49 protein-coding genes (1 of these 49 running past the window's edge) are annotated in these 57,671 nt (G+C 62.2%); 25 read left to right on the forward strand and 24 right to left on the reverse strand.

Annotated elements, in window-relative coordinates; translation table 11 throughout:
* Positions 1–1,827, forward strand: a 1,827-nt coding sequence (locus tag ACI3KW_RS16910) for an L-glutamate gamma-semialdehyde dehydrogenase (RefSeq protein WP_404849063.1), incomplete at its 5' end; no start/stop codon positions are given.
* 470 nt (positions 1,828–2,297) lie between these two features.
* Here ACI3KW_RS16910 and ACI3KW_RS16915 read toward each other — a convergent pair.
* The 5 genes from ACI3KW_RS16915 to ACI3KW_RS16935 form a co-directional block, all read right to left on the reverse strand.
* Entirely contained in the window at positions 2,298–2,792 is a 495-nt protein-coding gene (locus ACI3KW_RS16915) for a GAF domain-containing protein (RefSeq protein WP_404849064.1), read from the reverse strand.
* Between the two features lie 225 nt (positions 2,793–3,017).
* Positions 3,018–3,764 (reverse strand): ABC transporter ATP-binding protein, encoded by a 747-nt coding sequence (locus ACI3KW_RS16920; protein ID WP_404849065.1) that lies wholly within the window; start codon positions 3,762–3,764, stop codon positions 3,018–3,020.
* On the reverse strand, positions 3,761–4,594 hold the full coding sequence (locus tag ACI3KW_RS16925; RefSeq protein ID WP_404849066.1) for an ABC transporter ATP-binding protein: 834 nt from the start codon (positions 4,592–4,594) through the stop codon (positions 3,761–3,763). Before ACI3KW_RS16925 ends, ACI3KW_RS16920 begins: the two co-directional genes overlap by 4 nt.
* Positions 4,594–5,496, reverse strand: a complete 903-nt coding sequence (locus ACI3KW_RS16930; RefSeq protein ID WP_404849067.1) for an ABC transporter permease — start codon at positions 5,494–5,496, stop codon at positions 4,594–4,596. Before ACI3KW_RS16930 ends, ACI3KW_RS16925 begins: the two co-directional genes overlap by 1 nt.
* Positions 5,496–6,572: an ABC transporter permease gene (locus ACI3KW_RS16935; RefSeq protein WP_404849185.1), complete on the reverse strand. Its 1,077-nt coding sequence runs from the start codon at positions 6,570–6,572 to the stop codon at positions 5,496–5,498. Before ACI3KW_RS16935 ends, ACI3KW_RS16930 begins: the two co-directional genes overlap by 1 nt.
* Positions 6,573–6,712: 140 nt before the next feature.
* On the opposite strand from ACI3KW_RS16935, the gene ACI3KW_RS16940 reads away from it, so the two are divergent.
* The 4 genes from ACI3KW_RS16940 to ACI3KW_RS16955 all read left to right on the forward strand — a co-directional run bounded on the left by ACI3KW_RS16940 (position 6,713) and on the right by ACI3KW_RS16955 (position 11,224).
* On the forward strand, positions 6,713–7,378 hold the full coding sequence (locus ACI3KW_RS16940) for a helix-turn-helix domain-containing protein (RefSeq protein ID WP_404849068.1): 666 nt from the start codon (positions 6,713–6,715) through the stop codon (positions 7,376–7,378).
* Positions 7,379–7,540: 162 nt separating this feature from the next.
* Positions 7,541–9,130, forward strand: coding sequence for an ABC transporter substrate-binding protein (locus tag ACI3KW_RS16945; RefSeq protein ID WP_404849069.1), 1,590 nt, complete (start codon positions 7,541–7,543; stop codon positions 9,128–9,130).
* A gap of 397 nt (positions 9,131–9,527) precedes the next feature.
* The gene (locus ACI3KW_RS16950; protein ID WP_404849070.1) at positions 9,528–10,628 is read left to right on the forward strand and encodes a M24 family metallopeptidase; all 1,101 of its coding nucleotides are present in this window, start codon (positions 9,528–9,530) and stop codon (positions 10,626–10,628) included.
* Positions 10,629–10,708: 80 nt separating this feature from the next.
* On the forward strand, positions 10,709–11,224 hold the full coding sequence (locus ACI3KW_RS16955; RefSeq protein WP_404849071.1) for a GNAT family N-acetyltransferase: 516 nt from the start codon (positions 10,709–10,711) through the stop codon (positions 11,222–11,224).
* A 99-nt stretch (positions 11,225–11,323) separates the two neighbouring features.
* On the opposite strand, the gene ACI3KW_RS16960 is transcribed toward ACI3KW_RS16955, so the two are convergent.
* The 9 genes from ACI3KW_RS16960 to ACI3KW_RS17000 all read right to left on the reverse strand — a co-directional run bounded on the left by ACI3KW_RS16960 (position 11,324) and on the right by ACI3KW_RS17000 (position 23,161).
* Positions 11,324–12,274, reverse strand: coding sequence for a hypothetical protein (locus ACI3KW_RS16960; protein WP_404849072.1), 951 nt, complete (start codon positions 12,272–12,274; stop codon positions 11,324–11,326).
* 204 nt (positions 12,275–12,478) lie between these two features.
* Positions 12,479–13,399 carry an ABC transporter ATP-binding protein gene (locus tag ACI3KW_RS16965; protein WP_404849073.1) on the reverse strand — a complete coding sequence of 307 codons (921 nt, stop codon included), beginning with the start codon at positions 13,397–13,399 and terminating at the stop codon, positions 12,479–12,481.
* Positions 13,396–14,424 carry an ABC transporter ATP-binding protein gene (locus tag ACI3KW_RS16970; RefSeq protein WP_113120264.1) on the reverse strand — a complete coding sequence of 343 codons (1,029 nt, stop codon included), beginning with the start codon at positions 14,422–14,424 and terminating at the stop codon, positions 13,396–13,398. The genes ACI3KW_RS16965 and ACI3KW_RS16970 overlap by 4 nt, the downstream gene beginning before the upstream one ends.
* 2 nt (positions 14,425–14,426) lie before the next feature.
* Positions 14,427–15,284 (reverse strand): ABC transporter permease, encoded by an 858-nt coding sequence (locus ACI3KW_RS16975; protein ID WP_113120250.1) that lies wholly within the window; start codon positions 15,282–15,284, stop codon positions 14,427–14,429.
* A gap of 6 nt (positions 15,285–15,290) precedes the next feature.
* Positions 15,291–16,295 carry an ABC transporter permease gene (locus ACI3KW_RS16980; RefSeq protein WP_113120249.1) on the reverse strand — a complete coding sequence of 335 codons (1,005 nt, stop codon included), beginning with the start codon at positions 16,293–16,295 and terminating at the stop codon, positions 15,291–15,293.
* A gap of 210 nt (positions 16,296–16,505) precedes the next feature.
* Positions 16,506–18,431, reverse strand: coding sequence for an ABC transporter substrate-binding protein (locus ACI3KW_RS16985; protein ID WP_262168775.1), 1,926 nt, complete (start codon positions 18,429–18,431; stop codon positions 16,506–16,508).
* A 460-nt stretch (positions 18,432–18,891) separates the two neighbouring features.
* Positions 18,892–20,403 carry an alpha-N-arabinofuranosidase gene (locus ACI3KW_RS16990; protein ID WP_404849074.1) on the reverse strand — a complete coding sequence of 504 codons (1,512 nt, stop codon included), beginning with the start codon at positions 20,401–20,403 and terminating at the stop codon, positions 18,892–18,894.
* A gap of 110 nt (positions 20,404–20,513) precedes the next feature.
* Positions 20,514–21,443: a transcriptional regulator gene (locus ACI3KW_RS16995; RefSeq protein ID WP_113120247.1), complete on the reverse strand. Its 930-nt coding sequence runs from the start codon at positions 21,441–21,443 to the stop codon at positions 20,514–20,516.
* An 89-nt stretch (positions 21,444–21,532) separates the two neighbouring features.
* Positions 21,533–23,161 carry an MFS transporter gene (locus ACI3KW_RS17000; protein ID WP_404849075.1) on the reverse strand — a complete coding sequence of 543 codons (1,629 nt, stop codon included), beginning with the start codon at positions 23,159–23,161 and terminating at the stop codon, positions 21,533–21,535.
* 215 nt (positions 23,162–23,376) lie between these two features.
* Here ACI3KW_RS17000 and ACI3KW_RS17005 point away from each other — a divergent pair, with 215 nt between their 5' ends.
* The 10 genes from ACI3KW_RS17005 (at position 23,377) to ACI3KW_RS17050 (ending at position 35,079) form a co-directional block, all read left to right on the forward strand.
* Positions 23,377–24,492, forward strand: a complete 1,116-nt coding sequence (locus ACI3KW_RS17005; RefSeq protein ID WP_404849076.1) for a PLP-dependent cysteine synthase family protein — start codon at positions 23,377–23,379, stop codon at positions 24,490–24,492.
* A gap of 417 nt (positions 24,493–24,909) precedes the next feature.
* Positions 24,910–25,071, forward strand: coding sequence for a hypothetical protein (locus ACI3KW_RS17010; RefSeq protein WP_162740071.1), 162 nt, complete (start codon positions 24,910–24,912; stop codon positions 25,069–25,071).
* Positions 25,072–25,255: 184 nt separating this feature from the next.
* Positions 25,256–26,338, forward strand: a complete 1,083-nt coding sequence (locus tag ACI3KW_RS17015; RefSeq protein ID WP_404849077.1) for a LacI family DNA-binding transcriptional regulator — start codon at positions 25,256–25,258, stop codon at positions 26,336–26,338.
* A complete protein-coding gene (locus ACI3KW_RS17020) occupies positions 26,335–27,588 on the forward strand; it encodes an extracellular solute-binding protein (RefSeq protein WP_404849078.1) in 1,254 nt (417 codons plus the stop codon). Before ACI3KW_RS17015 ends, ACI3KW_RS17020 begins: the two co-directional genes overlap by 4 nt.
* Before the next feature lie 69 nt (positions 27,589–27,657).
* Positions 27,658–28,746 carry a carbohydrate ABC transporter permease gene (locus tag ACI3KW_RS17025; protein WP_113120243.1) on the forward strand — a complete coding sequence of 363 codons (1,089 nt, stop codon included), beginning with the start codon at positions 27,658–27,660 and terminating at the stop codon, positions 28,744–28,746.
* Complete coding sequence (locus ACI3KW_RS17030; RefSeq protein WP_404849079.1) at positions 28,743–29,621, forward strand: carbohydrate ABC transporter permease; 879 nt, start codon at positions 28,743–28,745, stop codon at positions 29,619–29,621. Before ACI3KW_RS17025 ends, ACI3KW_RS17030 begins: the two co-directional genes overlap by 4 nt.
* Positions 29,622–29,645: 24 nt before the next feature.
* The gene (locus ACI3KW_RS17035; RefSeq protein ID WP_404849080.1) at positions 29,646–30,638 is read left to right on the forward strand and encodes a hypothetical protein; all 993 of its coding nucleotides are present in this window, start codon (positions 29,646–29,648) and stop codon (positions 30,636–30,638) included.
* Between the two features lie 62 nt (positions 30,639–30,700).
* Positions 30,701–31,771: an ABC transporter ATP-binding protein gene (locus tag ACI3KW_RS17040; RefSeq protein ID WP_404849081.1), complete on the forward strand. Its 1,071-nt coding sequence runs from the start codon at positions 30,701–30,703 to the stop codon at positions 31,769–31,771.
* A 153-nt stretch (positions 31,772–31,924) separates the two neighbouring features.
* Positions 31,925–32,374, forward strand: coding sequence for an Rrf2 family transcriptional regulator (locus ACI3KW_RS17045; protein ID WP_262168754.1), 450 nt, complete (start codon positions 31,925–31,927; stop codon positions 32,372–32,374).
* A 197-nt stretch (positions 32,375–32,571) separates the two neighbouring features.
* The gene (locus ACI3KW_RS17050) at positions 32,572–35,079 is read left to right on the forward strand and encodes a PIG-L family deacetylase (RefSeq protein WP_404849082.1); all 2,508 of its coding nucleotides are present in this window, start codon (positions 32,572–32,574) and stop codon (positions 35,077–35,079) included.
* Between the two features lie 81 nt (positions 35,080–35,160).
* On the opposite strand, the gene solA is transcribed toward ACI3KW_RS17050, so the two are convergent.
* The 3 genes from solA to ACI3KW_RS17065 are packed head-to-tail and all read right to left on the reverse strand — an operon-like array spanning position 35,161 to position 39,957.
* A complete protein-coding gene (gene solA / locus ACI3KW_RS17055) occupies positions 35,161–36,336 on the reverse strand; it encodes an N-methyl-L-tryptophan oxidase (RefSeq protein ID WP_404849083.1) in 1,176 nt (391 codons plus the stop codon).
* Positions 36,333–38,708, reverse strand: coding sequence for a PIG-L family deacetylase (locus ACI3KW_RS17060; RefSeq protein WP_404849084.1), 2,376 nt, complete (start codon positions 38,706–38,708; stop codon positions 36,333–36,335). Before ACI3KW_RS17060 ends, solA begins: the two co-directional genes overlap by 4 nt.
* A gap of 19 nt (positions 38,709–38,727) precedes the next feature.
* Positions 38,728–39,957 (reverse strand): ROK family protein, encoded by a 1,230-nt coding sequence (locus tag ACI3KW_RS17065; RefSeq protein ID WP_404849085.1) that lies wholly within the window; start codon positions 39,955–39,957, stop codon positions 38,728–38,730.
* A 341-nt stretch (positions 39,958–40,298) separates the two neighbouring features.
* Between ACI3KW_RS17065 and ACI3KW_RS17070 the strand changes: the two genes are divergently transcribed.
* Genes ACI3KW_RS17070 through ACI3KW_RS17095 form a run of 6 tightly spaced genes read left to right on the forward strand, consistent with a single transcriptional unit; the run spans position 40,299 to position 46,819 of the window.
* Entirely contained in the window at positions 40,299–41,546 is a 1,248-nt protein-coding gene (locus ACI3KW_RS17070; RefSeq protein WP_404849086.1) for an extracellular solute-binding protein, read from the forward strand.
* An 8-nt stretch (positions 41,547–41,554) separates the two neighbouring features.
* Positions 41,555–42,487, forward strand: a complete 933-nt coding sequence (locus ACI3KW_RS17075; protein ID WP_404849087.1) for a carbohydrate ABC transporter permease — start codon at positions 41,555–41,557, stop codon at positions 42,485–42,487.
* Between the two features lie 5 nt (positions 42,488–42,492).
* Positions 42,493–43,338 carry a carbohydrate ABC transporter permease gene (locus ACI3KW_RS17080; RefSeq protein ID WP_113124030.1) on the forward strand — a complete coding sequence of 282 codons (846 nt, stop codon included), beginning with the start codon at positions 42,493–42,495 and terminating at the stop codon, positions 43,336–43,338.
* A gap of 3 nt (positions 43,339–43,341) precedes the next feature.
* Positions 43,342–44,850, forward strand: a complete 1,509-nt coding sequence (gene argH, locus ACI3KW_RS17085) for an argininosuccinate lyase (protein WP_404849088.1) — start codon at positions 43,342–43,344, stop codon at positions 44,848–44,850.
* Complete coding sequence (locus ACI3KW_RS17090) at positions 44,850–45,914, forward strand: ABC transporter ATP-binding protein (RefSeq protein ID WP_035100206.1); 1,065 nt, start codon at positions 44,850–44,852, stop codon at positions 45,912–45,914. Before argH ends, ACI3KW_RS17090 begins: the two co-directional genes overlap by 1 nt.
* Positions 45,911–46,819 (forward strand): carbohydrate kinase family protein, encoded by a 909-nt coding sequence (locus ACI3KW_RS17095; RefSeq protein ID WP_404849089.1) that lies wholly within the window; start codon positions 45,911–45,913, stop codon positions 46,817–46,819. Before ACI3KW_RS17090 ends, ACI3KW_RS17095 begins: the two co-directional genes overlap by 4 nt.
* Positions 46,820–46,869: 50 nt before the next feature.
* Here the strand turns inward: ACI3KW_RS17095 and ACI3KW_RS17100 are convergent, their stop codons facing one another.
* From ACI3KW_RS17100 to ACI3KW_RS17130, 7 genes are all read right to left on the reverse strand, one after another.
* Complete coding sequence (locus tag ACI3KW_RS17100; protein WP_404849090.1) at positions 46,870–47,403, reverse strand: hypothetical protein; 534 nt, start codon at positions 47,401–47,403, stop codon at positions 46,870–46,872.
* 67 nt (positions 47,404–47,470) lie between these two features.
* Entirely contained in the window at positions 47,471–48,217 is a 747-nt protein-coding gene (locus ACI3KW_RS17105; protein ID WP_404849091.1) for a ribonuclease activity regulator RraA, read from the reverse strand.
* 25 nt (positions 48,218–48,242) lie between these two features.
* Positions 48,243–49,397: a mandelate racemase/muconate lactonizing enzyme family protein gene (locus tag ACI3KW_RS17110; RefSeq protein ID WP_404849092.1), complete on the reverse strand. Its 1,155-nt coding sequence runs from the start codon at positions 49,395–49,397 to the stop codon at positions 48,243–48,245.
* A 9-nt stretch (positions 49,398–49,406) separates the two neighbouring features.
* A complete protein-coding gene (locus tag ACI3KW_RS17115; protein WP_404849093.1) occupies positions 49,407–50,507 on the reverse strand; it encodes an ABC transporter ATP-binding protein in 1,101 nt (366 codons plus the stop codon).
* Positions 50,508–50,516: 9 nt separating this feature from the next.
* Positions 50,517–51,392 carry a carbohydrate ABC transporter permease gene (locus ACI3KW_RS17120; protein ID WP_404849094.1) on the reverse strand — a complete coding sequence of 292 codons (876 nt, stop codon included), beginning with the start codon at positions 51,390–51,392 and terminating at the stop codon, positions 50,517–50,519.
* The gene (locus ACI3KW_RS17125) at positions 51,389–52,276 is read right to left on the reverse strand and encodes a carbohydrate ABC transporter permease (protein ID WP_113124107.1); all 888 of its coding nucleotides are present in this window, start codon (positions 52,274–52,276) and stop codon (positions 51,389–51,391) included. The genes ACI3KW_RS17120 and ACI3KW_RS17125 overlap by 4 nt, the downstream gene beginning before the upstream one ends.
* Before the next feature lie 153 nt (positions 52,277–52,429).
* Positions 52,430–53,875: an extracellular solute-binding protein gene (locus ACI3KW_RS17130; protein WP_113124111.1), complete on the reverse strand. Its 1,446-nt coding sequence runs from the start codon at positions 53,873–53,875 to the stop codon at positions 52,430–52,432.
* 330 nt (positions 53,876–54,205) lie between these two features.
* Here ACI3KW_RS17130 and ACI3KW_RS17135 point away from each other — a divergent pair, with 330 nt between their 5' ends.
* The 4 genes from ACI3KW_RS17135 to ACI3KW_RS17150 all read left to right on the forward strand — a co-directional run.
* Entirely contained in the window at positions 54,206–54,901 is a 696-nt protein-coding gene (locus ACI3KW_RS17135; protein WP_404849096.1) for a GntR family transcriptional regulator, read from the forward strand.
* 30 nt (positions 54,902–54,931) lie between these two features.
* A complete protein-coding gene (locus tag ACI3KW_RS17140; protein WP_404849097.1) occupies positions 54,932–56,293 on the forward strand; it encodes a mandelate racemase/muconate lactonizing enzyme family protein in 1,362 nt (453 codons plus the stop codon).
* A 148-nt stretch (positions 56,294–56,441) separates the two neighbouring features.
* Positions 56,442–56,768 (forward strand): NIPSNAP family protein, encoded by a 327-nt coding sequence (locus ACI3KW_RS17145; protein WP_404849098.1) that lies wholly within the window; start codon positions 56,442–56,444, stop codon positions 56,766–56,768.
* A 9-nt stretch (positions 56,769–56,777) separates the two neighbouring features.
* Positions 56,778–57,671: the 5' portion of a mandelate racemase/muconate lactonizing enzyme family protein gene (locus tag ACI3KW_RS17150; RefSeq protein ID WP_404849099.1), read on the forward strand. It continues 306 nt past the right edge of the window; the window shows 894 of its 1,200 coding nt (coding positions 1–894); the start codon lies at positions 56,778–56,780; the stop codon falls past the right edge of the window.

A 57,671-nucleotide genomic window follows, 5' to 3' on the forward strand; every position in this document is an offset into this window, starting at 1 on the left:
ATGCAAGCCGCCCGCGAAGCCTTCTTGACGCACCAGTGGCACGCCGCCTCACTGCTTGCCCCCCAGCCACCGGCCAGTTCCTCCCCCTATCAGGGGGAGACTAGGAGGGGGTACTCCGATGCAGTAACCCTCACCAACCCCGCCACCCTCACCGACACGATCGGCACCGTCACCAACGCCACCCCGGCCGACGTAACCACCGCCGTAACCGCCGCCGCCATCTCGTCTTGGCCCCAAACCCCGGCGACCACCCGCGCCAATCTCCTCCGCGCCACCGCCGATCTCTACGAGGCCAACGCCGCCGAATTCTTCGCCCTCCTCGCCCGCGAAGCCGGCAAGTCCTGGGCCGATTCCATCGCCGAGCTCCGCGAAGCTGTCGATTTCCTGCGCTACTATGCCGAGCAGGCCGAGGCGCAGCCGCTGGCTGCCCCGCGCGGCCCCTTCGCCGCCATCTCGCCGTGGAATTTCCCGCTGGCCATCTTCACCGGCCAGATCGCGGCGGCCCTGGTCGCGGGCAATCCCGTCCTCGCCAAGCCCGCCCCGCAAACCCCGCTTATCGCCTACCGCGCTATCCAATTGATGCACGAGGCCGGCATCCCACGTGACGCCATCCAGCTCCTCCCCGGCGCCGGCGAAGTGGGCACCGCGCTCACGTCCGATGCCCGCATTGCCGGCGTCGCCTTCACCGGCTCGCTCCCCACCGCCCGCCGCATCGATCGCGCCATGGCGGCAAACCTTGCCCCCGACGCCCCGCTCATCGCCGAAACCGGCGGCCTCAACGCCATGATCGTGGATTCCACCGCGCTGCCCGAACAGGCCGTGCGCGACGTGCTCGCCTCTGCCTTCCAGTCCGCCGGCCAGCGCTGCTCGGCCCTGCGCATCCTCTATGTTCAGGAGGACGTCGCCGACCGCACGATCGAAATGCTCACCGGCGCCATGGACGAGCTCACCCTGGGCAATCCCTGGGACCTCGCCAATGATATCGGCCCCGTCATCGACGAAGCCGCCCGCACAAAGATCGAAAACCATGTCATGGCCTTCACCAAGGCCGGCAAGTTGATTCATCGCTTGAAGGCGCGGGGGCAGGGCACATTCGTTCCGCCCACCGTCCTGCGCGTCACCGGCATCGAGGATATCCCCGAAGAAATCTTCGGCCCGGTCCTTCATGTCGCGACCTTCAAGGCCGACGATATCGACTCCGTCATCGCCGCCATCAATGGCTCGGGCTATGGCCTCACCTTCGGCATGCACACCCGCATTTCATCGCGCGTCCGCGCCGTCTCGGCCCAGGTTCACGCCGGCAATATCTACATCAACCGCAACCAGATCGGCGCCGTCGTCGGCTCCCAGCCCTTTGGCGGCGAAGGCCTCTCCGGCACCGGCCCCAAAGCCGGCGGCCCCCACTATCTGCCGCGCTTCACGCTGGGCCACGCCCATCCACAAACCGCCGCGCTCCCGCTCCCCGGCCCAACCGGGGAAAGTAACACGCTCACCGTGGCCCCCCGCGGCACGCTGCTCTGCCTCGGCCCCACCGAAGCCGACCACGCCGCCCAGCGCCAGATGGCCGAAGCCACCGGCTGCATCGCCCTAACGTCCGAACTCGACCTCGACGCCCTGGCCCACGCCGCAACCTTCCAGGCTATTGCCTATTTCGGCATCGACCCCAACCTGCGCGCCATCCGCATCGCCCTCAGCGCCCGCGACGGCGCCCTCCTGCCGCTGCTGACCTCCGCCAACGACACCGCCCGCCTGCAACTCGAACGCCACATCTGCATCGACACCACGGCGGCCGGCGGCAATGCCAGCCTGATGGCGTCAGCAGGGTAGGGCATCCCAGTAGACCTCATGGTGAGCCTGTCGAACCACGAGGTCGTGGCACCATCCCGCCACACCCCCATCCTTCGACAAGCTCAGGATGAGGTCTACTCGGACTAGGCAACCCACGGAGCCACCCTTCGCCCCTTGTGGGAGAGGGACAGACCTGACGCGTTCAGCGGAAGGTCAGGGTGAGGGGCTTCGATCCGTCCCGCAGGGCAAATCGCTCCAGTGGAGCGATTTGAGGAGAGAAGGCCATGAGAGCTACGCTCGAATGGCGCAAGCCCTCCCATGCTTCAATCTCAATTCCTCCCACAATGTCATTCCCGCGAAAGCGGGAACCTCCGTTTCCTTCTCTTCCACCCCGAAACAGAGGTCCCCGCTTTCGCGGGGATGACACCGTGGGTTTGGCGGGCACACAGCACAAAAAACACCCCCGGAGTTCCCTCCGAGGGTGCCAAATCTCTCGGCAGCGCTAAAACCTACCCCTTAGCCGCCACCAGAGCCGCCAGCTTCGCCGGTACCGCGATATACCGCCGGATCAGCTCCACCCGCTCGGGCGTATAATAATCAGCCACGTCGAGCATATTGAGCGTGCCCACCAGCTCCCCGCCCAAAATCACCGGCATATTGACCACCGATTCACACCCCAGCGACTGGATCAGCGGATAGTCCGGAAACACCTCGGCAATCGCCTCGATCGAGTTGGCGATGAAATATTGCCGCGCCTTGTGCACCGTATCGAACCAGTGGTCGTAATGCAGGGGCTTCGTCCCCGAGGTCGGATAATTGGCCGCATCGCTGGTATAAAGCCGGCGCGACAGCTCGTTTGCCATGTCCACGCTCATGAAGGTGAACAGCTTTGCCCCCACAATTTCTTGCGTCAGCGTCTGCAGCGCCTTGAACGCCTGCTCAGCGCCCTTCGCCTCGGCAATCTCGGCATCAAACCGCGCCACAGCTGCAAAATAGTCAGTCATTCTTTTGGTCCTTAGTCTTCGATGTATCCAGACCCACCGGCCCGTCTCCCTCCCCCTTGTGGGGAGGGGCTAGGGGTGGGGGTATTTCAGTTTTGCCTCAAAGCCCGACGTCCACCGGGCGGTCCCTCCCCCTATCAGGGGGAGGCTAGGAGGGGGTGACGAGAGCCCGAATATCCGGCGCCCATCCCCTCATCATCCCTCCCCTTAGGGGAGGGCGCAGATCACTCAAGCAGCCCGGTTCGCCCCCTCCGTCGCCGCCAGCAATTCCTTGGAATAGGCCTCCACCAGCTGCCCATGCTTGAGCTGCTCCACATCGGCCACTTCCACGATTCCCCCATGCCGCATCACGGCCAGCCGATCACACAGAAAGCTCACCACCGACAGATTGTGCGTCACCAGCAGATAGGTCAGCCCCTGTTCCCGCCGCAGCCGCTTCAGCAGATTCAAAATCTCCGCCTGCACGCTCACGTCCAACGCCGAAGTCGGCTCATCCAGCAGCAGCACCTTGGGCTCCAGCATCAGCGCCCGCGCAATCGCCACGCGCTGCCGCTGCCCGCCCGACAATTGGTGCGGAAAGCGGAACCGGAACCGCTGGTCCAGCCCCACGGCCTTCAACATCGCCTCCACCCGCTCATCCCGATTGCCCAGGCCATGAATGGCCAGCGGTTCGGTCAGCGCCGAGTCAATCGTCTTGCGCGGGTGCAGCGACCCATACGGGTCCTGAAACACCATCTGGCATTGCCTCGCCACGGCGCGATCCACCCCATGGCTGCGCGTCCGCCCCAGCACGGAGATCTCCCCCGTCCAGTCCGGCGCCAGCCCCGCAATGGCCCGCAAAATGGTCGATTTGCCCGAGCCGCTCTCGCCCACCAGCGCAAAGCTCTCGCCTTCCGCGATCGCCAGGTTCACCCCATGCACCACCTTGGTGTCGCCATAGGAAATATCGAGATTTTTGAGGTCTATCGCGTTCATGTGCCCGCCCATTGTGTCCGGTCGAGCACCGGCAATTCGTCCCGGCTCTCATTGATGGTCGGCATCGCCGCCAGCAGCCCCCGCGTATAGGGATGCTTGGCATTGGCCAATTCCCCCGCCGCGCATTCTTCCACCACAGTCCCCGAATTCATCACCAGAATCCGGTCGCAATAGCGGCTGACCAGATTGAGGTCATGGCTGATCAGGATCAGCCCCATGCCCTTGCGCGTCACCAGATCATCGATGATATCGAGCACCTGCGCCTGCACGCTCACATCCAGCGCCGAAGTCGGTTCGTCCGCAATCAGCAGTTCCGGCTCGGGGATCAGCATCATGGCAATCATGATGCGCTGCCCCATGCCGCCCGACACCTCATGCGGATAGAGCTTGGCCACCCGCTGCGGCTCATTGATCCGCACCGCCTCGAGCATGGAAATGATCCGCGCCTCGATTTCGCGCCGCGGCAGCTTCTGATGCGTCACCAGCGCCTCGGCGATCTGCTCGCCCACCGTCATCACCGGGTTCAGCGAATATTTGGGGTCCTGCATCACCATGGAAATGCGCGCCCCGCGCACCGAGCGCATCTGCTTTTCGCTCTGCGCGGTCAGATCGATCCCCTCGAATTCGAGTTTGTCCGCGCTCACCAGCCCCGGCTTGCGGATCAGCTTGAGAATCGCCCGGCCCGTCATCGACTTGCCCGAGCCACTCTCCCCCACAATGCCCAGCCGCTCGCGCCCTAGCTCGAACGAAATACCCTTCACCACCTCAACCCGCCCGCGATGGGTGGGGAAGCTGACGCGTAGATTTTCAACCTTCAGCAGCGGAGCCATCACTTGCCCTCGCTTTTCGGGTCAAGCACATCGCGCAAGCCATCGCCCAGGAAACAGAAGCCCAGGCTCACAATGATGATGGCAAAGCCCGGCATGGTCGCCACCCACCACTGATCCAGAATAAACGTGCGCCCCCGCGAAATCATCGCGCCCCATTCCGGCAATGGCGGCTGCGCCCCCAGCCCGATAAAGCCCAGCCCCGCGGCGGTCAGGATCACCCCGGCCATATCCAGCGTCACGCGGATAATCATCGAAGAGGTACACAGCGGCAGAATATGCTGCACGATCACCCGCAGCGGCGAAGCCCCCTGCAATTGCACCGCGGCAATGAACTCGGAATGCCTTATGGTCAGCGTCTCCGCCCGTGCAATACGCGCATAGGCCGGCCACGAGGTAATCGCGATGGCGATAATGGCATTGTTGATGCCCGGCCCCAGCGCCGCAACGAAGGCCAGCGCCAGGATCAGCTTGGGCATGGACAAGAAGATATCGGTGAACCCCATCAGGATGCGGTCCACCCACCCTCCGAAATAGCCCGATACCGCGCCCACCAAGAGGCCCAGCGGCGCCGAAATCAGCGCCACCAGCCCCACAATGGTCAGCGTAATCTGGCTGCCCCAGATCACCCGCGAAAAGATATCGCGGCCCAATTCATCCGTACCCATCCAGTGCGCACCCGACGGCGGTGCCAGCCGGTTCGCCAAATCCTGCCCGGTGGCGGAGTAGGGGGCCAGCCACGGCGCAAAGATCGCCGTCAGCACCAGTACGAGGATGATCACCCCGCCCACCACGGACAGGGGATTGCGCAGTAGCGCGGTAAACACCCGATACGCCCGCCCGGCATTGGCCTGCCAGCGCGAGGTCGGGGAATCTTCAAGCAACCAGTCGCGTGTTGAACTCATCAGCGTGCCCTCGGATCCAGCACCCGGTACAAAACGTCCGAGACCTTGTTGATGAAAATGAACACCGCCCCGATCACCAGCGTCGCGCCGAGCACCGCGTTCATGTCGGCATTCAGCAGCGCCGTGGTCAGGTAATTGCCGATCCCCGGCCAGGAGAACACCGTCTCGATCATCACCGAGCCTTCCAGCAGCGCCGCATAGCTCAGCGCAATCACCGTGATCAGCGGAACCCTTATCGGGTTGAATGCATGCCGCCAGATCACCACCCGCTCCGGCACGCCCTTGACGCGCGCCGTGGTCACGAATTCCTGGCTCAACTGATCCAGCATGAAGCTGCGCGTCATGCGCGCAATATAGGCCAGACTAAAGAACCCCAGCACCGCAGCGGGCAACAGCAAGTGATTGATCGCATTCCAGAAAATGTCGATATCGCCCGCGATCAGGCTGTCGATCAGTAACAACCCGGTTACCGGTGGCACCAAGCCATCGTAGAAAATATCCAGCCGCCCCGGCCCGCCAACCCAGCGCAGCCGGGCGTAAAACAGCGCCAGTCCCACCAGCCCCAGCCAGAAGGCCGGCACGGAATAGCCCAGCAGCCCGACGACGCGGATAATCTGGTCTAGCCAACTGCCCTGCCGGCTCGCCGCGATCACCCCAAGCGGCACGCCCAGCGCCACCCCGATCAGAATGCCGATCGTCGCCATTTCCAGCGTGGCCGGGAAAAATCGGCTGATATCGGCAATCACCGGCCGCCCGGTCGAAACCGACATGCCGAAATTGCCGCTCAGCACATTGCCGACATATTGCACGAACTGCACATAAAGCGGCTGGTCCAGCCCCATGGATAGCCGCGCCGCCTCATACACCGCCTTGCTCGCCCGGTCGCCCACCACCGCCAGCACCGGATCGATCGGGATCACCCGTCCGATGAAGAAGGTGATCGCCAGCAGCCCCAAAAAGGTGAGGAAAATCGTGATCACAAAGCTGGCCACAGCCTGCGCCCTGCGCCCCCAACGCTTGCCTGCACCAACGCCGGTGCTGGGGGAGGGTGGTGCTGTCCCGATCTGCGGCTCCATGCTCACGCGGCTAAATCCCCCAAAGAAAACAAGGCAATAGGCCTGCAAGCGGATTCTCTTGCAGACTGTGAAGGGCTTCACATTTCGCTTTCACCATACAGAAAACTTTGCTTATATCAAAAAAATTATGGTGGAGACGTATGGCAGGCACCGCGCTGACCAAGTCTGATCTGGATGGGCACCCCAAGGTGGGCTCGCTCATTCGCGCCCGTCGCCGCCAGCAGCAAATGACTCTGCAGGAACTCGGCACCGCCGCCGAAGTCTCGGTCGGCTATCTCAGCCAGGTCGAGCGCGATCACTCCACCCCATCCCTGGGCACCCTGGCGCAGATCGCCCGCGCTTTGGGCGTCGGCATCGACTATTTCGTCTCCGCCCCCAGCGCCGATAATGCCCTTACCCGCGCCAGTGAGCGCAACCGCTTTTCGGTCGATGGCTCCTCCATCATCTACGAACGGCTGGGCGCCGATTTCCCGGGCAACATGCTCTCCAGCTTCATCATGACGGTGCCGCCCGGCTACCGTTCGGAAACCGTGGCGCATGAGGGCGAGGAAATCCTCTACGTGCTCGAAGGCTCCATCACCCAGCGCCTCGAAGGCGAGGAAATGGTGATGAGCGCCGGCGATAGCCTGCACTTCCGCGGCAACCGCCCTCATTCTTGGTCCAACCACACCGACCAGCCCGCGCGCCTGCTCTGGACCGGCACGCTCACCCTCTTCCGCTCGACGGCCAAGCCTTCCCGCCAGCCGTCGGCGAAGCCGAAAACCGGCAAATCCAAGCCGATGAAACAAAAGAAATTGGTCAAATAGGAGTGTCGAGATTCAGGTGAGGGCGAAGCGAAAATGGTGAATTTCGAGAACCGGAGCGGAGCGTACGTTTGGGTACGTGAGCACCGGAAGCGCAGGAATTTGCCATTTGCAGCCAGCCATCGCCTGAAACTCGACACCCCGCTAATAACAGGAGAAACGCTGATGAGACTGTTTACTGCCGCCTTACTTGCTACTGCGCTGACGCTGCCGCTGGCCGGCACCGCTGCCTTCGCTGCCACGCCTGCCGACGCTCTCGTCGTCGCCCAGAATATCGACGATATCGTCGCTATCGATCCGGCCCAGGCCTATGAGTTCACCTCGGGCGAGCTCAATACCAATCTCTATGATCGCCTCGTGCAATACGACGCCGAGGACACCACTGTCCTCGCGCCCGGCCTCGCCACCGAATGGGTTGCCGACGACGCTGCCAAGACCATCACCTTCACCCTGCGCGATGGCGTCACCTTTTCCTCGGGCAATCCGGTTCGCCCCGAAGACGTGGTGTTCTCCTTCTCCCGCGTCATCAAGCTGAACAAGACCCCGGCCTTCATCCTGACCCAGCTCGGCTGGACCCCGGAAAACATCGCCGACATGGTCACAGTGGCCGATGGCAAGGTGGTCGTGAAGTATGACGGCGATTTCTCCTCCGCCTTCGTGCTCAACGTGCTGGCTGCTCGGCCCGCGTCGGTCGTCGACGAAGTCACCGTCATGGCCAATGAGGTCGATGGCGATATGGGCAATGCCTGGCTCAACACCAATTCGGCCGGTTCGGGCCCCTTCGTGCTGGCCGATTACCGTCCCGCCGAAATCATCCGCCTCACCGCCAATGCCAACTACTTCAAGGGCGCCCCGGCCATGAAGACGGTGATCATCCGTCACGTCGCCGAAGCCGCCACCCAGCAGCTCCTGCTGACCTCGGGCGACGTCGATATCGCCAAGAACCTCACCCCCGACCAGATCGGCAGCCTGCCTGCCGACAGCGTCAAGGTCGAAACCTTCCCCCAGGCGGCCGTGCACTTCCTCTCCTTCAACCAGAAGGACGAAGCCCTCACTCCGCCAGCCGTGTGGGAAGCCGCCCGTTATCTCGTCGACTACGATGGGATGACCAAATCCTTCCTCGCTGGCCAAATGGAAAAGCACCAGGCCTTCTGGCCCAAGGGCTTCCCCGGCTCCTATGACGAAACCCCCTATAGCCTCGACGTCGAAAAGGCCAAGCAGATCCTGGCCGATGCGGGTATCAAGACCCCCATCACCGTGACGCTGGACGTGATCAACTCGACCCCGTTCACCGATATCGCCCAGTCCTTGCAGGCATCCTTCGCCGAAGCCGGTATCAATTTCGAAATCCTGCCCGGCACCGGCGCTCAGGTCATCACCAAATATCGTGAGCGCACCCACCAGGCCATGCTGCTCTATTGGGGCCCCGACTTCATGGACCCCCATTCCAACGCCAAGGCCTTCGCCTACAATTCGAACAATGCCGACGACGCCTACGCCGCCACCACCACCTGGCGCAATGCCTGGGCCGTGCCCCAGGAAATGAACGACGAAGTGACCGCCGCCCTGGCCGAACCCGATCAGGCCAAGCGCAACGAGCTCTATGTTGACCTGCAGAAGCAGGTGCAGGAAACCTCGCCCATCGTCATCATGTTCCAGGCCACCTACCAGGTCGCCATGGCCAACGCCGTCAACGGCTACGTCAACGGCGCCACGTCGGACTTCGTCTACTACCGTCTCGTGACGAAGCAGTAATCCCGCAGCGGCCCTGCCATGCCGCCGCGAACGGGAGCCGGGCCCAAGCCCGGCTCCCAAATATCCACCACAATGTCATTCCCGATGTCGCGGGAATGACACTGAGGGAAAGTTGACGGGCATTATCGTCCCGATCCACCGGCTTCACCCTCCCCCTTGTGGGGAGGGAAGCGAGATAGGATTTAGCTTCAGCTAAATCCGTAATCGAGCAGGGTGGGGGTATGCTTCCGCATACTCGATGCCCCGGATACCCCCTCCTAGCCTCCCCCTGATAGGGGGGAGGGATCTCTCCACTCTTGGGACCACATCGCGTCACAAGCACAGGGCGATCCCTCCCCCTATCAGGGGGAGGCTAGGAGGGGGTACCCCCACAAAAACTCAAAACCACGAGCCCAACATGAATCCCACCCTCACCACCCGCCTCGCCAATCTCCGCGCCATCATGGCCGCCACCAATACCGACCTGGTCGCCATCGGCCCCTCCAGCCACATGCTCTACCTGGCCGATCTCTCCCCCCACGGTGACGAGCGCCCCGTCCTGCTACTCATCTCGCAAACCTTCGCCGGCTTCCTCATGCCCGCGCTCAATGCCGATAGCGCCCGCCAGCACACCGATTTGCCCTTCTTCCCCTGGACCGACGCTGACGGTCCCGATGCCGCCCTGCAGGACCTGCTCAACGCCACCGGCGTTCCGCGCATCAGCCCGTCCATCGTCCTCGACGAAACCATGCGGGCCGATTTCGCGCTCCTCGTCCTCGATGCGCTGCCCGGCGCCAGCCGCCGCTTCACCAATGACACAGTCGGCTATCTCCGCTCCCGCAAGGACGAAGCCGAATACACCGCCCTCAAGACGTCAGCCGTCCTCAACGACGCGGCCATGGCAGCCGGCTTCGCCGCCCTCAAGCCCGGCATTACCGAGCTTGAAGTCGCCAATACCATCCGCGAATTCTACAAGGCCAATGGCGCCACGCCCGAATTCACCAGCGTCTGCTTCGGCCCCAACGGCGCCTTCCCGCACCACCACACGGGCGACACCCAGCTCAAATCCGGTGACGCCGTCCTCATCGATATCGGCGGCCGCATCCACGGCTACCCCTCCGACATGACCCGCGTCGGCTTCTTCGGCTCGGCCCCTGAAGGCTTCGGCCAGATCCACTCCATCCTCGACCACGCCGTCACCGCCGCCATCGCCGCGGCCAAGCCCGGCGTCAAAGCCAGCGCCGTCGACAAAGCCGCCCGCGACGTCATCACATCAGCCGGCTACGGCCCCAATTTCCTCCACCGCACCGGCCATGGCCTGGGCATCGATATCCATGAAACGCCCTACATCACCGCCACCAGTGAGACGGTGCTGGAAGAAGGCATGGTCTTCTCCATCGAGCCCGGCATCTACCTGCAAGGCCAATTCGGCCTGCGCCTCGAGGAAATCGTCATCATCCGCAATGGGGTAGCCGAAATCCTCTCCGACATGCCGCGTAACGCTGTAGCCGCCGGCTGAACTTGCGCCCTTCTCACCTCTCCTTTTGGGGGAGAGGTCGGCGCGTAGCGCCGGGTGAGGGGGCCTTCCGTGAGGTATTCATGCCCCCAATTCTCACCACTGACCGCCTCATCCTGCGCGCCCACACCGCCGCAGACTTCCCCGGCTGCTACACCCTCTGGTCCGATCCAGACGTCACCCGCTTCATCGGCGGCCGCCCGAGTACGCAAGAAGAAGTCTGGTCCCGCATCCTGCGCTATATCGGCCATTGGGAGGTGCTGAACTACGGATATTTCCTCGTCACCGAGCGCCAGACTGGCGCCGTAGTCGGCGATTTCGGTCTCGCTGACTTCCGCCGCAATGTCGTCGCGCCCTTCGGCGACACCCCGGAAGCCGGCTGGGTCATGCTGCCGCAATATCACGGCAAGGGTCTCGCCCAGGAGGCCCTCACCGCTGTCCTCGCCTGGGCCGACCGGACCATGCCGCGCACGGTCTGCATGATCCACCCTGACAACGCGCCCTCCCTCAAGCTGGCCGCCAAGCTGGGCTACACCGAATATGCCCGCGGCCAATACGGCGAACACACCCCGATCCTGCTGGAGCGGGTCGTGAGGTAGCGCAATCGCTCTGGCCAAACACCGGCCGTCATCCTCGGGCTTGACCCGAGGGCTCTAAACTTGCGGAGCATCGGAGGGTGACGGAGCTTTGCGTAAGATCTACGCCCTTAGCAGGGGCGTGCCTTTGGCCACATCCCGCTCAAACACCAGCACATCATCCGCCACGCTCAACCGCCCGTGATGCACGGCCGTCTTCCGGGCCGCCATATCCGGCGGCCCGGCCTTGTCGGCCAGCTCGTCCCATTCGGGATGCGTAAAATAATATAGCGCCCCATGGTCCCCCACCACGACCACATCGGCATGCCGCAGGAAGCGGATATCCATCGGATCGGAGCCCGGCTCGCCCCCGATGATCCCCTGCCGCTCCCAATTCACCGCATCCTTGGAGCGGTACACGCCTTGCCCGCGCCATTCGTCGACGATCAGCCAGTGCCAGCCGCCCAGCACGAACACATTGGGCCCCTCATGCGGCGGTGCATCGGGCGAGCCGGGCAGCACCAGCCCCTCCTGCCGCCAAGCATAAAGGTCCGTGCTCACCGCGCTCCACGTGCTCGAGCCGGCATCCTCGTCCTTGTACCACATGCGCCACAGCCCATCCGGGCACTTGAGCACACAGGCATCGATCACCCGCGGCCCATTGAGCGTCAGCGGCCCCACCCGCGTCCAGGTCTCGAGATCAGGGCTGGTGAAATGCGTGATCGTCCGCGGCACGCCCGGCCAATTGTCCGGTATGCCGGGGATATAGCTCAGCCACATGTGATACTCGCCCTCGGCCCAGATCACCTCCGGCGCCCAATGCGTATTCTTGCCCGGCACGTCGGCGGGGTCGTCGAGCCCCTTCACCGTCCCGCGATAATGCCAGCTCGCCCCATCATCCCTGCTCACCGCCACCCCAATCGGCGAACCATGGATCCAGGTAAAATTCGGCCCCTCCGCCGCCGGCTGCCGGTTGGTGTAAAACATCCACCACTCATCGGTACCCTGCTTGCGAATAACCGTCGGATCAGCCGCCCCATCGGCGATCGGATCGCGGTAGATTGGTGCGCTCATTTTGCCTCCGGTGTTTCAGTCATCACCCCTCGCCCCTTGTGGGAGAGGGATAGAAAATTCGCGTTCAGCGGATTTTCGCGGGTGAGGGGTGCTGCGCTCGCCCATCGCTTCAATGCTTATGAGCGCAACCCAAACCGAAATTCGCCTCCGCGAATTCGGTGTCCCTTCGGGCACCTTCTCCCACCAGGGGAGAAGGGAAGGGCCCTACACCCCCTCATAAACCCGCACCGACCGCCCATCCGGCCGATCAACCAATCTACCCCCAACGCCCACCAAGCCATTGGCGCGACTCACCATCTCCCGGTCCGTCGCTAGCTTCCCGTCGCCCGCATCCTCAGTGCTCAGCACACTGGCCTTGAGCAGCCGCGAATAGGGATGCTCGGGATTATCCAGCACCGTCCGCGCATCGCCCATCTCCACGATCCGCCCGCGCTGCATGATGATGATGCGGTTGGAAATGTAATACGCCGTCGCCAGATCGTGGGTGATGTAGATCACCGAAACCTTCAGATCATCCCGCAGGCTCTTGAGCAGGTTGACGATGCTCATGCGCAGGCTGGCATCCACCATGGACACCGGCTCGTCCGCAATCAGCAGCGGCGGATTGGGGATCAGCGCCCGCGCAATGGCCGCGCGCTGGAGTTGCCCGCCGCTCATTTCATGGGGATAGCGCCCCTTCACTTCGGCGAGGCTCAGCCCCACCTTCTGCAGCGCCCCGTCCATCGCCCGGTCGAGCTCGGTCCGGTCCCGCAGCTTCAAAAACCGCCGCGCCGTGGATTCCAGATACCGATCGATCCGCTTGAGCGGGTTGAACGCCTCGAACGGGTTCTGGAACACCGGCTGCACATTGGCCATGAAGTCGAGCCGCTCGGCCCGGCTCACCTTGGCGCTCACCGTCTTGCCGCGAAAGCTGATCGTGCCAGTGCTGGGCAATTCCAGCCCCAGGATCATGCGCGCCAACGTGGTCTTGCCCGACCCGCTTTCCCCGATAATGGTGAAAATCTCGGGCTTCTCGACGCTCAGCGAGAAGCTCGCACCCTCCACGGCATTGACCACCTTGCGCGACAACAGCCCGCCCATGGTGAATTGCTTGGACACATTGTTGATATCCAGCAGCGTGCTCATGCCATCACCCCGTGGCTTGCATGGGGCGCCACCAGCGGCTCCACATCCTGCCAGCGCCAGCAGGCGGTGCGATGATCCTTGCCCACCGTTTCCATCGGCGGCACGTCGGTCTTGCACTTGTCCACGGCCAGCGGGCACCGCGGATGAAACCGGCACCCCGTCGGCGGTGACGCCAGGCTCGGCGGCCGCCCCTCCAGCGCCGGGCGCTGCGCCGTATCGCCAATGCGCGGCAGGCTCGCCACCAAATGCGCCGTATAGGGATGCTTGGGCGCAAAGAACATTTCGCGCGTCGGCCCTTCCTCCACCAGCCGCCCGGCATAGATAATGCCCACGCGGTCGGCGACATTGGCATGCACGCTCATGTCATGCGTCACGAACACCACCGAGGCGCCCATCTCTTTCTGAATATCGCGGATAAGGCTCAGCACTTCCTTCTGCACCACAACGTCCAGCGCTGTCGTCGGCTCATCCGCAATGATGAATTCGGGGTGGCATACCGTCGCCAGCCCAATGGTCACGCGCTGCCGCATGCCGCCCGAGAGTTCATGCGGATAGGCCCGCAGCACATCCGGCGACAGCTTGAGCCGATCCAGATGCCCGATCACCCGCTGCTTGAATGCATCGCCCGACAGGCCCAGGGGCTTGGCCGCAAAATCCTCGAACGTCTTGCCAATCCGGCGCACCGGGTTCAGCACGCTCATCGAGCCCTGCATGATGTAGCTCAGATGCTTCCAGCGCACCGCCTCGATCTGCTTGTCGCTGGCCGTGGCGACATCGATCGGATGCCCCTTGAAGTCATATTTGACCGAGCCGGCCACCACCCGGAACGGCGGCCGCATCGCCGCCGCCAGCACCTTGATAAACGAGGTCTTGCCCGACGAGCTTTCCCCCGCAATGCCATAAACCTCGTTGCGCTTGATGCTCATGGTGATGTCGTCGACGGCCCGCACTTCGCGCTGCACGCCGTAATAGTTCATCTGGTAATAGGCCTTGAGCCCATCGACGGTCAGGATTTCATTGGCCATCATCAAGCTCCCATGCGGCGAAGGCGGCTGCGCGGGTCGATATATTCGTTCATCGACATGGCCAGCAGGAACAGCCCGATAAAGGTGATGACGATCAGCACCACCGGAATGAGGATCCACCACCACACGCCCACCATCATGGCCGAGTGGGAATTGGCCCAGTAGAGCACTGTGCCGATAGTGGGGTTATTCAGATTGGTGAAGCCCAGCACCGCCATGGTCACTTCCAGCCCGATCGACCACAGCATGTTGTTCATGAAGGTCGCGAACACGATCGGCATCACATAGGGCAGATGCTCTTCCAGCAGCACCTTGCGGGTGCTCATGCCGGCAAACACCGCATGCCGGGTGAATTCGCGATGCTTGAGGCCCAGCGCCACCGAGCGGATCAACCGCGCGTCGAACGGCCAGCCGAAACACGCCATGATCAGTGCCAGCGTGAAACTGTCCAGATTATTGCGCAGCACGAAATAGAACAGCACCAGGATCGGAAAGATCGGCACGGCCACGAAGATGTCGTTGATGAACATCAGCACCCGGTCGACCCATCCGCCGGCATAGCCAGACAGCAGGCCCACGGCGATCGAGATGATGCGGCTCAGCACGGCCACGGTAATGCCGAAGATCAGGCTGTTCTTGAACGCGGCGGAGAGCTGCCAGAACAGGTCCTGTCCGCGCGAATTGGTGCCGAACCAATATTGGGGCGAGGGCGGCTGGTCGGGCACGGTCATGTAGATCAGCGTGGGATCGACCGGCGAAAAAAAGCTCAGCGCCGCGAAAATCACCACGAACCCGACGAGGATCAGCCCGATGGTGAATTCCAGATTATAGCGGATGAGGTCGCGAAAGACTGCAAACATAGGGGCCTACTCCGTCCGCACGCGGGGATCGAGCAAAGGATGCAGCAGGTCGACGATGAAGATCGCCAGGGCCACCGCGGTGATCGAAACGGTCGATACCGCCAGCACCAGCGAATAATCGCCATAGTTCACCCCATCGATCAGCAGCGAGCCGATGCCGGGATAGTTGAACACCTGCTCGGTGATGACGGTGCCCGAAAACACCCCGCCCAGCGCCATGGCCAGTGCCGTCAGCTGCGGCACCATGGCGTTGCGGATGATATAGGCGTCCACAATGGTCCGGCGGCTCACTCCGCCCAGTTCGGCATAGGTCACGTAATCGTCGTTGACGATATTGGACACCAGCGCCCGCATGCCCAGGAACCAGCCGCCAAACCCGACCAGCACCAGCGACAGCGCCGGCAGGATGGAGTGCTGCAGGATCGAGCCGATATAGGTCAGCGTCATTCCCGGCCGCACATCCATGGCAAAGCCGCCGGAAATGGGCAGCACCGGCCATAGAAAGCCGAAAATGACCAAGAGGATGAAGGCCACGACATAATAGGGGATCGGCTGGACGGCGATGGCGACGATGCCGAACGCCTGGAAAAACCGGTTATCGGGATTATAGCCCGCCAGCGCGCCAAACAGATTGCCGATGATGAAGGTGATCAGCGTCGAGGTGGTCAACAGCCCCAGCGTCCAGGGCAGGGCGCGGGCGACCAGTTCCATCGACGGGGTAGGGAAGGCCAATAGCGAGGGGCCCAGATCGCCGCGCAGCAGGCGCGCCCAGAAATTGAAGTACTGGGTCACGATCGGCTGCCCGGTGCCATAGAGCTCGGTCAGCGCCGCGCGGGTCGAGGCGATGGCCTCGGGCGACAGGTTCGAGCGGGCTGACAATCGTCCCAGCACCTGTTCCACCGGATCGATCGGGGACAGATGCGTCACCAGAAACGTCGCCGAAACCCCGCAAAAGATAACCGCAAGCAATTGCAGGATGCGCTTGCCGACAAACCATAGATAAGTGTTCATATATTTACCTCGCGACCTCGGCCCTTTCTTCCCCTCGCCCCTTGAGGGAGAGGGACAGATTTTCTGCGTTCAGCAGAAAATCAGGGTGAGGGGTTCTGCGCTCGCTCATGCCAGAAGTGCAGAAAGAAGCCCCTCATCCCAACCGAGACTCGCGTCCACACATTCATCCCCATGCGGCCCGGCCCGTAGGCCGAGCCACCGGGGAGGCTCTTACGCGCCTGTAGCAGGCGTGATCTGGGTGAAGATGTACCGCCCGTTCGACCAATTGGTCACCGGATTGGCGTAGTTGTTTTCCGCGTTCGGCCAGCCGGTCCAGTAGCGGGTCGATTGGAGCGAGAACACGTTATAGGCCATGATCGGAATGTTCGGCATCTCCTCGAGGTGGAGCTTGACGAAGTCCGTGCCATATTCGATCCCCTTGGGATCATTGAAGTCGATGCCACGGATTTTCTCGATGATTTCGTCGAGCCGCGGATCCTTCCAGCGCATCCAGTTGCGGTCGGGCTGCGAGGCGCCGGGCTCAACCACGTAATCGGAATGATAGCTGTCGAGGAAGAAGCTGAGGTCGGGGTGACCGCCCCAGGTTTCCACCGCCCAGGCAATGTTGACTTCGTAATTGCCGACGCGTTGACGATCCCAGGTATCCGAGGCCGCTTCCACCTGTGCCTGCACGCCATTCTGCGCCCAGGTCTGGGCAATGATCGAGCCCAGCCGGTTGACCACGCCATCGGTCGGCACCATCACCGAGAAGGTGAAAGGCTGGCCATCCGGCTGCGTCCACTGGTTGCCGTTCTTGGTGAAGCCGGCAGCGGTCAGCAGTTCTTCGGCCGCCGGGATATTCTGCTTCCACCAGCCATAGCCAAAGGCATTGCGGATGGCGGTTTCGTCGCTCGGCACGGCGTCGCCGAATTGCGGGCGAACCATCTCGGCGATCTGCAGCCCGACTTCGGGGTCGTATGGCTTGACCTTGCTGGTGCCGGTGTCGATCTCGTAATTGGTGAGAAATTCCTGCAACGGCCCGTGATAGTCGCGCGGATGGGTGCCGGTTGGCGGCACCGAAATCGCCGATAGCGTCGCAGCGCCGCGATAGCTGGCCATCGACATGGCCCGTGCATCGAGCATCAGCGTCAGGGCCCAGCGCACGCGCTTGTCCTGGAACTTGGGGTTCTGCAGGTTGAAGATCGCCATCACCAGCGTCGGATCGGGATGGGCATAGGGGAAGCCGGGGAACCAACCCTTGATCTGCGGGTCCTGCGCCACCACCGAGAATGTGGCTTCCGGGGTCAAGTCATGCACCATGTCGAGATTGCCATTGCGCATCTCGATCAGCCGGTTATCCGGGGACATGTTGTTGCGATAGATGATGAAGCGCGGCTTGGGCTCGCCCACCATGCCCAGCGCGGTCTTTTCCCAATCGGCGCGCTTTTCCCAGATATACCAGGTGCCGTTCGGATCGAACGAATGCAGCGTATACGGCCCCAGGCTCACCGGCGGATTGTTGTCGAAGCTGAGAATGTCCTCGACCTTCTCGAATACATGCTTGGGCATGATCCAGGCGCCGGTCCAGCGCACCGAGAACAGCGTGTGGAAGCGCGAATTGGAGGCGTTGAGCTTGAAGTGAACGGTATAGGGGTCGGTTGCTTCCACCGAAGCGACCTGCGCGGTAAACGCGCCATTGAACGGGGTGCCGGGCGTCGCCTTCTGCTTTTCGACGGTATAGACCACGTCGTCGGCGGTGAAATCGACGCCATCGCTCCAGGTGATGCCCTGTTTCAGCTTCACGGTCATTTCCGTGAAATCGTCATTATACTGCCAGAGATCGTCGGCCAGCGAATTGTAGATGGCGTTCTCGCTCGCGCCCGCCACGCCGGCATCGGGATCGATCAGCCAGAGCGTATCGGTGGTCAGCTGGTGCAAGCCATTGCTGGTGCCATTGCCGGCGCCGACAACCCATGGATTGAACCAACCCGGATTACGGATGATCCCCTCTGGGTTGTGCACGATGACAGTCTCGTTGCGCGGGAATTGCGCGAGGTCCGGCGCTACGCCTTCGGCCTCTTGTGCGAAGGCCAGGCCCTTGCTCGCCAGCAGCAATGCGCTGACTGCCGTACCCATCATAAAGCTACGTCTATCCATTTGATCCTCCCTTGTGGCGTGCCCTCCAGCACGTCGGCTGAAATGCCTCCAGCATTCCAACTTGGCGCCCTCCGGCGCTCGTCCGATATGCTACTCAACCATCCGTCATTGTCAACGCACTATCTGATGTAAATCGGAAACCGTGATATACAATACAAAGGGACGCACCGTCGCTGGTGCGTCCCTTTGAACGCTCTAAATGAGCACCTTAACGGTTCTCAACGCTAACAGTCCGTTAGCGTATTAGGGGGCTGGTCAACGCATTTGCGCTGCCCGAACCGGGCGTGATTTCGCTCTTCCCACAAGGGGTGGCAGCCTCCACGGCGCCGGGTGGGAACCCACAAAACGGCAACCAACCACAATGTCATTCCGGCGCAGGCCGGAATCCATGCTGAAGGTTATCCCCATGCTCGATAGCAGTGTAGGTGTGGGGTGATCCCCACACCATTGACCGACCGCGTCAGATCTTCACACGCACCATCTGGTACGAGTAAGGCGGCAGGGACACGCTCAGCTTGCCATCGGCAATCTTGGCGCCGCTGCCCTTGCGGGGGGCAACTTCATCCTGCTTCTTGGCGGTATTGACCGCCTTGAGGTCGGGATGGGTCATCACCTGGTGGTCGATCACCGTGCCGGCGCCAAAGCCCTGCAGGCTCACTTCGGTCTCGATGCTTTCGCTGGTGTGCCGGTTGACGAGGAAGAAGCTCAGCGTGCCTTCCTCTTCATTATGCACGCCCGAAACGTCGACAAACGGGGTGTCGGCTGCATGCGTCGTCTCGTAGCCGGGCGAATTGACCAGCAATTGCAAGGCTGTACCGCGACCGAACACCGAGGCGAAGAAGTACGGATAATAGATGGTTTGCGCCCAGGCCGGGCCGCCCTTTTCCGTCATGATCGGCGCGATCACGTTCACCAGCTGCGCGATACAGGCGATCTTCACCACATCCGAGCGGCGGATAAAGGTGTTGAGGATCAACCCCACCATCAGCACGTCTTCGAAATTGTAGATGTCCTCAAGCAGGCCCGGCGCATGCGGCCAGCCGCTATTGCCGTCCAGGATCTCGCGGTCCTTCTTGTTGGAATGGTACCAGACGTTCCATTCATCGAAGGAAATATAGACGTCGCGCTTGGACTTCTTCTTGGCCTTGACCTGCTTGATGGTCGAGGCGACCGTCTCGATATAGGTGTCGAGCTTTTCGCTCAGGCCGAGATAGTTCGGCGTGTTGTTGTCGCGATTGGCGAAGTACATGTGCAGGCTGATATGATCGACGTGATCATAGGTATGCTCCAGCACGATGCGCTCCCAATCGGGATAGCTGGCCATGTCCGAATTGGACGAGCCGCACACGATCAGTTCCAGTGATTTGTCGAACATGCGCATGGCGCGCGCCGTGTTGGCGGCCAGCTTGCCATACTCATCCGCATCCTTGTGGCCGACCTGCCAGGGCCCGTCCATCTCATTGCCGAGACACCACATTTTGACGTTCCACGGCTCCTTGCGGCCGTTCTTGATGCGCAGGTCGCTCCAGTAGGAGCCACCTGGATGGTTCACATATTCCAGGAAATTGCGCGCCTCATCGACGCCGCGCGAACCCAGGTTCACAGCCAGCATCATCTCGGTGCCCACGGTAGCGCACCAATCGGCAAATTCATGCACGCCTACGGCATTGCTGTCCGACGTGTGCCAGGCCAGGTCGAGGCGGGTAGGGCGCTGCTCGCGCGGCCCGATGCCGTCTTCCCAATTATAGGCCGAAACGAAGTTACCCCCGGGGTAGCGCACCACCGGTACATTGAGGTCCTTGACCAGCTTGGCCACATCCCCGCGCATGCCATCCTTGTCGGCAGTCGGGTGGTCGGGCTCATAAATACCCTCATAGATCGCCCGGCCCAGATGTTCCAGAAATGCCCCATACACACGATCATCGATTTTCGAAATCGTGTAGTCCTTATGCGCAGTAACGGACGCCTTCACTTGGTCCTCCCTTCAATCCCGATTTTCTGATTTATATCAGTTGCCCCGTTGTAAACGAGGTCAGGCGCGTCGCGCAAGGGGCAGGGCAAACAAATTCGACGGGGATTAAATCAGCGCTCGGTCTGCAGCCGCAGGATGATGTCCTGGTCGTAATTGCCGAAGCCGCGGCCGAAAATATTGATGCCGCCCGGATGTTTAGCGTCGGGCTTCACCGCGATGCGCAGCCGAATGGAATGGTGATTGGCCAAGTCCAGATCCACCAGTGACACCGGGGATATCTTGACGCCGTCGACATAAGTGCCGTCCGGCATCACCCGCCAGCTTTTGAGCTTGCCATACTGGCTGCCCTTCAATTTCCACCAATCGGGGGTATAGACGCCCCGTTTGTCCCCAAAGTCCCCCGGCGACGTCCAGGTGCCGATTTCCGTGCCATTGACCGAAAGCGTGATGTCGCTGGGCCAGTCGGCCGAAGTGCCCGGCACTTCCGAGCTCAGCTCCATGGAAAATTCCATCGCCTCGATCTTGTTCTGGCTCAGCTTGGCATTGTTGGGAAATTGATATTCCACATATCCCCGCGTGAACCAGATCAGCCCGGTCTTCATCCGGTCCGGATCAAGGAAAGTATCGGGCACATCCAGCAACCCGATAATTCCCTCGCTCGAGCACAACCCGCACGGCGCCGAAACCTCGCAACTGGTATAAAGTCCAAGCGGCATGGCCACTTCGATACTGTTGGACTTCAGCGGCGAGATGTCTTCCTTGAACATCACCAGCACTTCATCAAACATCGAATGGCAGATTTTCTGATTGCCCTTCCGCGCTTTCTGCGTCTCGGTACGGATCAGTCCGGCCGCCTCCAGCACCTGGATATTTGTCGAAATCGTCGACTGGGGCAGGCCCAGTTTCTCGGCAATATCATTGCCGTTCATCGACCCTTCGACATGCAAAAGCTTCAGAATGCGGATGCGGATTGTCGACGCCAGCCCCTTGAGCACCTCGATGCCTTCTTCGGGGTCGACGACCAGAAAATTGCGGCTCATGACGGACTTTCAGCGGGGAACAAAGCGAATAAACATGTCTATCAGGATCGCTGATACAATCAACCGCATTGCGCCGAGGCGGCCCGCGATCAGATATGATCGATCGTGCTCTTAGGCGTGCCGGTCACCTCGAACCAATTAGTCGGCCGCTCGACAAACCGTTGCACCGCCGGGGGCTCGGGGCCTTCATGCAGCGCCCGCACTTGATCGCCAATCTCGGCATCGGCCTTGGTCATCCGCAGATTGTGCCTGACATATTCAGTCCAGGTCGGTGTTTGATAAGTTTCGGTCCACAGATTGGGCTGTCCGAGATCGCGCAGCAGCGTCCAGTGCCGCGCCCCGTCCCGCCGCCTGATTCGACGACGCGCATCCATTGCCGCCATGAATGCAGTAAGATTTTCCGGTCGAATTTTGTAGGTTATCTGGATCAGGATAGGCCCGCTGCGCGGCTGCAATTCCAGCTCCAGATGCGGCTCCTGCCAGCGATTGAGCGGGTCGAGATCCAGCATTGTCCGCGGCGGCAGGGGTATCCGCAAGCCCAGCAGTGCCCCCGCCAGCATCAGCAGGCTCGCCCCGCCGAAGGCGATGGCCAGCCCATAGCTTTCCGCCGCCAGGCCCCAGATCCAACTGCCCAGCGCCATGCCGCCAAACGTCGCCGTTTGGTACAGCGACAGCGCTCGGCCCACCACCCAGCGCGGCGAGGATAACTGCACCGACACATTGAACAGCGACAGCGCCAACACCCAACTCGCCCCCGCCAGCATCAAGGCCGGCGAGGTCAGCCACACCGAAGTGCTGATACCGGTGACAAAGGCCGCCAAAGCAAAGCTGACAAAGGCGATGCGCACCACCGCCTCGCTGCTGAAGCGCACATGCAGCCGGCTGCTCAGCAGTGCTCCGCCAACCGCGCCCAGCCCGAAACTGCCCAGCATCAGGCCATAGGTCAGCGGTCCGCCGGTCAATTGCGATGCCGATACCACCGGCAGCAGCGCCATCACCGAAATGGCTGTGAACCCGAAAATCGAGGCCCGCAGCAAGATCCGCAACAGATTGGGCGACATCGCCACATAGCGAACGCCCGACAGCATGGCCGGCCCGATCCCCTCGCGAGGCAGGCGGCTGGGCTCCGTCACGGGTTTCCAGCGGAAAAGCACATAGAGCAGGCCCAGATAGCTCAGCGCATTGAGCGCAAACGCTCCCGCGGCCCCCGCCACGGCCACGATAATGCCGCCAATAGCCGGCCCCACGCTGCGCGAAATATTGAAGCCGATGGAATTGAGCGTCACCGCCGCTGGCAATTGCGTGCGTGGCACCAGATCGCCCACCGAAGCCTGCCAGGACGGATTGTTGAGCGCCGTGCCGCAGCCCAGCAGAAAGGTAAAGCCCAGCAGCAGCCAGGGCGAAATCAGCCCCAAAAATGCTCCGGCCATCAATAGCAATGACACACCCAGCATGAAACACTGCGCGATCAGCATTACCCGCCGGCGATTGAAGCTATCCGCAATGGCACCGCCCAGCAGCGAAAACAGCATGATCGGCAGCGACGTCGATGCCTGCACCAGCGCCACCATGTCCACGCTGTCGGCAATCGAGGTCATCAACCAGGCCGCGCCGACGCCCTGGATCAACGCGCCGAAACTCGACACCAGATTGGCGACCCAGATATTGCGGAAGGTTCCATTTTCCAGCGGAACCAGCGGGGAAAGGCGCTCAGCCATGGGCGGACGGATCAATGATTTGCATACTGCCTGATATAGACCCGCTTCCCTCTCCGGGATCAACCGCCGTCTGTGCTAGATGATGAGATTTTAGGCGAGTGCGAATGGGTACATATTGCTAAAATAGAATAACAAAATAGCAAAAGATGCTTTGCATAGCGATTTATGGGGTATATGATACCTGCAATGTGGTGATCGGCGAAGGATGCAACGTTATGGAAGGTTCGCGCGGATTTGCCGCCGCTTCGGCGGCGGGCGTAGATCGGGCCTGGGCTTGCCGGGCCATTTCGCTGCTGGAGGCGGAAGGGCGCCGCTCGGCCGACACGCATCTGATTTCGCTGCCTTTTTCGGGCCTGCCTGATCAGTCCTTCTATTTCAAGGATGAATCGGCCCACCCCACCGGCAGCCTCAAGCACCGTCTGGCGCGTTCTCTGTTTCTCTATGGCATCTGCAACGGCAAGATCACCGAGGGCGTCACGCTGACCGAAGCCTCCTCCGGCTCCACCGCCGTCAGCGAGGCCTATTATGCACGCCTGCTTGGCCTGCAATTCATCGCCGTGCTGCCCGCCACCACCAGCCCGCGCAAGATCGAAGCGATCACCCAGCAGGGCGGCCAATGCCATCTCGTGGAGGATGCCTCCACCATCTACGAAGAGGCCGCGCGCCTCGCCCGGGATAGCGGCGGTCACTATCTCGACCAGTTCACCTATGCCGAGCGCGCCACCGATTGGCGCGGCAATAACAACATCGCCGAATCCATCTTCCGGCAGATGGAATCCGAGCCTCATTGCATCCCGAGCTGGATCGTTATGGGCGCCGGCACGGGCGGCACTTCGGCCACGATCGGCCGCTATATTCGCTATCGCAGCTATCCCACCCAGCTCTGCGTCGCCGATGTCGAGCACTCGGCCTTCTATGAGGGCTGGGCCACCGGCAATCCCGACGCCACTTGCGATTGCCCGACGCGCATCGAAGGGGTAGGGCGCCCACGCGTCGAAAAGTCATTCGTGCCCGAAGTCGTCGACCAGATGATCAAGGTGCCTGACGCGGCCTCGCTCGCCGCCATGCGCGTGCTGTCGCAGCGCCTGTCACGTCGCGTCGGCGGTTCCACCGGCACCAATTTCTACGGCATGTGCTGGGCCGCTGCGCAGATGCGCAATGCCGGACAGGCCGGCTCACTGGTCACCCTGATCTGCGACAGCGGCGAGCGCTACGCCGATACCTATTACAATGATGTCTGGCTCGCCGCCAAAGGCCTGGACATCGCGCCGCACGTTGCGATGCTTGAAGCCTTCCTCGAAGGCGGTCCCTTTGTGCCGGGGGCGAAGTAAGCGCCGCCAGGACACCGTTCTGCAGCAGGCGTGTCCCCATCTACGGTGTCACCCCGGCGCAGGCCGGGGCCCATCTCGAGATCGCGCCCTAGCCGCAAGGTGTGTGAGTGGGTAGTCCTGCGATCTGGCGGTGTGTGCCCAGGTCCCAAGATGGGCCCCGGCCTGCGCCGGGGTGACACCGAGAGTAGGGTGGCAGGGTGGCCAGCACCCTGCTTCCGCTCCCCCCAATTGCAGCCATCCGCCACAATCTGGTCACCCCGCCGCCACGCCTTCTAACCAATTGTGAGCGCTCGAAAACAAGTTGCCGTGAAGTTCATGAACAGCATGAACAAAATGAAATCTTGTTGCCGGAGTTTAACTGGAACGAGCTTGCCGGCGGGCGCATCGTCACTTCACCAAACATAGAGGAGTTGGGAAGTGAAAAAGATTGCCGCAGTTCTGATCGCTCTTTCCGCAATCGGCAGCGTTGCTGCTCCGGCCTTCGCCGCGACGGCCCCGCACCATTGCGTCTACAAAGACAAATCCATGTGCCATACGGCCGATGGTGACGAGAGCCTGGGTTCGACCAAGAATAACTGACCCGTCGTCAGCCCTGTCCAGAGCGCCGCCTCACGAGGCGGCGCCTCTCCCACATTTCCCGCCCGCTTGACTCTCAAATGTCCTTCAAGCATGTATGACACCGATGTCATGACATCGGTGTCATACGCCGAGGCAGCATCGTTGAGGAGCAATCGGCCGCTCGGCCGGGGTAGGGAGGATCGCCTTGGCGACGATCTACGACGTAGCAAAAGCGGCGGGAGTTTCCCCCAAAACGGTCAGTCGCGTGCTCAATGGCGACGCGCCGGTTAATGCCAAGACCGCTGAGGCGGTGCGTGCGGCTATCGATCAGCTCGCCTATGTGCCCTCAAATGCCGCCCGGTCCATGCGCTCGCAGCGCACAGGTCTGATCGGTATGATAACCGGCGCCATCAGTCTCTCGCCTGGTTTCGAGGCAGCCGGCCTGCCGGACATCTATATCGTGCAGGGCGCCCAGCGCGTTTTCGCCGAACATGGCCTCACCCTGCTGATCGCCGATACCGGTAACCAGGCAGCGCGCATTCCCGAGCTGACGCAGACCTTTCTCGAGCATCGCGTCGAGGGCCTGATCCATGTCGCCGAATTCCACCAGCAGATCCAATTGCCGCCCAATCCGCGCCAGACCCATGTCGTGCTGGCCAATTGCTTTGACGATGAGGGTACGCCGGCCGTCGTGCCGGATGACGAAGGTGGCCAGTTTGAACTGGTCAAGGGACTGATCGCCCGCGGCCATCGCCGCATCGCCTATCTGATGCTGCCCGAGCGCATGATCGCCCGCGGCTTGCGCCTGTCCGGCTACCGCGCAGCCCACAAGGCTGCAGGCCTGCCTGTCGATCCGGCGCTCACCATTACCGGCGCCCTCAGCGACCGTGCCCATGAATTCGACCTGCTCTGGGATGCGCTGGATCGCCTGCTGTCACTGCCGGATCGTCCCACCGCCATCTGCTGCGCCAACGACAAGATGGCCATGCGCGTCTATTCGATTCTGCGCGAGCGCGGCCTGTCCGTGCCCGGCGATATTTCGGTCGTTGGCTACGACGATTACCGCATCATCACCGAACATCTCCACCCCACGCTGACGAGCATCGAGCTCGCCTATGCCGCCATGGGTGCGCGCGCTGCCGATCGGCTGTTGCGCCTCATCGCCGGCACCGCCCAATCCGACGAACCCGTCATCGAACGGGTCGCTGGACCTATCACCTGGCGCAACTCGGTTGCTGATTTGAGCCAGGTAGTGACCCCGTTTCAAATGAGGAGGAACGATCAGTGAAAAAACTCGCAGCCCTGGCCGGCATTCTGGCCATGACCACCGCCCCCGCCTGGGCTCAGACCGAATTGAGCCTGTGGTATCACGGCGCCGGCAACCCGACCGAGGGTGAAATCCTGAATACCGTCATCAGCGATTTCAACGCATCGCAGAGCGATTGGACGGTCAAGCTCGAGCAGTTCCCGCAGGGCGCTTACAACGACACGATCGTTGCCGCGGCCGTGGCCGGCAATCTACCCGATATCATCGACGTCGATGGCCCCAACATGCCCAATTGGGCTTGGGCCGGCTATATGGCGCCGCTTGAACTCTCGGAAGGCACGCTGGACGGCTTCCTGCCCGGCACCATCGGTACCTGGCAGGACAAGATCTATTCCGTCGGCTTGTGGGACGCTGCCGTTGCCATGTTCGCGCGCAAATCCGTGCTCGAGGAAAACGGCATCCGCATCCCGACGCTCGAACAGCCCTGGACCCGCGAGGAATTCGACGCGGCCCTGGCCACGCTCAAGGCGACCGGCAAGTTCGAATTCCCGCTCGATCTATCCATGGATGATCGGGGCGAATGGTATCCCTATGCGTTCAGCCCCTTCCTGCAGAGCTTTGGCGGCGACATCATGGATCGCACCACCTACACCACGGCCGAAGGGGCACTGAACGGCGACGCCGCGATTGCCTGGGGCGAATGGTGGCAGAGCCTGTTCACCAATCAATATGCCCCCGGCACTTCCCAGACGGCCGCCGACCACGCCACCGGCTTTATCGACGGGCGCTATGCCTTGCAGTGGAATGGCGTGTGGAATGCCCTGCCAGCCATAGAAGCCTTTGGCGATGACCTGCTGTTCCTGCCAGCTCCCGATTTTGGCAATGGTCCCAAGATCGGTGCCGGCTCCTGGCAGTTCGGCGTCTCGGCCACCAGCCCGCACAAGGATGGCGCCAGCGCCTTCATCGAATTTGCCACCCAGGACAAATATGTCGCGGCATTCTCCAACGGCCTGGGCCTGATCCCCGCCACCGCCTCGGCAGCCGAGCTGACCGAAAACTACAAGCCCGGCGGCCCGCTCGCCGTGTTCTATGACCTGAGCAAGGCCCAGGGCACGCTGCGCCCCGTAACGCCAGGCTATGTCGTCGCCGCGCTCGAGTTCATCAAGCTGGCCGCTGACATCGCCAATGGCGCCGACGTTGCCGACACGCTCGATGCCGCCACTGACGCCATCAACGCCGATATCCAGCGCAACAACAATTACGGCTTCTAATCACGCCTCCAGCCCATGGGCCCGCAGCAAGCGGGCCCATGGGCAAACTCCCCGCAAGGTTTGCCTCCCATGAAGCTCACGCCCACCAAATCCCTGCAGAACCATCCGCTCGCGGGTTGGTCGCTTGCCGGTCCGGCGATCTTCCTAATCACGCTGTTCCTGATCGTGCCATTCATCCTGGCCTTCACCCTGTCCTTCACCAATCAGCGGCTGATTTCGCCCAATCCGACAGAGTGGGTCGGCATGCGCAATTTCGACCAATTGCTGGGTGTTGGTACGCTGGTGCTGCAGCCGGAAACTGACGAGGCCGGTGCGCTGGTCCGCGATGCCAAGGGCGAATTGAGCTATCCGCGAGTACGCGATTACACGCGCAACAATGCCGAATACCCGCAGCTCAGCGGCAAGCGCGAATGGCTCTCCTGGGATTGGGGTGATTCCAAGGTTTACGTGCTGGCCAGCGACGTCGTCTTCATGAAGGCGCTGACCAATACGGTCCTGTTTGTGTTGTTCGTGGCGCCCATCCAGGCAGGTCTGGCTCTGCTCCTGGCGGTGCTGATCAACCAGAAGCTCAAGGGCATCAACATCTTCCGCGCCATCTACTTCATGCCGGTGGTGGTCTCCATCGTCGTCGTGTCGCTGCTCTGGCGCTTCATCTATTCCGGCCAGAGTGGGCTGCTCAACAATATGCTCGGCTTCCTCAGCTTCGGCGCCTTCAAGCCCGTCGATTGGCTGGGCAATCCCGCTACGGCTCTGTGGTCGATCCTCGCCATGTCGGTCTGGCAGGGCGTCGGCTTCCACATGGTCATCTGGCTGTCGGGTCTGCAGACCATTCCGGTTTCGCTCTACGAGGCTGCCGATATCGAAGGCGCCACCACCTGGCAGAAGTTCCGCTATGTCACCTGGCCCGGCCTGCGCAACACCGCGGTACTGATCCTGATCGTCATCACCATGCAGGCCTTCTCGCTGTTCTCCCAGATTGACGTGATGACCGGCGGTGGTCCAGTGGATTCCACCCAGACCATGGTGTTCCAGGCCGTCGAGCGCGGCTATGGCCAGCAGAATATCGCGGGTGGTTCGGCCATCTCGGTCATCCTGTTCCTGATCGTTCTCACCATCTCCATGGCCCAACGCTATCTGACCCGGGAGCGCAATCGATGAGCGCCGTCATTTCCCCCAACACCGGCTTCAAGACCGCGTTGCGCTATCTGCTGCTTGTCGTCTTCGCGCTGATCTTCGTGTTCCCCATCGTCTTCATGGTGGTGTCCTCGTTCAAGCCGGCCCAGCAATTGCTGCGCGACACCGCCTCCATCGCCGCCTTCCTGCCGGTGGGCGATCTGTCCTTCGACAATTACGCGGCTGCCTTCCGCCGCGCGCCAGTGGCCTTGTTCATTTTCAATTCGGTCTTCATCACCGTAGTCACTGTGGCCGGAGCGCTGTTCATCTGCTCGATGGCCGCCTTCTCCTTTGCCTTTCTCGAATTCAAGGGCAAGGAAGTGGTGCTGGCCATCCTGATCGCCACCCTGATCGTGCCGTTCGAAACCATCGCCATTCCCATGCTGATGCTGGTCAACAATCTCCCCTGGATTGGCTCCAGCGGCCTGCAATTTGGCTGGCTCAATACCTACCACGTGCAGATCGTGCCGTTCCTGGCCGATGCGCTGACCATCTTCCTCTTCGTGCAATATTTCCGCGATCTGCCGCGTGAATTGATCGAGGCGGCGCGGCTCGATGGCGCCACCTGGTTCCAGGTCTATACCCGCGTCATCGTGCCGATTTCCGGCCCGGTCTTTGCCACCGCGGCGATCCTGAAATTCCTCGCCATGTACAATCAGTATCTCTGGCCGCTGCTGGTCACCCAGTCCGAGCAGTACCGCCCGGTCATGGTGGGCCTGCAATACTTCTTTCAGCTCAACATCGCCTGGGGCGAGGTGATGGCCTACCTCTCCATCATCACCCTGCCGGTGCTCATCTTCTACCTGGTTCTGCAACGGGCGTTCATCTCCTCCATCGCCTCGACCGGCATCAAAGGCTAACCCCAACTTCGAAAGACGAAAAAATTGGTTCTCGCACTTAAAGACAAATGGATTTGGGACTTCTGGATTTACCGCGACGGGGATGATTACCACGCCTATTTCCTGCAGGCCGACAACAGTCTGGCCCATCCCGACATGCGCCACCGCAACGTGACCCAGGGCCATGCTGTCTCCAAGGATCTGTCCAACTGGACCTATCTGGGCACCACCTTCAAGCCCGCCGACCCGGTGGCCTGGGATGATTGGACCACCTGGACCGGCACGACCCTGCGCGATGACGCCGGCCTCTGGCACCTGTTCTACACCGGCACCGAGCATGCCGAAGCGGGCATGAAACAGCGCATCGGCCACGCCACCTCTACCGATGGCCACAATTGGACCCGCGTCGGCAATGGCCTGACGCTCGATATTTCGGGCCCCGATTACGAGGAATATACCCCCGGCCACTGGCACGACCGCGCCTTCCGCGATCCTTGGGTGATGAAGAACCCCAATGGCGATGGCTGGATCATGTACATGGTCGCCCGCATGCCCGGCATTGCCGAGCCGAATGCCGGCGGCTCGGTCGGCTTTGCCACTTCGCCCGATCTCAACACTTGGACGCTGCAGCCTCCCGTCTATCGCGGTGGCATGTTCGGCCAGATGGAAGTGCCCCAGGTCTTTAAGATCGGCGCCAAGTGGTACATGCTGTTCTGCACCGATGGCAGCCATTGGTCCGAGGCCTACAAGAAGCTCAACCCGGAAAAGCCGACCCGCGGCACCCATTACCTGATGGCCGACGATCCGCTCGGCCCCTGGGAAGTGGCGCCCGGCGCGTTTTTCGACGGCCACAATGGCCGCCGCTATGCCGGCAAGATCGTTGAAACCGACAATGGCCTGGTCTTCATGGGCTTCATCCACGACGCCGCCGATGGCACGTTCGTGGGCGAAGTGTCTGACCCGATCCCCGTCCGCGTCGATGCCGATGGCCTGCTGCACACCGAACTCGACAAAGTCGCCCCCGGCGCCAAGGTCTAACCAAACCGATGCTTTGTGCTCCCGCCGCAGGGCGGGGGCGCGCACCCCTCAGGAGAGTTCCGATGGCCGGATTGAGCCTCACCAATATCCACAAGAGCTATGGCAAGGTCGACGTGATCAAGGGCGTCGATCTCACAATCGAGCACGGCGAATTCGTCGTCTTTGTCGGCCCCTCCGGCTGTGGCAAATCCACCCTGCTGCGCATGATCGCCGGTCTTGAGGACATTACCGAGGGCGAACTCAAGATCGGCGACCGTGTCGTCAATCAGGTCCAGCCACGCGATCGCGGCGTCGCCATGGTGTTCCAGTCCTACGCGCTCTATCCGCATATGAGTGTCTACGACAATGTCGGCTTCGGCCTATTGCTCGCCAAGACGCCCAAACCCGAGCGCGACGCCAAGATCATGGAAGCCGCCCGCATTCTGCAGATGGAACATTTGCTCGATCGCAAGCCGGCCCAGCTCTCCGGTGGCCAGCGCCAGCGTGTCGCCATCGGCCGCGCCATCGTGCGCAAGCCCGACGTCTTTCTGTTCGACGAACCGCTGAGCAATCTCGACGCTTCGCTGCGCCTCGACATGCGCTCGGAAATCTCCAAGCTTCACAATAGCCTGGGCGCCACCATGATCTACGTGACGCACGATCAGGTCGAGGCCATGACCCTGGCCGACAAGATCGTCGTGCTCAATGGCGGCGTGGTCCAGCAGGTCGGCTCCCCGCTCGAGCTTTACCACAAGCCCGCCAATCTCTTCGTCGCCGGCTTCATCGGCTCGCCCAAGATGAACCTGCTGCCCGTCACGGTCACCGCGCTGTCCGCCGATACCATGACGCTTGCCTCGGAAGCGCTGGAACCCATCACCCTGCCGCGCCGCGAAGGCATAGGGCAGGGCGATAGCCTCACCCTGGGCGTCCGCCCGCATCAATTGCTCAAGGACGGCACCAGGCGCGTTGCCGGTAAGGTTGATCTGGTAGAACGCCTCGGCAACGAAACCATCATCAGTGCCATCCTCCCCAGCGGCGAAACCATCCTGGCGGCTCTCGCCGGCGACGTCGCCGTCGCGCTGAACGACGACATCGCGCTGAACTTCGACCCCAATGAAATCTGCCTGTTCAACGCAGCGGGCAACGCCGTTTAGCGAGGGTGTAGCGCCACTCCAGGGTTCAAAAGCATGGCATCCCACCAAACTCGTTCACTTTAGAACAATTATAGGCTTGTCTACCGGTTCAGTGGAATTTAAGACGGGACGCAATAGCGGCCGCCGGGCCGCCCGATCGAATGGCAGAAGCCGATGCTGACCAAAAAAGGCAAGTATGGCCTGAAGGCTCTTTCCGCGCTGGCAGAATTGCCACCGGGCCAGCTCGCCTTCGTGGGCGAGATTGCCAGTGCCAACAACATCCCCAAGAAATTTCTCGACGCGATTCTGGCCGAGTTGCGCAATGCCGGCTTCGTTTACAGCCGCAAGGGCAAGACCGGCGGCTATAGCCTTGCCCGTCCGCCCGAGGAGATCAAGATCGGCCATGTCGTGCGCGTGCTCGATGGTCCCCTCGCGCCAATCCCCTGCGCCAGCAAGACCCGCTTCCAGCCTTGTGATGACTGCGACGTTGCCACCTGCCAGGTCCGTCACCTGATGCTGGAAGTGCGCAATGCCATCGCAGAAGTGCTGGACAATACCAGCCTGACCGAACTGCGTAGCCTCGGTCCCATCGAAACGCTGACCTCCGAAACGCTGACCGCCTGACGCTGGCTATCTGAGCCGATAGAACAGTGGGGCGCTTGTGCTGTCGCACCGGCGCCTGCAAAAAACACGTCGTTTCTTCCGATTAACATACTTGAGTTGTGTTAATCCCCCTCCCATAGTCCTGTCACTGAGCTGTCACGCGGCGCCATATTGCGGCCCGCCGACGCCCGGTTTGGAGAGGAAAGAGAGGAATCGTCATGACGCGAATGAGCCGGCGAACTTTTGTCGCATCGGTGCCCCCATTGCTGGCGGCCACGCAAATACCGGCCTGGGCCGCGCCCGCATCGGATCTGGATTTGATTGCGAGCCAGAAGGGCGAACCGGCAATCGTCAAACTCTATCGCCAGCTTGAGCGCCTGACTTCGACCGTCACCTTTATGACCACGGGCGCCCATCCCGATGACGAACCCAGTGGCCTCTTGGCCGCTTTGCGCCATGTCTATGGCATCCGCCCGGTGCTCTATTGCATCACGCGCGGGGAGGGCGGCCAGAATAGTATCGGGCCGGAACGTGGCTCGGTGCTCGGCGTGCTGCGCACCCGTGAAATGCAGGAAGCCTCGCGCTCGCTCGACGCCTCGCTGGCCTTTGGCGGTCGCGGGCATAATGACAGCGTGCATGATTTTGGTTTCTCCAAAGACCCCAATGCCACCATTGCCCGCTGGGGCCGCGATCGCGTCATCGAGCGCATGACCTGGGCGTTCCGCCAGTACAAGCCCGACGTGGTGATGAACTGCTTCCTCGACGTGCCGGGCCAGCATGGCCAGCATCGCGCTGCCACCGTGGCGACCTTCATCACGGCCGATATTTCCGGCAATGAAGAGGAATTCCCCGAACAGATCGCGGCCGGGCTCAAGCCCTGGAATGTGCCTAAAATCTACCTGCCAGCCTATGGCGGTGGCGGCGGCGTCTATGACGACGAAATTCCGCCCCCGCCGACGACACTCGTGGTCAAGGCGCCGGCGCGCGACCCGATTTCCGGCGCCACCTTCCCGCAAATGGGCGAATGGTCCCGCTCCTGCCACCTGACCCAAGGCATGGGTACCTGGCGGCCCGACCCGCAAACCGAATGGCAGCTCAACCTGTCGCGCGTTGCCGAAGGCGAAGCCCCGACGCAGGAAAATGACATTCGCGACGGGCTGATCGCCACGGTGGGTCACATCGCCGAACTCGACGGCATGCCGGCCTCGGCCGCTGATGCGTTGCGCAATGCCCAGGGGCTGATCGAGGAAGCTATTGCCGATTACGGCGATCCCAAAGCGGTGGTCGCCAAGGTGATCGAGATCGGCGCTGCGATCGACGCGGCCCGTGCGCAATTGCCCGCCGAGCTGGTCGATAGCGTGGCGCACCGCCTTGATCGCAAGGTCAAGGAGATCGATTTGGTGCTGGCCACGGCGGCCGGCATGCAGGTTCGCGCCTATACCGATGGTGCCGATCTGCGGCCTGGTCAAGAGGTTCTGGTCAAGACCGACGTCGATGCGCCCGACAATGTTGTGGTGCAATCCGTGGCGATCATTGGTCGCGACGGGCTGAGCAGCAAGGCGGGCGAAGAGGGGGAGTTGGTCACTGCTGCGACTGATGCCGCACTGACTAACCCCTTGACGGAACAGTTCGATCCGCTGGGCGGCAATGGCGATGCCTTTGTGCGGCTGACCGCTGAAATCGGCGGGCGGACCACTGTGCTCGACATCGACCTGGAAGATGCGCTGCGCGTCATTCCGGCCGCTTCGCTTGAGCTCAAGCCCGACGCGGTGGTGTTCAATACCGAGCGGGATATCGCCCCGGTGGAGATGACTGCCGTGGTCGCTAATGCCACGACGGACGATCTGACCTTCGACCTGCCCGATGGCTGGTCGCTGCTACCGACTGGTGAAACCGGCCGGGAAGCCGGCACTTTCGAGCTGGCGCCGCCGGCCGATCTGGGTACGACGCGCATCGCGATAGAGCCGGTTCTGCTGGGTGAACCGGCTTATGCCATCAACACTTTCTCCTATCCCCATATCGGTAAATCGGTAGTGCCGACGCTGGTGTCGGTGCCGGTGCAATCGGTTGGTGCGGCGCTGCCGGAAAATACCAAGGTGGGCTATGTCAGCGGCGGCAATGACAATGTTCATGTCTGGCTCCGCCGCCTTGGCGTCGACCTGACCGAACTGGCGCCGGGCGATATCGAGGCCGGCGCCTATCGCGATCTTGATACCCTGATTGTCGGCATCTTCGCCTTTGGCAAGCGGCCTGATCTGGTGGCGGCGCTGCCGGGGATTCATGAATGGGTGAACAATGGCGGGCATCTGGTGACGCTCTATCATCGTCCCTCCGATGGCTGGGATCCGGAGGCGGTGCCGCCGGCTTTCCTCAAGATCGGTTCGCCCTCCATCCGCTATCGGGTGACCGATGCCAATGCCGTGGTGACGGTGCTGGAGGCGGATCATCCGCTGCTCAATTATCCCAATGTCCTGACCGAGGAAGACTGGTCCAATTGGGACAAGGAACGTGGGCTCTACTTCGCTTCGGAATGGGATGAGGCCTATAAGCCATTGCTTTCCATGAGTGATTCCGGCGAGGAGCCACTGACGGGCTCGCTGCTTTCGGCCGAGATCGGACAGGGGCGGCATACCCATACGAGCCTGGTATTGCATCACCAGCTCGACAAACTGGTTCCCGGTGCCTTCCGCCTGCTGGCCAATCTGACCCAGCCGGCGCGGCGCTGACCCCATAGCCGGGCAGAGGCCTCCCTATAGCCCGGCTCCTCCCGGCAAGGCTCCCGATCTCGCGATCGGGGGCCTTGTCATTTAGGGCTGGCTGAACCGGCCGAGGCCGAAGGCCGAGAGGTCGATCGCCGAGGCGCCGTCTATCGCCCATTGCGCCAGGCTTTCGCCGATGGCGGCAGAGTGTTTGAAGCCGTGGCCCGAGCAGGGCGAGGCGACCAGGATGGCAGGAGAGGCGGGGTGGCGGTCGATCAGGAAGGCGCTGTCTGGCGTGGCGGTATAGATGCAAGTTGCTGTTTTAATTGGATTATTCGTCACGCCAGCAAGGCGTCCTGCCAGATGCGCGGCATGCATGCGATGCGAGTCTGACAGGGGGACATTGCGGTCGATGGCGTTCGGATCGCTGGCTGGGCCATAGAACTCGTCGGCGGTCTTGATGCTGATGCCATCAAGGCTCGGGAAGCCGTAGAAAAAGCCGTCCTCTTCCTCGCCATGGGGCCACATATAGACCGGCGAATCGCGCCATTGCTGCGGCGCATCGGGGGCCAGGGCGAACCAATGCATCACCTGCCGCGTCGGCTTCAGCAGCCGGTCGAACGGGGCGCCGAGCAGACCACCGGCCCAGGCACCTGCCGTAACAATGGCCTGGCCGGCATGGATAGTCTCGCCGCCCAGCGTGATCGACACACCCGACCCATCGGGTGTGATGGCCGTGACAATCTCACCCAGCTTAATCGTCGCCCCATGCCGCCGCGCCAATTCCAGATTGGCCGCGGCGCAGCGCTCCGGCATCAGATAGCCGCCGCCTGGCTCATAATAGCCAATCTCGTCACCGGCGGGGATAAGATTGGGAAAACGCTGGCGGATTTCGTCGGCGCCGAGAATTTCATGTGCAATTCCATAGCGTTGTGCGGCCGCAATTGAGCGCCTGATAAAGCCGGTGCGGCCGGGGCGCTCGACATTATCATCGGCTTGCGAGATGACGATGCTGCCCACCTCGAACAGCATGGATTGGCCGGTCTCGGCCTCGAGTTCACGCCAGATTTCGTGCGAGCGAACGGCAAGGGGGACGTAAGTCTCGCCTTCGCCGATGCCGCGCCGCGTGATGCGGGTCTCGCCATGGGTGGATCCTTCGGTATGGGGCGGGGCGAAGCGATCAATGCCGAGGACGCGAATGCCACGCTTGGCGAGTTGGTAGAGGGTGGCGCTGCCCATGGCGCCCAGGCCGACGACGACGACGTCAAAGCTTTGATGTGTCAAGATTTTTGCACCAGATTGGCAAGGATGCGGAAGGCGCCGGGCACCAGTTTGTCGAGCTGGTGATGCAGCACCAGACTGGTATGGGTATGCCTTCCCCGCCCGATCTGCGCGGTGAGCAGGGACCCAAAAAGGGGCTGCTCACCACTGTCATGCATGGATAGCAGGGGCTGATAAGCGTCGTCCCATTGCGAAGCGAAATAGAGTCCTCGCTCCTTGTCCCATCCCGCAAAATCGTTCGCTGAGAGGCGGTTCGGGAACGACATCAGGGGGCTTTGGGGGAACAGACTGCTAACGTTGACGGCGGGATTGGTGACCCGCCAGCGCAGTGAAGGCGAGCCGATGACCAGCCGCCGTGGCGGGGTCACGTCAGGGTTCCAGCCATCTGAGGGGCGGTGATAGAGGGTTAGCAAATGCCCACCGGATTCAACCCAGCGGTGCAGGCGCGGCACGGCGCGGGCGAGATCGGGCCGGGTGCCAAAGGCGAAGATGCCGATGACGATGGTGTCGTATGCCGACAGATCGCCTTCAAGGGCCGCTGCGTCCAGTTCGGTGACGTCGGCACCCATGCGGGCGAGCCACAGGCCGACCCGGTCGCTGCCGCCACCAACATAGCCGATACGGGATTGGGGGAGGACAAGATCGAGCGCGAGAATGTCGAGCGCTTGTGGCCGGACGAAATGCGTGCGGCCGATATGCGGGTAGGCGATGGGGGTGAGATTGTAGGCGGGGGCGCCGTCAATCGTCACCGGCAGGGTTAGCCGGCCCGCTGATAGACCTGCATCGGCGCGGACGGTGAAACCGTTACCGGAACGGGTGATCGCGAGGCCCGGTGTTTCTGCAATGGCGATGGCCTGTGGCGGCGCGTCGGATTGCACCGCCACGGTGTGGTCGATTGGGGCAGCGGGCAGGGGGATGATCAGGGCATCGGGGGCCAGGCTGACCGCGTGGCTTGGGACGATCTGCACCGGCTCTTCGGTGTCGATCAGTTCGGTCGCGGCATGACTGCCGATCTTGAGCGTAACCTCGACCTGCACGGCGCCATTGCCGCCCAGGCTCGAATAACCCGGCAAATAGGCATTGGTGATGGGGGCATCGGCGGCGACCAACAGGGGGATGCTGGTCACCGAGCCTTCGCTTGTGAGGGTACCGGCATGGAGATGAGGGGCCAGGACCGGCCGGACCGTGGCATGGCGATTGCCGAGCCAGACCTTGAGCTGGCCGCTGCCGCCGGGCGCCAGATTGGCCGGCTCTACCCAGGCCAGGATGTCGAGACCGCTTGCCGCAATAAGAGCCGCGTCGATTTCGGCCAGCTTGCGGCTGAGGCGATGGCCGAATAGTTCGGCTTCCGGCCTAGTGAGCGCGGCGTGCGCGGCGAGCAGTTCGGATTTGGCAATGTCCAGCGGGCCGACAATGGCGGCGCCATCGGGAAAGGCCGCGATGGCATCGGCAATGGCGGCGTCTGCTGCGCGGAGCGGGGCGGATGCCGAACTGGCGAGCAGAGCGGCGATTTCGCTGAGGTTGGCGGGCAGATTGGTGCGGATGTCGGCTTCCGCGGCGCCGCCGAGCTTGAGATGCAGCGGCCAAGCGGTCTGCGGCTCGGCGCGCCAATGGCCCATATTCTGGCTGGCGTGATACCCGCGGGAGAACTCGCCCAAAGTGTCATAGCTGGCGCCGGTCAGTGGGTCCGAACCGCTGGCAGTGACGGTCAGCGTAGCCGGCGGAGGTGGAACCTCGTCGTCATAGGTATCGCCGCCGCCCGACCAGGCCGGCAGGTAATATTTGGCCACGTGCCAGGGCGTCAGTCCCTCGGCAAAATGCTCGGGATAAGCGGTGGGATCGGCGGCCAGGGCAATGGCGGTTTCGGCCGCCTCGGTCATGGCGCGGTGGTGGCCATGCTGGCCGGGCACGTCGAGAAAAGTCGGAATGACGATGTCGGGGCGTTCCTGCCGGTAGGCGCGCACCAGGCGTTCGATGATGCGGTCCTTGCCCCAGCGGGCGAGGGTGTCCGGACCACTTTTGGAAAAGCCAAAATCGTGCACGGGATCGTCGGGGCCATGGCCGAGCCAGACCACGTCAGCATCCAACTCGCGGGCAGCTTCTTCCATTTCGCGCGAGCGCAATACGCCCAAGGCGCCGGTGCGCTCGGGGCCAAGCGTGTTCTGGCCACCTTCGCCACGGGTCGAGCAGGCGACGATGACCCGCATGCCCATGCCGAAGCGCAGCAGTGCCAGCATGCCGCTTTGCTCATCATCGGGATGGGCGCCGGTATTCATCACCGTCAGTGTCGAGGTTAGTCGGCTTAGGGCGCGGTGCAGGCCGACAATGGCGGGGCGGGATTTGCGGCGGGCGAGACGGTCGCGGGCGGTCAGCATGGCGGTCCTGAAAGTGCGTTCAGACTGCGGGCACAACCGGGCCGGTGGCAGTGCTGAGATGGGGAGAAACGGTGTCGAGCAGAGGCAGGGCAGCGGCGCCCAGGGCGGCGGTCAGTTGGCCGGTCTGGCCGCGCAGCACGCGGGGCGTGGTGCGCATGCGGCGGCTGGAGACCGAAACGGGCAGCGGATCGAGCGCTGATATCACCGCGTCGAGCACGGAATCAGGCAGGCCGCCGCCAAAGATGATGGTTTCGGGATCGAAGATGTTTTCGAGCATGCCCACCGTGGGCGCCAAATAATCGGCGGCGCTGGCGATCCAGCCCATCAGATGGGGATTATTGTCGTCATGCAGCGCCTGAATGTCATCGACATTGGCGGCATAGATGCCGGCCAGTGCCAGCTGTTCGCGCAGGGCATAGACCGAGACGAAGCGCTCCAGCGCTCCGGCCGCGCCATAGCTGGTTTTGCCCTTGCGGGGCACCAGCCCGACATGGCCGATTTCGCCGGCATTGCCGAAGGCGCCACGCAGCGGGCGCCCATCCTGAATGACGCCGAGACCCAGGCCGACGCCGAAATAAAGGTAACAAAAATTCCCGCTTTGGCGCCCGGCGCCGTAGAGGCGCTCGCCGACGGCGGCGGCGGTAGCATCATTTTCGAGCACGACGCTTTCGCCCGTCGCCTTGGCGATGAGCTTGACCGGATCGGCGCCGGTCCAGCCGGGCAGGGTGGCGGGACCGACCGAGCTCATGCCCTCGATATCGAAGGGGCCGGGCATCACCACGCCAACGCCGAGCAATCTGGTGTCCTGTGCGGAGGCGCGCAGCTTGGCGATTTCTTCGGCCACCTTGCCGGGAATGTAATCCGGATCGGTCCGCTCCAAGGGGCTGATCGATTGGGCGCGCAGCCCGCCCGAGAGGTCGAGCAGCACGGTGACCATGTGGTCGGCCGCGATTTCGACGCCGACGGTAACCGGCCCATTGGGATTGACCGCGAACTGGATCGGCGGCTGGCCGCGGCCCGAGCGCATGCGGCCCAGCTCGACCAGCAGGCCCTCGTCGAGCAATTCTTCCACGATATTGGCCACGGCTTGCGCGGTGAGCTGGGCGCGGCGGGCAATTTCGGTGCGGCCCAGATGGCCGTGCAGGCGGATGACCTCGAGGACGACGCGGCGATTATGCGCGCGATTGCGTTCGGGATTGCTGCCGATCGCCACGCGCTGGCGCAAATTGCGCTTGTCCTGACTGCTCAAGAACCGCCCCCCTGATCATGGGTCAACTACCACATCCCTTAACACAGGTTGGGATTCGACCATTTACCCACGGTGTCATTCCCGCGAAAGCGGGAACCTCCGTTTACCGGGCTCTCCAAACAAACAGAGGTTCCCGCTTTCGCGGGAATGACCCGGTGGGGATTATGTCAATCTGCCAATCCCGACCTTCATACCGTACCCGTGCAGAACAATAACTCAAGTAGATTATTTTATTGACAAGCGAGTGTCACATGGCTGACGTTTGCCGCTGGGAATGGCGAAGTTCGCCCTTCTGCAAGGAAGGCCGGCTGAGGATGAAGCGGGCCATTTGGAGGTTATCAATGCGCAATAAGGCAAAACTGGCCGGGCTCGCGGCTGGCATCAGCTTCCTGGCGCTGGGCTCGGCCCAGGCCGTGGAAATCGAATATTGGCAATATGTTTTCGACACTCGCGTGCAGGCCATGGACCAGCTGATCGAGAAGTTCGAAGCGGCCAATCCCGACATCACCGTCAAGCAGGTCACCTTCCCCTATGCCGACTATCAGACGCGCGTTGTCGCGGCCAAGGTCGCCGGGCAGGGCCCGGACGTGGTGCAGTTGTTCTATGGCTGGCTCGACAATTTCGTGAATGGCGAGCTGATCCAGCCGCTTGATCCGGCGGTGTTCCCGCCAGCTGAAATCGAAGCCGATTTCTTCCCCATCGTTTCGGCGATGAAGCGCGGCGACGCCTATTATGGCCTGCCGACCGCCGTGCGTTCGCTGGCTCTGTTCTACAATAAGGCGCTGTTCACCGAAGCCGGGCTCGATCCGGCCAATCCGCCGCAGAACCTCGTCGATTTCCTGGCGGCTGCCGAAGCCACCACCAAGCGCGATGGCGGCGGCAATATCACCAGCGCCGGTGTGACCCTCGACATGGCCGGCCAGGACCATCACTGGTGGCGCGAAGTGCTGATCCGCCAGAATGGCGGCGTGCCTTATGACGAAGCGGGCAATGTCGCCTATAATGACGCTGCCGGCGCTGCGGCGCTGAAATATTACACCGATCTGCAGACCGCCTCCAAGGTCGGCCAGGTCGGCTTCATGGATGAAGGCCAGGCGGCGTTCCGCGCGGGTCTTGCCGCCATGACCATCGACGGCACGTTCCGGCTCGGCGCCTTTGCCGACAATCCGTTCGAATGGGGCGTCACCGAATTGCCGGCCGATGCCAATGGCCTGCGCTCGAACTATTCGAGCTATTTCGCCAATGCCATCGGCTCGGGCGCCCAGGGTGAAGAGCTGGCGGCTTCCCAGAAGTTCCTCGCCTATATCACCTCGCCCGAGGCCATGGAAATCTGGCTCAACGTGGTGGGTGAATTGCCGGCCCGCCGCGACGTCGCCCTGACCGAGGCCAATCTGGCCGACCCGATCCGCGCGCCGTTCCTCAAAGGTCTTGAATACGCACACACCACCAAGTTCTATGACGAAGCCGGGCAGCGCCAGGTCGCCATCGACATGGTCAATCGCGTGCTGCTCGAAGGCCAGTCCATCGAAGATTCGATTGCTGCGGCCGCCACGGCCGAGCAGGCGATCATCGACGCGGCAACCAAGTAGGAAGCGCCATGGCGTCGGACACCATCACGGGGGAGGCGGCCCGCGGCCGCCTCTGGGACCGTTTCAGCATCAAGACGAAGCGGGTCATCTGGGCCTGGACATTTCTGGCCCTGCCGATCCTGTTCTATGCGGGCATAAGGTTCTATCCGACGCTGCAGGCGTTCTGGCTGTCCCTGACGGATTGGGATTTGCTGCGCCCGGCCAATTTCATCGGCCTGGCCAATTACCAGAAAATGTTTGCCGATCCCGTGTTCTGGAAGGTTTTCCAGAACACCTTTCTGTACCTGCTGATCGGCACGCCGCTCAGCCTGGTCCTGTCCTTCGTGATCGCCTTCTATCTCGATCGCGTCCGCTTCATGCACGGCTTTATCCGGGCGCTGTACTTCCTGCCGTTTCTTACCACGGCGGCGGCCATGGGCTGGGTGTGGCGCTGGTTCTACCAGCCGGTGCCCATCGGGGTGATCAATGGCATGCTGGGTTCGCTCGGCATCGCCCAACAGCCGTTCCTGCGCTCGACCGTGCAGGCGCTGCCCACCGTGCTCGCGCCCGCCATCTGGGCCGGGCTGGGGTTCCAGATCATCATCTTCATGGCCGGCCTGCGCGCCATTCCCTCCACCTTTTACGAGGCGGCGCGGATCGATGGTCTGGGCGAATGGGCCATCCTGCGCAAGATCACCATTCCGCTGCTCAAGCCCACCACAGTGTTCCTCGTGGTGTTCTCCTCCATCGGCTTCCTGCGCATTTTCGACCAGGTCTACAACATGACCACCAACGATCCCGGCGGGCCGCTCAATGCGACCAAGCCGCTGGTGCTCATGATCTACCAGACCGCGTTTTCATCCTATCAGATGGGCTATGCCGCCGCCCAAACGGTGGTGCTGTTCTCCATCCTGCTCGCCGTCTCGCTGCTTCAGCTCTGGATCATGAGGGAAAAGAAATGACCGCCATGCCCTCGACCGAGCTGCGCGCCAACCGACTTGATATTCGCCCCGGCCGGATCATCGCCTGGACCATCCTGCTGATCGGCGGGCTGATCATGGTCACCCCGCTGCTGTTCATGTTCTCGACCTCGCTCAAGACGGCGGGGCAGGTTTACGACCTGCGCCTGATCCCGGCGGCGCCCACCTTCGAGAACTACATCAAGGTGCTGGGCGATGGCCGCTTCATGCGGTGGTTCTTCAACTCCACCTTCATCGCGCTGACGGTCACCGTGTCCAATGTGTTCTTCGACAGCCTGGTCGGTTACACGCTCGCCAAATTCGAGTTCCGCGGCCGCTATTTCATCTTCCTGGCCATTCTCTCGACGCTGATGATCCCCACCGAAATGCTGGTGATCCCCTGGTATCTGATGAGCAGCCAGCTTGGTTGGCTCGACACCTATTGGGGCATCATGTTCCCCGGCATGATGACGGCCTTCGGCACCTTCCTGATGAAGCAGTTCTTTGAAACCGTGCCCAATGACTTCCTCGAGGCGGCGCGGGTGGATGGACTCAACGAATTCACCATCTGGTGGAAGATCGCCATGCCCATGGTGGTCCCGGCCATCTCGGCGCTGGCCATCTTCACCTTTCTGGGCAATTGGACGGCCTTTTTCTGGCCGCTGATCGTGACCACGTCCAAGGAGCTCTACACCCTGCCGGTGGGCCTCTCGAGCTTTGCGGTCGAGCAATCCATCAAGTGGGAAATGATCATGACCGGCGCGGCGCTGGCCACCATCCCGACGCTGCTGGTGTTCCTCGTGCTGCAACGCTTCATCGTGCGCGGCGTCATGCTGGCCGGGCTCAAGGGGTAGATCATGACCGATCCAAGATTGACCGATAGCTCGGTTTTCCCCGATCCCGTCTACAAGGAAACCGTGCTGCGCCCGCTGTTCGATGGCGCCAAGAACCACCATGTCGCGGCCTTCCGCGCCGTCGACCGCGCCCATCTGGTCATGCTGGCCGAAACCGGCATTCTCGATGCCGATCAGGCCGGCAAGATCGCCGGCGCGCTCGAGGCCATCGATGCCGAGGTGGACCCCACGACGCTGGTCTATACCGGGGAGGTCGAGGACTTCTTCTTCCTCATCGAAAAGGAACTCAAAAAGCGCCTCGGCCCCGATCTGGCCGGGCGCTTGCATACGGCGCGGTCGCGCAACGATATCGACCACACCCTGTTCAAGTTGGGGCTCAAGGCGCGGCTCGACATATTGATCGGCAAGGCGTTGGCCTTGCACGAGGCGCTGGTGGCGGCGGCCGAGCGGGAAAAGGCGACGCTGATCGTCGCCTATACCCACGGCCAGCCGGCGCAGCCCACCACGTTCGGGCATTACCTTTCGGCGGTGATCGAGGTGCTGGCGCGCGATATCGACCGGCTGTTCGAAGCCTATGGGATTGTCGATCTGTCGCCCATGGGCGCGGCGGCGATCACCACGTCGGGCTTTGCCACCGACCGGGCGCGCGTGGCCGAATTGTTGGGCTTTGCCGCGCCGCTGCAGAATTCCTATAGCTGCATCGCGGCGGTCGACTACATCACCTCGACCTATGGCGCGCTTGAACTGATGTTCCTGCATCTGGGCCGGCCGATCCAGGATCTGCAATTCTGGACCAGCTTCGAGGTCGGGCAGATCTACGTGCCTAATGCGCTGGTGCAGATCTCCTCGATCATGCCGCAAAAGCGCAATCCAGTGCCGATCGAGCATCTGCGCCACCTGGCGAGCCAGACCTTCGGGCGGGCGCGGGCCATGCTCGACATCATGCACAACACGCCGTTCACCGATATGAACGACAGCGAAGGCGAAACCCAATCCATGGGCTATCAGGCCTTTGACAGTGCCGAGCGTGTGCTCGATCTGCTGGCGGCGCTGGTCGCCCAGATCAAGGTCGATCCGGCGCGGGTGGCCAACAATATCCGCCGCTCCTGCATCACCATTACCGAACTGGCCGATAGCCTGGTTCGCCGCGAGGGCTTGTCCTTCCGGGAGGGCCATGAAATCGCCGCCGCAGTGGCGCGGGCCGTGGTGGCCATGGAAGGCGATCTGGTCAGCGACGGCTATGCGCCCTTCCTGGCGGCTTTTGAAAAAGCCACCGGCCGCAAGACCACGATCGACGCAGCGACCTTCGCCGAACTGGTGTCGCCCGAATATTTCGTTGCCGTGCGCACCCGCTTCGGGGGCCCGGCGCCCGCCCCGCTCGAAGCGGCCATTGCCGGTTACCAGACGCGCGGCAGGGAATTTGCCGCTCGCCTTCACACACTTATGCAGCGCGAAGCCGCAGCTGCACAGCAGCTCAAACAGCGTTTCGACGCATTGAAGGGAAATGCCTGATGGCCAAGATCGAACTTCAGGGACTGGTCAAGGAATATGCCAAGACGCGCGCCGTCCATGGCATCAACCTCACCATTGAAGATGGCGAATTCGTCGTCTTTGTCGGCCCTTCCGGCTGCGGCAAATCCACCACTTTGCGCATGATCGCGGGGCTGGAAGACATTTCCGGCGGCAATCTGCTGATTGGCGACGAAGTGGTGAACCAGCGCGAACCCAAGCAGCGCAACATCGCCATGGTGTTCCAGAACTACGCCATCTATCCGCATATGACCGTGGGCCAGAATATCGGCTTCGGGCTCTATACCTCCAAGCTCCCCAAGGCCGAAAAGCAGCGGCTGATCGAGGAAGCCGCCAAGGTGCTGGGGCTCGAAAAGCTGCTCGACCGCCGTCCCGCTGCCTTGTCCGGCGGCCAGCGCCAGCGCGTCGCCATCGGCCGCGCCATGGTGCGCGAACCGGCGGCGTTCCTGTTCGACGAACCGCTCTCCAATCTCGATGCGCAATTGCGCGCCCAGATGCGGCTTGAGATCAAGCGGCTGCATCATCGGCTGGGCACCACCATCGTCTATGTGACGCATGACCAGATCGAAGCCATGACCATGGCCGACAAGATCGTCGTTATGCGCGATGGCCACATCCTGCAGGTTGGCACGCCGACCGATCTCTATGAGCATCCGGTCGATATCTTCACCGCCCGCTTTATCGGCAGCCCCTCGATGAACCTGGTTTCCGGCACGCTCAGCGCCGGTGGCCTCGCCATCGAGGGCACCAAATGGGATGGCGGCAAGCTCGATTTCCCCGATGCGCCGATCAAGATTGGCGTGCGCCCGCATGATCTGATCGTGGGCACCGAAGGGCCGGGCCTGACGCTGTCGGGCGAGGTGGTTGCGGTGGAGCCGCTGGGGTCGGAAACGCTGGTGCATCTGGCGGTTGGCGGGGAAACCGTCATCGCCACGGCGCCGGGCCGCGTCGTGCCCAAGGTTGGTTCCACGCTGGCGGCACGGGCCGAGCCGGGCTCGCTCTACCTGTTCGATGCGGCAACAGAGCGGGCGCTGGGCCGGGCATGACTTCGATACAATCGCGCGGCCAGGCCATGCTGAGCCTGGGCCGCATCTATTGCGACATGGTGTTCAACGGATTGGACGCCATGCCCGAACTCGGGCGCGAACTCTTCGCGCGGGATTTTACCATCACGCCCGGCGGCGGCGCCCTGATCACGGCCGCGCATGCCGTGGCGCTGGGCCGCCCAACCGTGCTGCTGGCCCGCTTCGGCACCGATGCGGTGTCGAACGCGCTGGAGGGGCAGATCGATGCTTTGGGCATCGATTTGCGGTTTCTCGACCGGCATCCATCGGCGGGTCCGCAGGTGACCGTGGTTATGGTGCAGCAGGAAGAACGCGCATTCCTCTCGCGGCGGGCGGGGCACGCTCTGCCCGCGACGTTCGAAGCGGCGCTGGACTGGAGCGAGGCGGGGCATTTGCACATTGCCGAATATGCCACGCTGCACGAAATCCCGACGGCTATCGCGGCGGCCAAGACGCGTGGGCTGACGGTGTCGCTCGATCCGAGCTGGGATGCCGAACTGATCAAGGACCCGATGTTTTTCGAACGCGCGGCCGGGATCGATGTGTTCCTGCCCAATCTGGAAGAGGCGCGTGCCCTGACCCATTGCGAGGCGCCGGAGGAGGCTTTGGCACGGCTGATGCGGCATTTCCCGGTGGTGGCGCTCAAATGCGGTGGGGATGGTGCGATGCTGGCAATGGATGGGCAGGTCATCCGGCGCTCTACGCCGCCAGTCGAGGTGGTGGATACGACGGGCGCCGGCGACGCGTTCAATGCCGGGTTTTTGCATACCTGGCTGGATGGCGCGGCGATGGATGTGTGCCTGGCTGCAGCGATTGAGGCGGGCTCGCGGTCGGTGCAGGCGACGGGGGGGACCGGGAGCCTGGGGACGGCGCATCACGTGGCTTGAGGGTGGAATGACACTGTGCTGAGGAGGGCGCGGGGGGATTTCTGAGGTCTTTAACCCGGCAACTTATACCGCGAGCCAACGCACCCATTATCCTTCCAATACCGCGCCACGGGCACAAAGCTACCCCGGGCCAGCATCTGTATCTGCGCGGTATAGGCCATGGCCTGGCACTCGTCGGTGCCGGTCACCACATGCACCATTTCGTGCAGGATCGTGGTTTCGCGCAGCAGATCGGCGCCCGGCGTGAAGAATTGCGGGCAGAGGAACATGTGCGCGGCGTCGCTATTGGCGACCCCGGCGACATAGGCCGCAAATTTGGCGCAGGAGCCTTTCTCGCTGTCCTCGATGACAAAGATTACGTCCCGCGCGCTGCCGGTCCGTGCGGAATGAAACCGCCGCGCCTTGAGGGCATCGCGATAGGCTGACGTGTCAACGCCCATCATGGCCGCGCCCAGCTGGGGCAGGGCGCGCTCGAAGGTGCGGGTTGCGTCGGCAATGGCCTGGTCCAGCAGATCGGCCTGTTGTGCCTGAACCGGCAGGGCAAAGAGCGCCACGACAAGAGCGGCCAGCAAACGCAGCAACATAACAAGACCTTCGCAAGTGCCAGGGCTTGTAGCGCGGATCATGCCCCGGCGGGAAGGGCGGGGCTGGTCAGGAATGTTTGACCGGATTGAGCTGGCGCCAGGCCTCGTATTCCTCGCGCGCATCGGCATGGAGCGGATAATAGCGTTGCAGCGGCGCGCCCTCCATCAGCTTCATGCGGGAGAAATCTTCCCATTCGTGGTGCTCGGCCGATTTGGCGATGACTTCGGCGGCGAGCGCCACCGGCAGCACCACGGCGCCATCGTCATCGGCCACGATGATATCGCCGGGAATGACGGTGACCCCGCCACAGGCGATCGGCACATTGACGGCAAAGGGCATCAACCCGGTCTGGGTGTGGAAATTGGGCGTCCAGCCGCGCACCCACAGCGGCAGGTCGAGCTTTTTGAGATTGGGGTAATCGCGCAGGCACCCGTCAATGATCATGCCGGCGCCGCCGCGGCCTTTGAAATAGGTGCTCATCATGTCGCCGAATACGCCGGCCGTCATGTCACCGCGCGCATCGACCACGACGATGTCACCTTCCTCCACGTGATAGAGCACATGGCGATGCAACTGCTTTTCGGGGTCGGCATATTCGCCGTCGCCGTACAGATCCTCGCGCTTGGGCATGAATTGCAGCGTCAGCGCCGGGCCGACGATCGACTTGCCCTTGTTCCAGCTGACAGGTCCCTGAATGTGGGGATTGCGAATGCCCATATGGCCCAGCGTGCCGGCCACTGTGGCCGAGCCGATATCCTTGAGCGCCGCGATAATGTCCTTGGATGGGCGGGTAATGCCGGGTGTGTGTGTCATGAAAATCTCCTTTGGCCAGCTGGCCCTACCAATTGGTGACTGATCCGTCGGTGCGCCGCAGATGCGGGGCTTCCCAGAATTTGAAGCTCTGCTTTTTCACCAGCTCCTCATCGACCTCGACGCCCAGGCCGGGGGCATCGGTGACGTCGTAGACCGCGCCATTGAGGCGGGGCTGGCTGGTGAAAATGCCGGCGTCGTCGAAGCCGTGGTAGAGTTCGCCCGGCGAGGCGCGGGTTTCGAGCCAGGCGAAATTGGCGACTGCCGCGGAAAAGTGGATGGTGGCTGCCGTGCAGATCGGGCCGAGCGGATTGTGCGGCATCATGTCGACATAATGCGCCTCGCTCCAGCCGGCGACCTTCATCGCCTCGGTCAGGCCGCCGACATTGCACACATCGATCCGGTTGAACTGGTGAATGTCGCGTTCGATGTAAGGCAGGAATTGCCACTTGCTGGCGAATTCCTCGCCGATGGCAAAGGGCACGTCGGTCATTTTCCGCAGTGCCTCATAGGCCTCTGGCGTCTCGTCGCGGATTGGTTCTTCGAGGAAGTCGAGGGTGCCGGAGGGCATTTTCTGGCAATAGCTGGCGGCCTCCGCCACCGACAGGCGGTGGTGATAATCCACGCCCAGCACCACTTCCTCGCCCAGCGCCTCGCGGGCTTTGACGCACCATTTGGCGGTTTCGGCGATGGATTGGCGCGGCTCGTAGATATTCTTGCTGCCGTGGTCGGCGGGGAACAGGCGAAGAGCGTTCCAGCCCAGCGCCATCAGCTCCTTGGCCTGCTCGATCATTTCGGGGCCGCATGGCCCCTTGGTGGTGGCGAAGGTGGGAATGTGGTTGCGCTGCTTGCCGCCCAGCAATTGATAGACCGGCACGCCCAGCGCCTTGCCCTTGATGTCATGCAGGGCAATGTCGATGGCCGAAATTGCGGCGGTCAGCACGCGGCCGCCCTCGAAATACTGGCTGCGATACATTTCCTGCCACAGCGCACCGATGGCCATCGGATCGCGCCCGATGAGGAATTCGCGATAATGCTCGATGGCCCCGGCCACCGCCTTTTCGCGCCCGGAAAGCCCGCTTTCGCCCCAGCCGTAAATGCCTTCGTCGGTCTCCACCTTGACGATGAGCTGGTTTCGAATGCCGACCCAGGTGGGGTAGGGGATGATGGCGGTGATTTTCATCAATGATACTCAGGCGGCCTGAAGGGCCATGGTGGTGGCCCCGTCGAACAGGTGCATGCGTGCCTGGTCGAATTCGACCCACACCTTTTCGTCGGGAGCGATGACGACGGACGGGTCGAGGCTGATATTGACCACCGCGCCGCTGATGAAGACCTGGGCGAAGGTGACGTCGCCGGTAGGTTCCACCGTATAGACCTTGCCCGGCACCGCGCCGGGCGCCGCTGCTTTGTGCAGCTTGAGCGTCGAGTGCCGCGCGCCCAGCACCACCTTGCCATTGCTTGAAGCATTGGCCTTGCGGGCGTTGAACGCCGATAGCGGCAGCTCCCAGCCCTCCTCGGGGCTGCGCAGCGACGCCTCGGTGCCCTTGCTGACCACATCGAGCGGGATCAGGCTCATGGCCGGGCTGCCGACAAAGCTGGCGACGAAGGTATTGACCGGGTGGGCAAACACATTGGCCGGGCTGTCATATTGCTGCAGCAGGCCGCCATTCATTACCGCCATCTTGTCGGCCATGGTGACGGCTTCGAGCTGGTCATGGGTCACGTAAACCACCGTGGCATTGAGGTTGTGGTGGAAGCGCTTGATCTCGGATCGCATCTGCACGCGCAGCTTGGCGTCGAGATTGGAGAGCGGCTCATCCATCAGGAATACGGCGGGATCGCGCACCAGCGCCCGCCCCAAAGCGACGCGCTGCTGCTGGCCGCCGGACAGCTCGCGCGGCTTGCGTTCGAGCAGGTGGGTGATGTCGAGGAGCTTGGCGGCGTCCTGCACCTTCTTGTCGATTTCCGCCTTGGGCAGCTTGCGCATCTGCAGGGGGAAGGCGAGGTTTTTGTAGACTGATTTCTGCGGGTAGAGCGCATAGTTCTGGAACACCATGGCGATGTCGCGATCCTTGGGATCGAGATCGTTGACCACGCGGTCGCCGATGGAAATGTCGCCGCCACTCATGGGCAAGAGGCCCGCGATCAGGTTCAGCGTCGTGGTCTTGCCGCAGCCGGAGGGGCCGACCAGGGCGACGAACTCACCATCGTTGACGGTGAAGCTGACATCGTTGACGGCATACAGGCTGCCGTAAGTCTTCATGACGTGCTCGAGGACAATCCCGGCCATCTTCGGCTCCTAATGTTTGACGGCGCCTTCGGTGAGGGCACGCACGAAGTATTTTTGCAGGACGAGGAACAGCACGACGACGGGCACGCTCATGATGAAGGTGGCCGCCATCAGGCCGGGCCAGTCGGTCGCATTCTCCGAAAAGAAGCGCTGGATGCCGACCGGCAGCGTCATCTGCGACTGCTTGGTGAGGAAGGTGTAGGCGTAGATGTATTCGTTCCACGCCCCGATGAAGCTGTAGATCGAGGTGGCGATAATGCCCGGCGTCGAGAGCGGCATGACGATGAATATGAAGGCCTGGAACCGCGTGGCGCCGTCGATGCGGGCCGCCTGTTCGAGCTGGATCGGGATATTGTCGTAAAAGCCCTTGAGCAGCCAGATCGCCAGCGGCAGGCCGAAGGTGAGATAGGTCAGGATCAGCGAGCCGTGGGTGTTCACCAGGCCCAGCGCCTTCATCAGGATGAAGAGCGGCACGAGGAACACCACCGCCGGGAACATGTTGCGCAGCAGCACCGCGAAGAACAGGAAGTTGCGCCCGGGGAAGCGGAAGCGCGAGAACGCGTAGGCCGCCGGCACCGCCACCACCACCGCCAGGATCGTGGTGATGGTCGAAACCCAGAGCGAGTTCCAGAAATAGTGCAGGAAATCTTGCCCGATGCGACCCGAGGGATCGAGCAGCCGCATATAGTTTTCCAGCGTCGGCTCGGCGGGCCACCATTGCGGTGGGTATTGCATCGCCGCAAAACCGGTCTTGAGCGAGGTGATGATCATCCAGATCATCGGCATCACGGTGAAGCCCAGCACCAGCACCAGGAACAGCCGCCCGGACCAGCGCCACCAGTCGACGCTGCGCCGCCGCACGGCGCTTTCGGTCATCGCGGTCATGCGCCGGCCCTCTTGTCATCGCCGCGGGTGAGGGCGCGGACATAGAAATAGCCCAGCACCATCATGATCAGGAACAGCAGCACCGCATAGGCCGCGCCAACCCCCCAGTTCTGGCGCAGGAAGGCCAGCTCGTAGATGTGAGTGATCCAGATCTGCGTCGAGCCCACCGGCCCGCCGCCCGTCATGATGAAGGGAATGATGAACGAGTTGAAATTCTGCACCACCAACAGCAGCACCGTCACCGTCGAGACGCCCTGCAATTGCGGGAAGGTCACGTGCCAGAACCGCTGCCAGGCCGTGGCGCCATCCACCTGCGCCGCCCGCAACAGGGATTCGGGCACGGTTTGCAACCCGGCCATCAGCATGATCATGGCGAAGGAGAACTCCTTCCACACATTGACGACGATCAGGGCGTAGAGCGAGGTGGTGGAGTTATCGATGAAATTGACCGGGCCCCTGGTCAGGCCGATCGCGTTGAGCAATGCGCCGATGGCGCCGAAATCGGAATGGTAAAGCCACTTCCACACATAGGAGGCGGCCACTGCGCTGACCACCCAGGGGATCAGCAACAGGCCGCGCAGCAGTGCCCGGCCGATGAAGGCCCGATGCAGCGCCAGGGCCGCGCCCAGCCCGATCATGAATGAGAACAGCGTCGACAGCACGGTCCAGATGATGGTCTGCCAGGTGACCTTCCAGAAGATCGCGCTGTTGAGGACCGTCGCGTAATTGTCGAAGCCGGTGAAGGTCTTGTCGGCCAGCGACAGGCTGGCTGGGGTTTTATAGAAGCTGAGCTCGATCGTGTAATAGACCGGATAGGCGATCACGATCAGCATCACCAGCAGCGCTGGTGCAATATAGAGATAGTCGAAGCGGCTGGTGTACATGCGCTGGCCGAGATTGGCCCGCTTGGGCGCCTGGCCAGGAACATCCCGGAAGATCGCTTGTCCCTGTACGTTGCTCACCGTGGCACCACCCTTGGCTATGAATAGAAAGACCGGCGACGAGTGGCCGCCGGCCCGAGATTGCTCAGAGGCAGGTCAGATGCCGCCGCCACCGCCACCGATAATGGCCTCGATCTTCTTGGCGGCGTCTTCAGTCGCCTGATCGACCGTCATGTTGCCGGTGAGGGCGTTTTGCAGCATGTCCGGAACCACGATGTTCATGATCTCGGGCGATTCCGGCAGGACCGGGAACGGGATGCCGTTGGGCAGCATCGAGGTGGTGACGTCGAGGAACTTGATGGTATCCAGGCGCTCCTTCATGGCGGAGGTCAGGAAGCCATTGATGTTGCCGGGATTGGAGCCGACCCAGGCCAGCCTGGTCGACCATTCCGGGCTGTCCCACATGCAGATCAACGCCTTGACGGCCTGCTCGTCCACCTTGCCGCCATCGACGAATTCCGGCTTCACCACGTGGATATTGGAGCCGCCGAACACCACGGCGCGCTTGCCGTCCGGTCCCGTCGGCATCAGGCCATAGCGCATGTTCTCGACTACGGCGTCTGCCGTGGCCTTGTCGGCGCCGGTTGCCTTGCTGGCAAGGTCCAGCATCTTGGCGTATTCGGCTGGGTGGGCGATCATCATGCCGAGCTGGCCGGCGATGAACGGTGCCTGGTTTTCAGCCTGGGTATTGGTGAGAGCAGAAACCGGGACTGACTTGTCGACGGCATACATCTGGTACGCAGCCTGCAAGGCGGCCTTGGAGCCGGCATTGTTGATTTCGACCGTCTTGTAGGTCGGGTTGGCGGTGGCTTCGTCGAGCGAGCCGCCACCATAGGCCCAAAGCTGGGGCATGAAGCGGAATGGCGTATTGCCGGCATTCTGCTTGGCCACGAGGCCATAGCCGGAAATGCCCAGCTTGTCGTGGATCTGCTTGGAATAGGCGACCACGTCGTCCCAGGTTGCCGGTGCCTTTTCCGGGTCGAGGCCGGCATCCTTGAACACCTTGGCGTTCCAGATGAAGGCCATGGTCTCGTTATTGGTCGGCAGGCCGTAAAGCGTGTTGTCGTAGGTCACCGACTTGAGCGCGCCGGGCCAGAAATCGGCGGCGGTGAAGCCATAGTCTTCCGGCTTGACCGGGTTGAGGTAACCCTTGGCGGCAAATTCGACGCCGCCGAGAATCTGCAGGCGGATGACCATTGGGGCCGAATTGCCGAGCAGGGCTGTGCGGAACTTGTCGAGCAGTTCGTTATAGGTGATCGACTGCACGTCGGTCTTGATGTTGGGGTAGGCGGCGTGGAACGCGTCCCAGAATGCCTTGTCCTGCTCGTGCGCAATCTGCGGATCGGCTTCGAACGGGCCGGTATACCAGTAGCTGACATTGCCGGTATAATCGTTGGGCACGACTGCGCCGCAATCCTTGGCGGCGTCGAAGTCCTTGGTGCCCGCGATCGACTTCACGTAGTCCGGCGACCATTGGCTGAGATCGACGCTCTGCGCATAAACGGTGCTCGACATCAGCGACGCCGTGGTCAGCGCCGCCATGGCATAGCCAAGCAGCCGCCGACGATCGGGCGAGCCCTGCGAATTCGTCATCAAAAAGTCCTCCTCATAGTCGGAAGACCGTTCAGCCCCCTCGGCCGAACCTGGGCTTCCTCGCAGCTTCAGCTGCGCCTCCTCATAGTCAAAGCTGGTGCGACGGCCTGCTTGCTCGGGCCTTCAGCGCCATGGGGCCGGCTTTTGCCATGTCTCCCACGCCGGACAGTTCCAGACTGCAACTTGTCTGTCAATAATGTTTGGATCGTACATTATTTTTGAGTTTTAGTGTGCAAAACCCCTTGGCTTGTGTGCTGGCCGCGCCTAAACAAGGCAGCCATGGATACTCAGCCTGCCGCCACGATTGATGTCGAACCCGTGCCAGCTTCGATCTACGAGCTGATCCGGGAGGACATTATTTCGGGCAAAATCGGGCCCAATGAACGCCTCAAGGTCGCCGATCTCGCCAAGCGCTACGGCACCTCGACCAACCCCATTCGCGAAGCCTTGCAGCAATTGCGCGGCGAGGATTTCGTCATCATGGAGCCCCATCGCGGGGCGCGGGTCCGCCCGATCGACGAGAATTTCGTCCGCGACATCATCGAGATCGCCGCACTAATCGAGCCGGCGCTAACCCGCTGGTTTGTCGGCATCGCCACCGAGGCCGATATCGCGCAGCTGGAGGAGATTCAGGCCGAGATCGAGGCGCTCAATTTCAGCGACCCCAACCGGCACGGCCAGCTTGACACCCGGTTCCACGAGGTCATCTACGACCGGCACTATAATCGCCACGCCGCCGATCTGTGGTGGCGCCACCGCGAAGTGCTGCGCGCCATCAGCCGGCGCTTTCCGACCTCGCTCAGCCGCCGCGTCGCGGTGCTGCGCGAGCATCACGAACTGATCGAGGCCATCCGCGCCCAGGATGCCGATCGGGCTGCTACCGTCATTGCCGCCCATGTCGAGGGTTCGGGCCGGCACATTATCGAGCATATGCGCCTTGCCCGCGCCACCGGAGCCCGCAAGCCGCTGACGTAAAAATCAAAATTTTTCTGAGGAGGGGAATTGATGACGACCACTTTGGAGGCCGCCGACAGCATTGAGAATAATGTCCGCACTGGTTCGCGGCCCAGCGATTTGCGCATTACCGATCTGCGCGTAGCCGAAATTGTCGGCGCGCCGTTCACCTCCGCGCTACTCAAGATTTATACCAATCAGGGCATTGTCGGCCTAGGCGAAGTGCGCGATGGCGCCAGCGCCACCTATGCTCTGATGCTCAAGAGCCGGCTGATCGGCGAAAATCCCTGCGATATCGATCGCCTGTTCCGCCGCATCAAGCAATTCGGCGGCCATGGAAGGCAGGGCGGGGGCGTTTCGGCGGTGGAAATCGCGCTGTGGGATCTCGCGGGCAAGGCCTATGGCGTGCCGATTTACCAGATGCTGGGCGGCCGTTTCCGCGAGAAAGTGCGCATCTATTGCGACACCGATGCCGACAAGCCCAGCGGCACCGAGACCGGCAAGCGGCTCAAGCAGCGCATGGATCTGGGGTTCACCTTCCTCAAGATGGACCTCGGCCTGATGCAGATCGCCGACATTCCGGGCGCTGTGGTGGCGCCATCCGGCTCGCTCGAAGGCTATCGCGTGCATCCCGGCCGCGGCCCGGTCAAGACCATGGAGGACCGGCGGGCGCGCAATGCCGTCTACGACATTCACAATGTCCGCCACCCGTTTAGCGGCCTGCATTTCACCGACAAGGGCATCGACCTGCTCGAGCAGTACATCCACGAAGTCCGCGAGGTCATCGGTTACGAAGTGCCGCTCGCCATCGACCATGTCGGCCATATCTCGCTGCAAAACGGCATAAGGCTGGCGCGGCGGATCGAGAAATACGTGCCAGCGTGGCTGGAGGACGTGATCCCCTGGCAATATGCCGATCAATATCGGCAGCTGCAGGAGGCCACTACTGTGCCGATCTGCACGGGCGAGGATATCTACCTCAAGGAAGGCTTCGAGCCGCTGCTCAAATCGGGCATCTCGGTCATTCATCCAGACGTGCTGACATCGGGCGGCATCTACGAGACCAAGAAAATCGGCGACGCGGCGCAGGAGCATGGCATCGCAATGGCCATTCACATGGCCGAAAGCCCCATCGCCGCCATGGCCGCCGCCCATGTGGCCGTCGCCACGGAAAACTTCATGGCGCTCGAATATCACACCGTCGACGTGCCCTGGTGGGACGACATCGTCACCGGCCTGCCCAAGCCGCTGGTCAAGGACGGCTTCATCACCGTGCCCGACAAGCCGGGGCTGGGCATTGACGACGTGGTCGACGAGGTCATCAGCCAGCACCTGCAAGAGGGTGTCAAAGGCATCTGGCAGAGCACCGAGCAATGGGATGACGAATATTCCTGGGACCGCACCTGGAGCTGATTTTCACCTCTCCCTTTGGGGGAGAGGTCGGCGGCGTAGCCGACGGGTGAGGGGGCCTTTTGCGGCATTCCTCATGCGGTAAGGCCCCCTCACCCGACCCAAGAGGGTCGACCTCTCCCCCAAAGGGAGAGGTGAACAAGGAAGAACCATGATCTACGAATTGAGAATCTACGAGTGCCTGCCCAACCGCCTGCCAGCGCTGCTCAAGCGCTTTGGCGACCACACGCTCAAGCTGTGGGACAAACACGGCATCCGGCAGGCCGGCTTCTTCACCACCGCCGTGGGCGAAAGCAGCAATCGGCTGACCTATTTCGTCGCCTGGGAATCCCTCGCCGAGCGCGAAACCAAGTGGAAGGCCTTCGTCACCGATCCGGAATGGCACAAGGTTCGCGACGATTCCGAGCGCGATGGGCCCATCCTCGCCAATATCTCCAGCCAGTTCCTGTCGCCCACCGCCTTCTCGTCCGTGCAATAGGCATTTTCCATGAAAATCACCGATCTGCGCTGCGCTGTTATCGGCCGGCATCCCATCGTCCGCATCGTTACCGATGAGGGGCTCTATGGCCTGGGCGAGGTGGAATATACCAAGCCCTATCTCAAGCCCTGGGTGCTGCATTTCCGCGAGGCGCTGATCGGTGAGGACCCCACCGATGTCGAGCGGGTCATGCTCAAAATCCGCCAGCGCGGCAGTTTCAAGCCCTATGGCGCGGCGGTCAGCGCCATTGAGCATGCGCTGTGGGACATTGCCGGCAAGGCGGCCAATGTGCCGGCCTACAAGCTGCTCGGCGGCAAGGTGCGCGACAAGGTGCGCGTCTATAATGGCTCGATCCGCCAGAAGCGCACGGGCGACCGGCCCGAAGACTATGCCGCCGACGTCAAATGGATGAAGGAGCGGCCCGAGAACTTCTTCATGGTCAAGCAGGGCATTGGCTTCCATTCCAACATGAAGCGCAATGTGGAGGATTTCCACTATGGCGTGAGCCAGCCGCCCGCCTATCACGGCGCCATGGACCAGGGGCAGATCAGCGAACATGCGTTCAATCACATGCTCGATTGCGTCATCGCCATGAAGGAAGTGCTGGGCGACAAGGTAAGTTTGGCGCTCGATTGCGGCCCCGGCTGGTTCCTGCCCGACGCCATCCGCTTCGCCCAGGCGGTCGAGAAATATAATCTGATGTGGCTCGAGGACATGCTGACCGGCGACTACGTCCCTTGGGTCAATCCGCAGGCCTATCGGGAGCTGACCACCTCCACCTCGACGCCCATCCATACCGGCGAGCAGATTTATCTCAGGCACAATTTCAAGGAACTGATCGAGACGCAGGCGGTGCGGGTCGTGGGGCCGGACCCGGCTGATATTGGCGGCATTGCCGAGCTC

This window comes from Devosia sp. ZW T5_3 (assembly GCF_044987315.1).
GTDB lineage: Bacteria > Pseudomonadota > Alphaproteobacteria > Rhizobiales > Devosiaceae > Devosia.

Excerpts from the sequence above, each read along its gene's own strand:
- ACI3KW_RS17050 (WP_404849082.1), top strand. The coding sequence starts at position 32,572 with ATGACGCGAATGAGCCGGCGAACTTTTGTCGCATCGGTGCCCCCATTG.
- ACI3KW_RS16955 (WP_404849071.1), top strand. The coding sequence starts at position 10,709 with ATGCCCCCAATTCTCACCACTGACCGCCTCATCCTGCGCGCCCACACC.
- ACI3KW_RS17140 (WP_404849097.1), top strand. The coding sequence starts at position 54,932 with ATGACGACCACTTTGGAGGCCGCCGACAGCATTGAGAATAATGTCCGC.
- ACI3KW_RS16970 (WP_113120264.1), bottom strand. The coding sequence starts at position 14,424 with ATGGCCAATGAAATCCTGACCGTCGATGGGCTCAAGGCCTATTACCAG.
- ACI3KW_RS16915 (WP_404849064.1), bottom strand. The coding sequence starts at position 2,792 with ATGACTGACTATTTTGCAGCTGTGGCGCGGTTTGATGCCGAGATTGCC.
- ACI3KW_RS17000 (WP_404849075.1), bottom strand. The coding sequence starts at position 23,161 with ATGGCTGAGCGCCTTTCCCCGCTGGTTCCGCTGGAAAATGGAACCTTC.
- ACI3KW_RS17045 (WP_262168754.1), top strand. The coding sequence starts at position 31,925 with ATGCTGACCAAAAAAGGCAAGTATGGCCTGAAGGCTCTTTCCGCGCTG.
- argH (WP_404849088.1), top strand. The coding sequence starts at position 43,342 with ATGACCGATCCAAGATTGACCGATAGCTCGGTTTTCCCCGATCCCGTC.
- ACI3KW_RS17110 (WP_404849092.1), bottom strand. The coding sequence starts at position 49,397 with ATGAAAATCACCGCCATCATCCCCTACCCCACCTGGGTCGGCATTCGA.
- ACI3KW_RS17115 (WP_404849093.1), bottom strand. The coding sequence starts at position 50,507 with ATGGCCGGGATTGTCCTCGAGCACGTCATGAAGACTTACGGCAGCCTG.
- ACI3KW_RS16930 (WP_404849067.1), bottom strand. The coding sequence starts at position 5,496 with ATGAGTTCAACACGCGACTGGTTGCTTGAAGATTCCCCGACCTCGCGC.
- ACI3KW_RS16945 (WP_404849069.1), top strand. The coding sequence starts at position 7,541 with ATGAGACTGTTTACTGCCGCCTTACTTGCTACTGCGCTGACGCTGCCG.
- ACI3KW_RS16985 (WP_262168775.1), bottom strand. The coding sequence starts at position 18,431 with ATGGATAGACGTAGCTTTATGATGGGTACGGCAGTCAGCGCATTGCTG.
- ACI3KW_RS17030 (WP_404849079.1), top strand. The coding sequence starts at position 28,743 with ATGAGCGCCGTCATTTCCCCCAACACCGGCTTCAAGACCGCGTTGCGC.
- ACI3KW_RS17025 (WP_113120243.1), top strand. The coding sequence starts at position 27,658 with ATGAAGCTCACGCCCACCAAATCCCTGCAGAACCATCCGCTCGCGGGT.
- ACI3KW_RS17080 (WP_113124030.1), top strand. The coding sequence starts at position 42,493 with ATGCCCTCGACCGAGCTGCGCGCCAACCGACTTGATATTCGCCCCGGC.
- ACI3KW_RS16995 (WP_113120247.1), bottom strand. The coding sequence starts at position 21,443 with ATGAGCCGCAATTTTCTGGTCGTCGACCCCGAAGAAGGCATCGAGGTG.
- ACI3KW_RS16940 (WP_404849068.1), top strand. The coding sequence starts at position 6,713 with ATGGCAGGCACCGCGCTGACCAAGTCTGATCTGGATGGGCACCCCAAG.
- ACI3KW_RS16920 (WP_404849065.1), bottom strand. The coding sequence starts at position 3,764 with ATGAACGCGATAGACCTCAAAAATCTCGATATTTCCTATGGCGACACC.
- ACI3KW_RS16925 (WP_404849066.1), bottom strand. The coding sequence starts at position 4,594 with ATGGCTCCGCTGCTGAAGGTTGAAAATCTACGCGTCAGCTTCCCCACC.
- ACI3KW_RS16935 (WP_404849185.1), bottom strand. The coding sequence starts at position 6,572 with ATGGAGCCGCAGATCGGGACAGCACCACCCTCCCCCAGCACCGGCGTT.
- ACI3KW_RS16965 (WP_404849073.1), bottom strand. The coding sequence starts at position 13,399 with ATGAGCACGCTGCTGGATATCAACAATGTGTCCAAGCAATTCACCATG.
- ACI3KW_RS17105 (WP_404849091.1), bottom strand. The coding sequence starts at position 48,217 with ATGACACACACACCCGGCATTACCCGCCCATCCAAGGACATTATCGCG.
- ACI3KW_RS17135 (WP_404849096.1), top strand. The coding sequence starts at position 54,206 with ATGGATACTCAGCCTGCCGCCACGATTGATGTCGAACCCGTGCCAGCT.
- ACI3KW_RS17100 (WP_404849090.1), bottom strand. The coding sequence starts at position 47,403 with ATGTTGCTGCGTTTGCTGGCCGCTCTTGTCGTGGCGCTCTTTGCCCTG.
- ACI3KW_RS16980 (WP_113120249.1), bottom strand. The coding sequence starts at position 16,295 with ATGAACACTTATCTATGGTTTGTCGGCAAGCGCATCCTGCAATTGCTT.
- ACI3KW_RS16950 (WP_404849070.1), top strand. The coding sequence starts at position 9,528 with ATGAATCCCACCCTCACCACCCGCCTCGCCAATCTCCGCGCCATCATG.
- ACI3KW_RS17070 (WP_404849086.1), top strand. The coding sequence starts at position 40,299 with ATGCGCAATAAGGCAAAACTGGCCGGGCTCGCGGCTGGCATCAGCTTC.
- ACI3KW_RS17095 (WP_404849089.1), top strand. The coding sequence starts at position 45,911 with ATGACTTCGATACAATCGCGCGGCCAGGCCATGCTGAGCCTGGGCCGC.
- ACI3KW_RS17060 (WP_404849084.1), bottom strand. The coding sequence starts at position 38,708 with ATGCTGACCGCCCGCGACCGTCTCGCCCGCCGCAAATCCCGCCCCGCC.
- ACI3KW_RS17145 (WP_404849098.1), top strand. The coding sequence starts at position 56,442 with ATGATCTACGAATTGAGAATCTACGAGTGCCTGCCCAACCGCCTGCCA.
- ACI3KW_RS16975 (WP_113120250.1), bottom strand. The coding sequence starts at position 15,284 with ATGTTTGCAGTCTTTCGCGACCTCATCCGCTATAATCTGGAATTCACC.
- ACI3KW_RS17125 (WP_113124107.1), bottom strand. The coding sequence starts at position 52,276 with ATGTACACCAGCCGCTTCGACTATCTCTATATTGCACCAGCGCTGCTG.
- ACI3KW_RS17005 (WP_404849076.1), top strand. The coding sequence starts at position 23,377 with ATGGAAGGTTCGCGCGGATTTGCCGCCGCTTCGGCGGCGGGCGTAGAT.
- ACI3KW_RS16960 (WP_404849072.1), bottom strand. The coding sequence starts at position 12,274 with ATGAGCGCACCAATCTACCGCGATCCGATCGCCGATGGGGCGGCTGAT.
- ACI3KW_RS17075 (WP_404849087.1), top strand. The coding sequence starts at position 41,555 with ATGGCGTCGGACACCATCACGGGGGAGGCGGCCCGCGGCCGCCTCTGG.
- ACI3KW_RS17090 (WP_035100206.1), top strand. The coding sequence starts at position 44,850 with ATGGCCAAGATCGAACTTCAGGGACTGGTCAAGGAATATGCCAAGACG.
- ACI3KW_RS17040 (WP_404849081.1), top strand. The coding sequence starts at position 30,701 with ATGGCCGGATTGAGCCTCACCAATATCCACAAGAGCTATGGCAAGGTC.
- ACI3KW_RS17130 (WP_113124111.1), bottom strand. The coding sequence starts at position 53,875 with ATGGCGGCGCTGACCACGGCGTCGCTGATGTCGAGCACCGTTTATGCG.
- ACI3KW_RS17120 (WP_404849094.1), bottom strand. The coding sequence starts at position 51,392 with ATGACCGCGATGACCGAAAGCGCCGTGCGGCGGCGCAGCGTCGACTGG.